Raw genomic sequence first — 57,671 nt, forward strand, 5'->3', positions numbered from 1 at the left:
GGGGTCATCGCCGCGAGCCGCGTCGCCGGGGTGATCTCGCGCCGGGTCCAGGTGAAGAGGTGCTGCGCATCGAAGGACGGCGAGCATGTCGCGCACGATGTCGCCCGCGTCGCCTTGCGATGCCGGTACGCGACGTGCCCTGCCGGGCACACGCCCACCCAGGGTGCGAGTTCGGTCGCGGTCTCGCCGTGATGGGTGACGCCCCCCGTGTAGCCGAGGGCCCGGGCCGTCCGCTTCCACGCCGGACCGTGCGCGGCCCGCGCCCCCGCGAGGGCGTGAGCGATCTCGTGGAGGAGCGTCTGGTGGTTGGTCTCGTCGTCGTACCGCGCCGAGAGGTAGCGCGAGACGGTGATGCGCTTGCGGGTGTAGTCGCACGCGCCGGCGCGGCGCTTCGCGTTGTCGAAACCGAAGCTCCACGACGCATCGAGGTGCTGCGCGATGAGGCCCTCCGCTTCGAGGCGGAGGCGCTGGAGGTCAGACATGCCGACCTCCCTGCAGGGGGTGTCGTTCGTTCATGACGAGAACGTTAGAACAGAGGTACGACACTCAGCTCGCGACCTGCGCCCCCGAACGGCGGCGCTCGGCGGCGTCGATCGCGAGGAGCGTCGATTCCAGCTGGTCTTCGGGCGCACCCGCCTCCTGCCGCAGGAACAGCGTGCGCTTGAAGTCGGCGCGTGCGTTCACGAAGTCGCCCATGTCGTAGAAGACCTTGCCGCGGTGCTGCAGGCCGAACGCGGCGATCGCCGACCAGCCCTGTCCCTCGGCCTCTTCGGCGCAGGTCGTGAGCTCCTGCAGAGCCGCGGCGTACGCGCCCCGGAACTGCAGGACGCTCGCGTGCAGCATCCGCGCGCGCAGCAGGTCTTTGCGCGGTCCGCCCATGCGTGCGACCCGCACGGACTCCTCCGACACCGCGAGTGCTTCGTCCAGGTCGCCGGTGACCTTCAGCAGCCACACCCGCTCCAGGAGAGCCGGCAGCGACCGCTGATCGCCGAGCTCGTCGAGTCGCGCACGGCACGCCTGGACGTCGACGATCTCACGGAGGGTCTGCGGGTCGTATCCCTGGATGTAGCTCACCGGCATCCCCCTTCGCGCGCGTGCGGTTCGCCTCACCAGTGTCCCCCGACCTCCCGAGCATCGGCTGAGCGGGGGCGGCGTGCCGCCCAGACGGAATGGGCTCAGCGTTCGATCAGCGCTCGAAGAGGGATGCCGCGGGCTTCGGCGACGCGGTGGCGTCGGCATCCGTGGCCGGCGTCGCTCCGCGCGCGAACTCGTCGAGCTCCGCCCCTTGCGCGACCTTCGCGGGGTGAGGACCGGCCGCCATCAGACGCGGCAGCCACTGGACGGGAAGCGGGGCGGCGGATGCCGCGATGACGAGGTTCCCGAAGCGCCGCCCCTTCAGCGTCTGGACCTCCGCGAGCACGATCGCCTCCGGGAGCACCGCCCGCACCGTGGCGACCTGGCGCCGTGCGAAGGCGAGCCCCGCGCCGTCGGCGACGTTGACGAGGAGCACGCCATCCGGGGCGAGGAGCCCCGCCAGGATGCGGTAGTACTCGACGGTCGTCAGGTGGGCCGGGGTCTGCGCGCCCGCGAAGACGTCCGAGACGACGAGGTCGGCCGCGCCCTGGAGCCCCGGCGGCAGCTTCGCCGCGACCTCGCGGGCGTCGCCGATGCGCACCCGCACCTGCGCGCCTCGGGGGAGCGGCAGTTCGGCGCGGACCAGGTCGATGAGGGGCTGTTCGAGCTCGATCACCTGCTGGCGAGAGCCGGGGCGCGTGTGGGCCACGTAGCGGGGCAGGGTCAGCGCGCCGCCGCCCAGGTGGATCGCGGTGAGCGGCTGCCCCGGCATCCGCAGTCGGTCGATCACCGCCCCCATGCGGGCGACGTACTCGAAGTGGAGGTGCGTCGGGTCGTCGAGGTCGACGTGCGACTGCGGAGTACCGGCGACCTCCAGCTCCCACCCGCCCGCGAACCGGCTCGGTACGACGCGCGCGAGCGAGCCGTCCGACAGGCGCACCTGCGGCGGCTCCTCGACGTGCGCTCGGGCCATGCCCCCACGCTATCGGCCCCTCGCACACCTCGCCCGGCGCTCACGAAACAGGATCGAGACAAAGGTGTAACCGTCGCTCAGCATCTTCACAGGTAGGTTCGTACCCACTCCCCGACGATCGCGCACGGGAGCGCGTCTGCAGTCGGAACCCTCACGGAAGGTGCACAGCAATGCTCTCCACGACCAACAAGCGGGCCCTCGCCGGCGTCGCGGCCCTCGCGATCGGCGGCCTGCTGCTGACCGCCTGCGGCAGCCAGCGCGGCGAGTCGGGCGACACCGCAGCTCCGAGCGACGTCGACTCGACGTTCGTCTTCGGCGCCTCGGGCGACCCATCGAGCCTCGACCCGGCCTTCGCGAGCGACGGCGAATCGTTCCGCGTCTCGCGGCAGATCTTCGAGGGTCTCGTCGGGGTGAAGCCCGGCACGGCCGACCCCGCCCCGCTCCTCGCCGAGTCGTGGGAGGTCTCCGACGACGGCCTCGACTACACCTTCCAGCTGAAGACGGGCGTCACCTTCCACGACGGCACCGACTTCGACGCGGATGCCGTCTGCTTCAACTTCGACCGCCAGAACAACTTCACGGGCGTTGCGCAGTCGGCGAGCCTCTCCTATTACTGGGGCGCCCTGATGCGCGGGTACGCCGACACCGGCACCTCGATCTACGGTGGCTGCGAGGCCGACGGCGCCGACAAGGTCACGATCAGCCTCACCCAGCCCTTCGCGGGCTTCATTCCGGCCCTCTCGCTCCCCGCGTTCGCGATCCAGAGCCCGACGGCGCTCGAGAAGTACAAGGCCGACGAGGTCGGCGGAACCTCCGAGGCGCCGACCCTCAGCGAGTACGCGCAGGGTCACCCGACCGGGACCGGCCCCTTCGCGTTCGACTCGTGGGAGCCGGGCTCCGAGACGACCCTCTCGGCGTACGGCGACTACTGGGGCGAGCAGGGACAGGTCCAGAAGGTCGTCTTCAAGGTCATCGGCGACACGACCGCTCGCCGTCAGGCGCTCGAGTCGGGCTCGATCGACGGCTACGATCTCGTCGCCCCCGCCGACCTCGGCGCGCTCGAGAAGGACTACACGCTCATCAACCGTGACCCGTTCAACGTCCTCTACCTCGCCTTCAACCAGAAGTTCCCGGGGCTCGACGACATCAAGGTCCGCCAAGCGCTGACCCAGGCGATCGATCGCGACGCGCTCATCTCGCAGGTGCTCCCGGAGGGCACCGTCGCGGCGACGCAGTTCATGCCCGACAGCGTCATCGGTTGGAACGCCGATGTCACCGAGTTCCCGTACGACCCGGATGCCGCCAAGAAACTCCTCGCCGAGGCGGGCTACGACGAGTCGAACCCGCTCGAGCTGATGTTCAACTACCCCGTCAACATCTCGCGCCCCTACATGCCGAACCCTGAGCAGATCTTCACCAACCTGCAGAGCCAGCTCGAGGCCGTCGGGGTCAAGATCACGCCCGAGTCGAACGAGTGGGGCGAGTACATCGACCGCATGCAGGGCGGTTCGGACCACGGCATCCACCTGCTCGGATGGACCGGCGACTACAACGACCCCGACAACTTCGTCGGCGTCTTCTTCGGTGCGGCCTCGAACGAGTGGGGGTTCGACAACCCCGAGCTCTTCAGCGCGCTGACCGAGGCCCGCGGCCTCAAGACGGCCGATGAGCAGGAGCCTGCCTACAAGAAGATCAACGAGCAGATCGCCGAGTTCATCCCCGGCGTCCCGCTGGCCCACCCCGTGCCGACGCTCGCGTTCGACAAGCGCGTCACGTCGTACCCGGCCAGTCCCGTGCAGGACGAGGTCTACAACATGATCGAGCTCAGCGAGTAGTCGCTTCCTGAGCAGATCGGCGGATGCCGCGGCGCGCTCCCTCTCGAGAGAATCGTCTTCCGAGTGCCCGCGTCGCGGCATCCGCGCCCCGTCCCCACCCCTGGAGTTCCCCCTCGTGCTACGCACCATCGGTCGGCGCCTGCTGCTGCTGATCCCGACCCTGCTCGGCCTCACGATCCTGCTGTTCTTCTGGGTGCGCGCCCTGCCGGGCGGCCCCGCCGTCGCGCTCCTCGGTGAGAAGGCGACCCCCGAGGAGGTCGCCCGGATCAACGAGCTGTACGGCTTCGACCGGCCCCTCTACGAGCAGTACGTCACCTGGCTGAGCCGGCTCCTGCAGGGAGACTTCGGCAACTCGATCCAGACCGGCCGGCCCGTGCTCGAGGAGTTCGCGCGCCGCTTTCCGGCGACCGTCGAGCTGTCGATCGCGGCGATGATCATCGCCGTCGGCATCGGCGTGCCGCTCGGCTACTGGGCCGCCCGCCGCCACAACACGTGGGGCGACCACACGGCCGTGACCCTGAGCCTCGTCGGCATCACGATCCCGGTGTTCTTCCTCGCGTTCATCCTGAAGTACGTCTTCGCAGTGCAGCTCGGCTGGCTGCCCTCCGATGGGCGACAGAATCCGCGTATCGACGCGACCCACTACACGAACTTCTACGTCCTCGACGGGCTCATGACCGGGGAGTTCGACGCGGCATGGGATGCCATCGTGCACCTCATCCTGCCCGCGATCGCGCTCGGCACGATCCCCCTCGCCATCATCGTGCGCATCACCCGCGCATCGGTCCTCGAGGTGCAGAACGCCGACTACGTCCGCACCGGCATGGCGAAGGGCATCTCGACCGGAACTCTCCGCAACCGCTTCATCATGCGGAACTCGCTCCTCCCCGTCATCACGACGATCGGCCTGCAGACGGGCCTGCTCATCTCGGGCGCCGTCCTCACCGAGACTGTCTTCGCCTTCCCGGGGATCGGCGCGTTCCTCGCGCGGGCGATCTTCACACGCGACTTCCCCGTACTCCAGGGCTTCATCCTCTTCATCGCGGTGCTTTACGCGCTGATCAACCTGCTCGTCGACGTCTCGTACGGCATCATCGACCCGAGAGTGAGGGTCCAGTGACTTCCGCCATCCTTCCCCCCGCCCCCGGCGGGGCGGCCGACGGACAGCCCGGCGCGGGCGTCGATGCCCCCGACCGCGGCACGCTCGCCGCGCAGACCCGCGGCGGATTCTGGCGCGACGTGTTCGCGCGCCTGCGCCGGAGCCCCACCGCCTGGGTCGGCGCGATCATCGTGCTGCTGTTCCTGCTCGTCGCGCTCTTGGCCCCGGTGCTCGCGCCCTACGGGGCGACCGAGCTGCCGGGGCAGCGCTACATCACGCCGACCCACATCCCGGGCCCCGGCGAGCTGCCCCAGTTCCCGCTCGGCCTCGACCGGTTCGGCGGAGACGTGCTGTCGAAGCTGATCTGGGGAGCCCAGGCATCCCTTCTCATCGGTGTCGTCTCGACCGCGCTCGGCCTTCTCGGCGGCATGCTGCTGGGCCTGCTCTGCGGCATGTTCGGCGGCTGGGTGGACAACGTCATCATGCGTTTCGTCGACATCCTGCTCTCGGTGCCGAACCTGCTGCTCGCGGTCTCGATCGCCGCGATCCTCGGACAGTCGCAGCTGGCCGTCATGATCGCGATCGGCGCGTCGCAGGTGCCCGTGTTCGCGCGGCTGCTGCGCGCCTCGATGCTGCAGCAGCGCTCGTCGGACTACGTGCTCTCGGCGCAGACCCTCGGCCTGGGCCGCGGCCGCATCACGATGAGCCACGTGCTGCCGAACTCCGTCGGCCCCGTCATCGTGCAGGGCACCCTCTCGCTCGCGACCGCCGTCATCGACGCGGCCGCGCTGTCGTTCCTCGGTCTCGGCGGCGGGCTGCCCCAGACGGCGGAGTGGGGGCGCATGCTCACCTACGCGCAGGCGGAGCTCGCGATCGCCCCGTGGCTCGCGTTCCTCCCCGGCATCTGCATCTCGGTGACGGCCCTCGGGTTCACGCTGCTGGGCGAGTCCTTGCGTGAGGCGATGGATCCGCGCACCCGCGCACGCTGACCCGGGCGGGGTTCGCGGCGGGCCGCGCCTCAGACGGCGATGTCGAGCTCGTTGCCGGGGATCGAGGCGAGTAACCGCCGCGTGTACGGGTCGCGGGGGTTGGTGAAGATCTCCTCGCTCGAGGCGGCCTCGACGAGGTGCCCGTCCTTCATGACGCACACGTAGTCGCTGATGAGACGGACGACGGCGAGGTCGTGCGAGATGAAGAGGTAGCTCAGGCCGTACTCGCCCTGCAGGTCGCGAAGAAGGGTCAGGATCTGGTCCTGCACGAGCACGTCGAGCGCCGAGACGGGCTCGTCGCACACGATGAGGTCGGGATTGAGGGCCAGCGCGCGGGCGATCGCGACGCGCTGACGCTGCCCGCCGGAGAGTTCTGACGGGTACCGCCGCAGCATCGACTGCGGCAGGGCGACGTCATCGAGGAGCTTCCGCACCCGGGCATCCCGCTCCTTCGCCGATCCACGCCGGTAGAAGTCGAGCGGTTCGGAGATGATGCGATCGATCGTGAACATCGGGTTGAGCGACGAGTAGGGGTCCTGGAAGATCGGCTGCACCTTCTGGCGGAACTCCTTCAGGTCCTTGCCTGAGAGGCTCGCGACGTCCTGACCGTCGAAGGTCATGGTGCCCGATGTCGGCTCGACGACCTTGAGGAGCATCCGGGCCGTCGTCGTCTTGCCCGACCCCGACTCCCCGACGATCGCGACGGTCTCGCCCCGCGGGATCGCGAACGACACCTCCTGCACGGCGGCGAAGTCCTCCTTCTTGCCGCGGATCTTGTAGATCTTCGTCAGGTTCTCGACCTCGACGATGTTGTCGGCGCGGGTCGCTGCCTCAGTGGTGTCAGGCGTGTCGGCAGGAACGTCGACGGATGCCGGGGGTGCCGCATCGACCGACGCCGAGGGCGCCGCGGCATCCGACGTCGCGGTCGTCTCGTCGCCGTCCGCGGCCGGAACGGCGACGGGTCCGGTGGGCTTCGCGTAGACCTCGGGCCGTAGGCGTGCGACGGCGACCGAGGGTGCCGCCTTCACGAGCGCCTGGGTGTAGGGCTGCTGCGGGTCTTCGAGGATCTGGCGGGCGGGCCCCTGCTCGACGATGCGGCCGCGGTGCATGACGATGACGCGCGCGGCGCGCTCCGCGGCGAGGCCGAGGTCGTGGGTGATGAGGAGCACCGACGTTCCGAGCTCTGTCGTCATGCGGTCGAGCTGGTCGAGGATCGTCTTCTGCACCGTGACGTCGAGGGCGCTCGTCGGCTCGTCGGCGATGAGCAGGCGCGGGTTGCAGGCCAGGCCGATCGCGATGAGCGCGCGCTGGCGCATGCCGCCGGAGAACTCGTGCGGGTACTGCTTCGCGCGCTCCGCGGCATCCGGAAGCCCGGCGGCGGCGAGGGTCTCGATCACCTTCTGGTCGACGTCCTTCGAGGTCGCGAGCCCGTGGGCGAGGAGAGTCTCGGCGACCTGCGTGCCGATCTTCGACACCGGGTTGAGGTTCGACATCGGGTCTTGGGGGACGAGCCCGATCTGTGCGCCGCGGACCTTCCGCATGACGCTCTCGGGCGCGCCGACGAGGTCCGCGCCATCGAGGCGGATGCTGCCGCGCACGACCTTGCCGTTGCCGGGCAGCAGGCCGATGACCGCCATCGCGGTGGTGGACTTTCCCGATCCCGACTCGCCGACGATCGCGAGGGTCTCGCCTGCCGCGAGGTCGAAGTCGACGCCCTCGACCGCGTGCACGTCGCCCGCGACGGTGCGGAAGTCGACGGCCATGTCGCGCACCTCGAGGAGCGGGGTGCCGGCCGCGGCCGATCCGGGGGCGCCGGAGCCGGAGGCGGCGGAGCCGGACGCGGCCGATCCGGAGTTCGCGGTGGGGGAGTGGGGCATGCGACCATCCTGCCGTGACGCCTCCCCGCGCGGGGGCCGGCGGCTGGGGTCTTTACCCACTCGTAACGCGCGACGGGCCGCACGCGCAGGTCGGTGATGGCGTGTGGGTGACCAACCGTCGGATCGTTGGGGCTGGTGTCGTCTCGTGGGGCGCAGGCGTCGCCACCTGCCCCACCGATCCGACGCAGGGAACCCCGCCTCTCTCCTCTATCGGCTCGCCGCCTTCGGCGAACGCACCGGTAGCGTGGCCCCATGGATGCCGGGCGCACCGCGATCGATCTCAATGCCGACCTCGGCGAGACCGTCGACGGTGTGCCGACGGCGGATGACGCCGCCCTGTTCCCGCTCATCTCGAGCGCGAACGTCGCCGCAGGCGGGCACGCGGGCGACGAGGCATCCATGCGCGAGGCCGTCGCCCTCGCGGAGCGGTACGGAGTCGCGGTCGGCGCGCACCCGTCCTATCCCGACCGGACGGGATTCGGGCGCGTGCGGCTGTCGCTGCCGGTCGGCGAGCTGCGCGCGAGCGTCGCCGCGCAGCTGCGGGCGCTCGTCGGCGCCGGCGCGGATCTCCGCTACGTCAAGCCCCACGGCGCGCTCTACCACGCCGTGCGCGACGACCCCGCGCAGGCGAAGGCCGTCGCCGCGGCGATCGCCGACGTCTCGGCCGACGTCGGGCGCGCGCTGCCGATCCTCGGCCTCGAGGGTGAGATCACCCACGCCGCCGCCGGCGCGGGTCTGCCCTTCGTCACGGAGGCGTTCCTCGACCGCGGCTACCTCGCGTCGGGGGCGCTCGTGCCGCGGTCCGAGCCAGGCGCTCTTCTCCACGACCCGGACGAGGTCGCGGCACGAGCCGTCCGACTCGTCGCCGAGGGCGTCGTCGAGGCGGTCGACGGCACCCTCGTATCGGTGGATGCCGCCTCGCTCTGCGTCCACGGAGACTCGCCCGGCGCCGTGGCGATGGCCGCGGCCGTCCGCGAGGCGCTTGAGGCGGCGGGCATCGAGGTGCGGGCGCCGTGGTGAGCGAGCCAGGGGTGCGCGCCCGGTCGGCGCAGGGTCGGTGGGCGCCGGGACTTCCGATGCCGGGCGAGGCGGTGCTCAGTCGTCGGACTGATGCGGCGTGCGGTACCTCACCCGTCACACCGGTTCACTTCCGCACCACCGTCCATACGACTCAACAAGTCCATTCGACGCAGCCGCTTCCCACCGCGCGGATCGCGCGATGACCTCCCCGCGCGTGCTGCCGTTCGGTGACCGCGGCCTCCTCGTTGAGGTCGACAACCTCGCCGACGTCCTCGCCCTTCACGCGCGCCTCGCCGCGACGCGCCCCGCCGGCGTCATCGACCTCGTCCCGGCTGCGCGGACGGTCCTCGTCCACGTCGCCCCCGAGCGGGTGAGCCTCGCCGCAGCGCGTGCCTGGATCGAGCACGCCGCCGCCGCGCCGCCGCCCGAGGCCGCCTCCGCCCCGCTCGTCGAGATCCCGATCGTCTACGACGGGCCGGACCTCGACGACCTCGCGCACTCCCTGGGCCTCACGCCCGAAGCGCTCGCCGCCCGGCACGCCGCTGGCACCTGGACGGTCGCGTTCACGGGGTTCGCCCCGGGGTTCGGCTACCTCGTGAGCGAGGCCTGGCCCTACGACGTGCCCCGCCGCGCGACCCCGCGCACGCGGGTCCCGGCGGGCGCGGTCGGGCTCGCCGGCGCGTTCAGCGGCGTGTACCCGCGCGAGACGCCGGGCGGGTGGCAGCTGATCGGCACGACGACCGCACCCCTCTTCGATGCGGATGCCGGGACCGCTCTCCTCGCGCCGGGCGCGCGCGTCCGCTTCGTCCCGGCAACCGCCAGTCCCGCGACACCCGCGTCCGCGCGCCCCACAATCGCGCCCGCGCCCGCCACCCCGAAAACCACAACCCCCACAACCCCCGCCCCCGCGTTCCGGGTCCTCGAGCCGGGCCTGCTCGCGACGCTCCAAGATCAGGGGCGACCTGGCCACGCGTCCGAGGGCATCGCGCCGGCGGGCGCGGCCGATCGCGCCGCCCTCCGCACCGCGAACCGGCTCGTCGGGACCCGCGAAGACGCCGCCGGCGTCGAGGTCACGATGGGCGGCTTCCGCGCCGTCGCAGAGCGGGATCTCTGGGCGGTCGTCACGGGGGCTTGGGGCGACATCGCGCTCGACGGCCGCCCGCTCGACCCCTACGACGTGTTCGCGTGGCCGCGCGGCGCGGAACTGCGCGTCGACTGGTTCCGTGCCGGCGCCCGCGCCTACCTCGTCGTCCGCGGCGGCCTCGCCGCGAACGGGCACCCCGCCCTCGTCGCTGGCTCCCGCGCGACCGACACGCTCGCCGGGCTCGGCCCGGCGCCCCTGCGCACCGGCGACGTGCTCGCCCTCGCCGACCCGCGCCCCACCGCCGCGATCCCCGCCGACGACCTCCGGCCGTGGGCGCCGCCGCCCGACACGATCGACGTCGAGCTCGCCCCCGGCCCGCGCGCGGACTGGTTCACGGATGCCGCGGCCCTCTTCGACACCTCGTGGACGGTCTCACCTCGAGCCGACCGCGTCGGCATCCGCCTCGAGGGAACCCCCCTCGAGCGCGCGCGCACGGATGAGCTTCCGAGCGAGGGCATGCTCCCCGGGGCCATCCAGGTGCCCCCGGACGGGATGCCGGTGATCCTCGGTCCCGACGGCCCCGTCACCGGCGGCTATCCCGTGATCGCCGTGGTGACGGATGCCTTTCGCGATGCCCTCGCGCAGGCGCGCCCCGGGACTCTCCTCCGGTTCCGGCACGCGCGCTGACGCGGGCGGCGGGGTCGAAACGACGGGATGCCGCGCGGTTATACCGCAGCATCCGAAAGTCGTCAAGGATTCCGCTTTACATGGCGCGTCGTGAAGCGTATAGTGGGTAGTTGCGCTCCCTCCCCCCATGCCCTCATATGGTGGTCGGCTTGCGCCTGCAGATCCCGCTTCCCGCATCATGCGGCGGCGCGTGGCAGGCGGCGGGGACGGAGCACTCCACCTGACGACAAGGAAACCAGCCCCTGCCCGGGCTCATGGAGGTACTCCCTTGGCTGCTGCGCGCAACGCAACCAACCCCACCACCACCCCCAAGAACGGCCGAGGCGCATCGCGCCTCTCGTTCGCCAAGATCACCGACACGCTCGAGGTCCCCGACCTTCTCGCGCTGCAGACGGAGTCTTTCGACTGGCTCGTCGCGAACGACGCCTGGAAGGCCCGTGTCGCGCAGGCGAAGGCGGACGGCCGCACCGACGTGCCGGAGATCAGCGGCCTCGAGGAGATCTTCGAGGAGATCTCGCCCATCGAGGATCTCGGCGAGACGATGCAGCTGAGCTTCACGAACCCGTACCTCGAGCCCGAGAAGTACTCGATCGAAGAGTGCAAGGAGCGCGGCAAGACCTACGCCGCCCCCCTCTACGTCGAGGCCGAGTTCATGAACCACCTCACGGGTGAGATCAAGACGCAGACGGTCTTCATGGGCGACTTCCCGCTCCAGACCGACAAGGGCACGTTCATCATCAACGGCACCGAGCGTGTCGTCGTCTCGCAGCTCGTCCGCTCGCCCGGCGTCTACTTCGACAAGACCCCCGACAAGACGTCCGACAAGGACATCGTGTCGGCGCGCGTCATCCCGAGCCGCGGTGCGTGGCTCGAGTTCGAGATCGACAAGCGCGACCAGGTCGGCGTCCGCATCGACCGCAAGCGCAAGCAGTCGGTCACCGTCTTCCTCAAGGCCCTGGGCCTGTCGAGCGAGGACATCCTCAACGAGTTCGCCGGCTACGACTCGATCGCCGACACGCTCTCGAAGGACACGATCCTCACCAAGGAGGACGCGCTCCGCGACATCTACCGTAAGCTCCGTCCGGGCGAGCAGGTCGCCGCCGAGGCCGCCCGCGCGCTCCTCGACAACTTCTACTTCAACCCGAAGCGCTACGACCTCGCGAAGGTCGGCCGCTACAAGATCAATCAGAAGCTCGGGCTCGACAAGTCGCTGAGCGACTCGGTGCTCACCGTCGACGACATCGTCGCGACGATCAAGTACCTCGTCGCCCTGCACCGCGGCGACGAGTCGATCCCCGGTGTCCGCGGCGGTGAGGCGGCCGAGATCCGTCTCGACGTCGACGACATCGACAACTTCGGCAACCGTCGCATCCGCGCCGTCGGCGAGCTCATCCAGAACCAGGTCCGCACGGGTCTGTCGCGCATGGAGCGCGTCGTCCGCGAGCGCATGACCACGCAGGACATCGAGGCCATCACGCCGCAGACCCTGATCAACGTGCGCCCCGTCGTCGCCGCGATCAAGGAGTTCTTCGGAACCTCGCAGCTGTCGCAGTTCATGGATCAGAACAACCCGCTCGCGGGTCTGACCCACAAGCGCCGCCTCTCGGCGCTCGGCCCCGGTGGTCTGTCGCGTGAGCGCGCGGGCGTCGAGGTCCGTGACGTTCACCCCTCGCACTACGGCCGCATGTGCCCGATCGAGACCCCGGAAGGCCCGAACATCGGCCTCATCGGCTCGCTCGCGTCCTTCGCGCGCATCAACGCGTTCGGGTTCATCGAGACCCCGTACCGCCGCGTCGAAGACGGCAAGGTCACCGACAAGATCGACTACCTGACGGCCTCCGAGGAGGTCGACTACATCGTCGCCCAGGCCGGTGCCGAGCTCGATAAGGACGGCAAGTTCGTCCTCGACCGCGTCCTCGCCCGTCGCGGCCAGGGCGGCGAGGTCGACCTGTTCCCCGTCGACGAGATCGGCTACATGGATGTCTCCCCGCGCCAGATGGTGTCGGTGGGTACCTCTCTCATCCCCTTCCTCGAGCACGACGACGCGAACCGCGCCCTCATGGGTGCAAACATGCAGCGTCAGGCGGTGCCGCTGCTGCGCAGCGACTCGCCGTTCGTCGGCACGGGCATGGAGGGCTACGCGGCCATCGACGCCGGTGACGTGGTCACCGCCGACAAGGCGGGCGTCGTCGTTGAGGTCTCAGCCGACGTCGTCACCGTGCAGCTCGACGAAGGCGGCACGAAGGACTACTTCCTCCGCAAGTTCGACCGCTCCAACCAGGGCAACTCCTACAACCAGCGCGTCACCGTCTCGGGGGGCGATCGGGTCGAGGTCGGCGAGGTCATCGCCGACGGCCCCGCCACCGAGAACGGCGAGCTCGCGATCGGCAAGAACCTGCTCGTCGCGTTCATGACGTGGGAGGGTCACAACTTCGAGGACGCCATCATCCTCAGCCAGGACCTCGTCAAGAACGACACGCTCTCCTCGATCCACATCGAGGAGTACGAGGTGGATGCCCGTGACACCAAGCTCGGCAAGGAGGAGATCACCCGTGACCTCCCCAACGTCAGCCCCGACCTCCTGAAGGACCTCGACGAGCGCGGCATCGTCCGCATCGGCGCCGAGGTCCGCCCCGGCGACATCCTCGTCGGCAAGGTCACCCCGAAGGGCGAGACGGAGCTCTCGGCCGAGGAGCGCCTGCTCCGCGCGATCTTCAACGAGAAGAGCCGCGAGGTCCGCGACACGTCGCTGAAGGTCCCCCACGGCGAGCAGGGCACCGTCATCGCGGTCAAGGAGTTCAACGCTGAGGACGGCGACGACGAGCTCGGCTCGGGCGTCAACCGCCGGGTCGTGGTCTACATCGCCCAGAAGCGCAAGATCACCGAGGGCGACAAGCTCGCCGGCCGCCACGGCAACAAGGGCGTCATCGCGAAGATCCTCCCCGTCGAAGACATGCCCTTCCTCGCCGACGGCACGCCCGTCGACGTGGTGCTGAACCCGCTCGGCATCCCCGGCCGCATGAACTTCGGCCAGGTGCTCGAGACCCACCTCGGGTGGATCTCGAAGCAGGGCTGGAAGGTCGAGGGCAACCCGGAGTGGGCCGCGCACCTGCCCGAGGCGGCCCGCGAGGCCGCGCCCGGCACGAAGGTCGCGACTCCGGTGTTCGACGGCGCCTACGAGGCGGAGATCGCGGGTCTTCTCGACTCGACGCTGCCCAACCGCGACGGCGAGCGCCTCATCGACTCGTCGGGCAAGACGCAGCTGTTCGACGGCCGCTCCGGCGAGCCGTTCCCGGCGCCCATCTCGGTCGGCTACATGTACATCCTGAAGCTGCACCACCTCGTGGACGACAAGATCCACGCGCGCTCCACCGGCCCGTACTCGATGATCACCCAGCAGCCGCTCGGTGGTAAGGCGCAGTTCGGCGGTCAGCGCTTCGGTGAGATGGAGGTGTGGGCCCTCGAGGCCTACGGCGCCGCGTACGCGCTGCAGGAGCTCCTCACGATCAAGTCCGACGACATCGTGGGCCGCGTCAAGGTCTACGAGGCGATCGTCAAGGGCGAGAACATCCAGGAGCCCGGCATCCCCGAGTCCTTCAAGGTGCTCATGAAGGAGATGCAGTCGCTCTGCCTGAACGTCGAGGTCCTCTCGGCCGACGGCACGGCGGTCAACCTCCGTGACACCGACGACGAGGCCTTCCGCGCAGCGGAGGAGCTCGGCATCAACATCTCCACGCGGTTCGAGTCGTCGTCCATCGACGAGATCTGACCACTGGTTTCGATACGCCGCTGATGCGGCTACTCAACCACCGATTTTGAGAAGTTTCTGAGACACAGGAGAACCAGTGCTCGAGTCCACCACTTTCGATCAGCTTCGCATCGGCCTCGCGACCGCCGACGACATCCGTCGTTGGTCCTACGGCGAGGTCAAGAAGCCCGAGACCATCAACTACCGCACCCTCAAGCCCGAGAAGGACGGTCTGTTCGGCGAGCAGATCTTCGGCCCCTCGCGCGACTGGGAGTGCGCCTGCGGCAAGTACAAGCGCGTCCGCTTCAAGGGCATCGTCTGCGAGCGCTGCGGCGTCGAGGTCACCAAGTCCTCGGTCCGCCGCGAGCGCATGGGCCACATCGAGCTCGCCGCGCCCGTCACTCACATCTGGTACTTCAAGGGCGTGCCCTCGCGCCTCGGGTACCTGCTCGACATGGCGCCGAAGGACCTCGAGAAGGTCATCTACTTCGCCGCCTACATGGTGATCTCCGTCGACGAGGAGGCGCGTCACCGCGACCTCCCGACGCACGAGGCCAACCTGCGCCTCGAGATCAAGAACCTCGCCGACCGTCGTGACGCCCGCGTCGCGGCGCGCCTGGCGAAGCTGGAGGAGGAGCTCGCCGCCCTGGAGGCGGAGGGCGCCAAGGCCGACCAGAAGAAGAAGGTCAAGGATGCCGCCGAGAAGGAGATGGCATCCATCCGCAAGAACGCGGACGACCAGGTCGCCAAGCTCGAGCGCATGTGGGAGGAGTTCCGGGGCCTCGCCGTCGGTCAGCTCAAGCAGGAGGACGACGTCTTCCACGAGCTGCAGGACCGCTTCGGTCAGTACTTCGAGGCCTACATGGGTGCCGAGTCGATCCAGCGTCGCCTTCAGGCGTTCGACCTGCAGGCCGAGGCCGACAGCCTCCACCTGCAGATCTCCGAGGGCAAGGGCCAGCGCAAGATCCGTGCGATCAAGCGTCTGAAGGTCGTCAACTCGTTCCTGCAGACCGGCATGTCCCCGGCATCCATGGTCCTCGACGTCGTCCCGGTGATCCCGCCGGAGCTGCGCCCGATGGTCCAGCTCGACGGTGGCCGCTTCGCCACGAGCGACCTGAACGACCTGTACCGTCGCGTGATCAACCGCAACAACCGCCTCCGTCGCCTGATCGACCTCGGCGCCCCCGAGATCATCGTCAACAACGAGAAGCGCATGCTGCAGGAGGCCGTCGACGCGCTGTTCGACAACGGCCGCCGTGGTCGCCCGGTCACCGGTACCGGCAACCGTGCGCTCAAGTCGCTGTCCGACATGCTCAAGGGCAAGCAGGGCCGCTTCCGTCAGAACCTGCTCGGAAAGCGCGTCGACTACTCGGGCCGTTCGGTCATCATCGTCGGCCCCCAGCTGAAGCTGCACCAGTGCGGTCTGCCCAAGCAGATGGCCCTCGAGCTCTTCAAGCCGTTCGTGATCAAGCGCCTCATCGACCTCGGTCACGCGCAGAACATCAAGGCGGCCAAGCGTCAGGTCGAGCGCATGCACGCGCAGGTCTGGGACGTGCTCGAGGAGATCATCCGCGAGCGCCCCGTGCTGCTCAACCGTGCGCCCACGCTCCACCGCCTCGGCATCCAGGCGTTCGAGCCGCAGCTCGTCGAGGGCAAGGCCATCCAGCTCCACCCGCTCGTCTGCGCGGCGTTCAACGCCGACTTCGACGGCGACCAGATGGCCGTGCACCTGCCGCTGTCGGTCGAGGCCCAGGCTGAGGCCCGCGTGCTGATGCTCGCGTCGAACAACATCCTGAAGCCGTCCGACGGCCGCCCGGTCACCCTGCCCTCGCAGGACATGATCATCGGCCTGCACCACCTGACCACGGTCAAGGAGGGCGCTGCCGGTGAGGGCCGCGTGTTCGGCTCGGTCGGCGAGGCGATCCTCGCGAAGGACGAGGGCACCCTCGACCTGCAGGCGAAGGTCCGCATCCGCATTCCGGGTCTGACCTTCCTCGAGGGCGAGGCTCCCGAGGGCTACGAGCGCCACGGCCTGGTGGACGCGTCGCTCGGTCAGGCGATCTTCAACGACACGCTCCCCAAGGGGTACCCGTTCGTGCGCGAGCAGGCCGACAAGGGCAAGCTGTCGCAGATCGTCAACAAGCTCGCCGAGGAGTACCCGAAGGTGGAGGTCGCGGCCTCGCTCGACCGCATCAAGGACGCCGGCTTCTACTGGGCGACCCGCTCGGGTGTCACCGTCGCGCTCTCCGATGTCCTCACGCCCCCGAACAAGGGCGAGATCATCGCCGAGTACGAGAAGCGTGCGCAGAAGGTGCAGTCGCAGTTCGAGAAGGGTCTCGTCACCGACGCGGAGCGCCGCCAGGAGCAGATCAAGATCTGGACCGAGGCGACCGACGAGGTGCAGGCGGCCATGAAGGCCAACTTCCCCGCCGACAACACCATCAACCGCATGGTGTCCTCGGGTGCCCGTGGTAACTGGCTGCAGATCCGGAACATCGCCGGCATCCGAGGCCTGGTCAACAACACCAAGGGTGAGATCATGCCGCGTCCGATCATCTCCTCGTACCGCGAGGGGCTGTCGGTGGCGGAGTACTTCACCGCGACGCACGGTGCCCGTAAGGGTCTGGCCGACACGGCCCTCCGCACGGCCGACTCGGGCTACCTGACCCGACGCCTGGTCGACGTCTCGCAGGATGTCATCATCCGCGAGGACGACTGCGGCACGACGAAGGGCCTCGAGTTCACGATCGCCGCTCCCGGCGCGGACGGCACGCTCGTCCGCGACGCGAACGTCGAGAACTCGGTGTTCGCCCGTACGCTCGCCGCCGACGTCGTCTCGCCCTCGGGCGAGGTCGTCGCCTCGGCCGGTGAGGACGTCGGCGACGTGCTGATCGACAAGCTGGTGGATGCCGGTGTCGAGACCATCAAGGTCCGCTCCGTCCTCACCTGCGACTCGGCGGTCGGCGTCTGCGCGCGCTGCTACGGCCGTTCGCTCGCGACCGGCAAGCTCGTCGACATCGGCGAGGCGGTCGGCATCATCGCCGCCCAGTCGATCGGTGAGCCCGGCACGCAGCTGACGATGCGTACGTTCCACACGGGTGGTTCGGCCTCCGCCGACGACATCACCCAGGGTCTGCCGCGCGTCCAGGAGCTGTTCGAGGCGCGTACCCCGAAGGGTGCGTCCCCGATCGCCGAGGCCGACGGTCGCATCACGATCGACGAGACCGACAAGGCCAAGAAGGTCATCCTGACCCCCGACAACGGCGACGAGCCGCACGTCTACCCCGTGCTCAAGCGCGCGACGCTGCTGGTCGAGGACGGCCAGCACGTCACGGTCGGCCAGCCGCTGCAGGTCGGCACGCTCGACCCCAAGGAGGTCATGCGTGTCATGGGTGCCCGCGAGGTGCAGAAGTACCTCGTCGGCGGCGTGCAGGGCGTCTACCGTTCGCAGGGTGTGCCGATCCACGACAAGCACATCGAGGTCATCGTCCGTCAGATGCTCCGTAAGGTCACGGTCGTCGACCACGGCGAGACGGACCTCCTGCCCGGTGAGCTGGTGGACTTCAAGCGCTACCAGCAGATGAACCGCGAGGCCGTCGCGCAGGGCAAGCGCCCCGCGTCCGGTCGCCCGGAGCTCATGGGTATCACGAAGGCGTCGCTTGCGACCGAGTCGTGGCTGTCCGCGGCATCCTTCCAGGAGACGACCCGCGTCCTCACGCAGGCCGCCATGGAGGGCAAGAGCGACCCGCTGGTCGGCCTCAAGGAGAACGTCATCATCGGAAAGCTCATCCCCGCCGGAACCGGACTTGCGAAGTACCGCAACGTCACGGTCGAGGCGACGGAGGAGGCCAAGAGCGAGCGGTACCCCAACCGCATCTTCGCCTCGGACGGCGCCTACAGCGACGCCGACCTGAGCTACGTCGACTTCGACAGCTTCACGACCGACGGGTTCTCGACCGAGTACAACTGAGCCTGACGCGTCGAAAGGGCGGTCCCGCATCCGCGGGGCCGCCCTTTCGCGTCCCCGGCATCCGTTTCGCTCTGCTCGCGAATCACCGCCCGCTTCCCGAGTCACCGCCCGATTCGCGCGCATCCGGCGGTGATTCGCGACAGCGGCGGTGATTCGCGAGCGGGGAGCGGGCGGCCCGGCGCTTAGGGTGGGGAGCATGGCTCGAGTGGGGGGACGGAACGCGTTCATCGCGTGGGTCGTCGGCCTTGGATGCCTCGCCACCGTGGGGGTGCTCGCGTACCTCGCGTTGCCGATGCTCCCGGCATCCATCGCCTGGCTCGGCACGGCCGGACGCGACGACGCGACGACCGCCCCGGCCGCATCCGGCGAGGGGAAGGATGCCGGAGGGCCCCCGACCGAGTGCTCCCAGCTCTACGACGACGCACTGTGGGCGACGCTCCGCACCGCGGACGGCTCGAACCTCACGCCCTCGACGGACCCGCCCGTCACGACCGCGACGGCGCTGGTCACGGCGCTCCAGCCCCAGGTGACCCTCACCTGCACGTGGCACGCCGATGCGGGGACCGTGTCGACGACGTTCGCGAGCGTGCCCCCGGATGCCGGGGCGATCGCCGCCGCGGCGCTCCCCGGCGCCGGCTTCGGCTGCGAGACGACCGAGACGCGGACGACCTGCACCCGCAGCGACGGCGACCTCATCGAGACGATCGAAGCCGGCGGCGGACTGTGGCTGTCGACGAGCGAGTCGGGCTGGCATCCGAGCGAATACGTCGACCGCACGGGGAAGCGCGTCTGGGGCTGACCCGGCGACCCGGCTGACCCGGCGACCCGGCGCCTCGCCGGTGTCAGGAATCGCGCACCGCTTGGCCCGCGTCAGGGCGTTGGCGCGGGCGTCGCTGCCCCGGGGAGCGCGACCGGCCACAGCGCGTCGATGATCGCGTCGGTGTACCCGCGCGGCGCGAGGTTCGAGTACTGCGTGTCGATGATCACGCCGTCGCGGTAGAAGAGCGTCCGGCCGTTCTCGACGGGGAGGTCGGGGTTGTCCCAGGTCTTCTCGCAGCGGATGCCGCCACGCGGCTCGTAGCAGGTGAATCCGTCGCTGGAGAGGCCGTACAGTGCGTCGCGGGCCTCGCGCTCGGGGGAGTAGCCGATCACCGTCGTGAGGCGCGTCGCCGCGGCGCCCGGCTCGCCCCAGACGCACACGCGCGAGCTGTCGGGACGGATGCCGCCGGCCATCCCCTCGGCGTTCAGCGGGACGTCTTCGAGTTGGGCGAGCACGGCGTCGTTGAGGATGTCTCGGCAGCCCTGCGGAAGGTCGTCGGGGAGCGGCGTGGTCGACACCGAAGACCCCATCGGGAACGGCGTCACGCTCGCCGACGGAGTGGGCCGGGCGGATGCCGACGGGGCGGGGCCGGCGGAGGTCGAGCCCTCGGGTGCCGGCGTGCCCGCGCACGCGGCGAGGAGGAGCACCGCGCCGGCGACGGCGATCGCTGAGGTCGGACGGGCGCGAACGGGTCGAGGCATCCCTCCACGATAGGCATCCGCTCGGGGAGCCCCGCGCACTCGCCCGGCGCGCCCTCCACGCCGCCCCGCCCCGCTCTCCCGCGCTCCTCGCTCGGCGAAGCGAGGGTGGAGTGAGGGGTGGAGGGGGGGGGGGGGGAGCGTGCGCGCGAAACGGCGGCACGCCTCCGCGGCGCGGCGCGCACCCCGCGTTACGCTCACTGTGCGAGGCACCTGTCCCGCGTGAGGAGCACACGCCATGAGCGACCCCAAGTACGGCGAGCCGGTCGAAGAGAACACCGCGAACGACGCCCCGACGTCGGCCGACGCGGCGGTGGCGAGCGCCCACGAAGGCCTCGCCGATGCGGAAGCGGCACGGCAGGCAGCTGCGCAGGAGGATGCCGAGGCCCGCGCCGAAGCGGTGGATGACCTCGACGCCGCACGCGCCGACGGCCGGCTCTCCGCGCAGGCGACGTCCGACGAGGTGCCCGTCGTCGCGGCATCCGACACGCCCGCGAAGGACCGCCACCCGCACCTGCCGCACCACGGCGACCGCGCGAAGCACGAGCTCGACGACGCGACGCGCGCCGACGCGACCAAGGTTCCCGCCGCGGGCAGCTCGTACGACGACGACCCGGTCGACGAGGAGTACGTCCCGGGCGCCTATTCGACGTCTGTGACCGAGACGCGCACCGTCACCGAGACGCCCGAGCGCTCCGACGCGGACGACACGCCGACCCAGGCCGTCGCGCCGACCGTCGTCGCGACGCCGCAGCCCATCTTCGTGCAGGCGCCCGAGGCGCCCCGCCCCCGCGGCAACCGCGCCGCCGCCGGCGCGATCGGCCTCATCGCCGCCGTCGCCTTCGGCATCCTCTACCTCGCCGCAGCGCTGGGCCTGCGCGCCCTGAACGGCGAGATCTCCGGTGCGGACATCGGCACCGAGGCGCTCGCGGCGCTCACCACCTGGTGGTTCTGGGTGCCGGTCGTCGTCTTCTACCTCGCGTTCTGGCTGCTCGGAGCGATCATCAACCGCAGCGGCTGGGTGCACTGGGTGTTCTGGGGTCTCCTCGTCGGCGTCGCCGCCTACGGAGGTCACATCCTGGGGCAGCTCTTCCAGGCGCCGTTCTGGCAGCTCACGGCGAGCCAGGGCGAAGACCTCGTCCGCAGCCAGGTGCTCGCCCCGCTCGCGATCGTCGCGTTCGTCCTCGGACGCGAGCTGACGATCTGGTTCGGCAAGTGGGTGGCCGCGCGCGGCAAGCGCATGACCGAGCTCAACGTCGAGGCGCAGCGCGAGTACGAGCGCACGCTCGAGGCGGGCCCGCGCATCCAGCAGGGCTGATGCCCGAGCCGCAGCGCGGCCTGTCGCCGCAGCTCGCGGTCGCCTTCACGACGATCGGGTTCTTCGCGCTGGTCGTCGCCGCGTTCGGCATGCTGAGCCTCCTGACGGATGCCGATGTCCTCGCCGTCCCCGGCCTCGGTCAGGTGCCGGGCGCCGTGGCGGTGGGTGCGGCGACCCTCACGTTCGCGGTCGTGACCTGGGTCGTCGTGCGCCGCCCGCAGCCCACGTACGGCGGCGCCGCGATCGTGCTGGTCGCGACCTTCCTCGCCTACCTCGGGGGTCTGCTGCTCGGCGGGATGGGCGCAGGAGTGGACCCCGCCCGGGCTGCGGCGGCGGTCGGGGGTTTCGCGACCTCCTGGTTCGCGGTGGTCCTGGCATCCGCCGCCTTCATCTCCGCGTGGATCGCCGTGGCACTCGTCCGCACCCGCGCGACGCGCCCCCGCTGGCCGTGGGAGCGCGACGACGACGAGATCTGAGGCCGTGCCCGAGGCCCGCGCCGCCGCGCCTCGAGGTGAAATCCCCCGTCCGTGCACGAAACCCGCGACAATGGATGCCGTGGAGCGGTCGATCGAGACCCAGGTGAGCCAGGCGGTGGATGCCTGGCTGCGCTGGCTGCCCCGGTGGGAGCCAGCGACCCACCGCGGACGCGTCGCACCGTGTCGGCGGTGCCTCGGCTCGCCCGTGCTCTCGGCCGCCGGCCTCGGGTCGGATGTGCCGCACGGCGTGCAGCACGGGCTCTCGACCCGTATCAAGACGATCATCGACCACGCGGTCGCCGAATACACGTCGCGGAACCTGCCGATGCTCCAGGCCGAGCTCGACATGCAGGCCGCCCGCAACCGCGCCCGCAGCTACCGCCCGACCGAGGGGCTCGAGCCCGAGTTCGAGGGCCTGCCGCTCGACCCCGACCCCACCCCGGGCGCGCCGTTCCTGTTCACGATCGGCGGACTCGCCGACGAGGTCGACGCGGCCGTCCCCGCCCTCCCGCCTCTGAGCGAGGAGGCGAAGGCCGCGCTCCGGCAGGAGGTCGGCCTCGCCGACGACTACGCGAACCTCATCGGGCGCGAGGTGTGCACCGTGCTGCTGCACCACCGGCTGCGCATCCAGGCGGCCGTGGGTCAGTACGTCGAGCCGCAGATCACCGCGATGCTCGAGGAGCTCACCCGCTCGCTCGACGCGCCGTTCGACCCGAACGGTGACGCGGGACTCCCCGAACTCTGACCTCGAACCCTGACCCCGGGCTCTGACCTCGGGCTCCCTGCGACCGACGCCGGGCGACGTGTGGTCGGGGGAGGGTGCGCGCCCTTGTTATCATGGCGTGGTTTCCGCACGGGCGGGACGGGGACGACTAAGGGGTGTCATGACGCGCAGGCTGCCGTCCGCGCCGCCCCTGCTCCCCGGACTCGACTACGTCCGCCCGCTCGGATCCGGCGGGTTCGCCGACGTGTTCCTTTATCAGCAGGACATGCCCCGTCGTCAGGTGGCCGTCAAGGTCCTGCCCGCCGACGAGCACGACCCCGACCTGCTGCGTATGTTCAACGCCGAGGCCGACGTCCTCGCACACCTGTCCGCCCACCCCGCGATCGTCACGGTGTACCAGGCGGGCATTTCGGCAGACGGCCGTCCCTACATCGTGATGGAGTACTGCCCGGGGTCGCTCTCGCAGCGGTACCGCATCGAGCGCATGCCCGTCGACGAGGTCATGGCGATCGCGGTGCGGCTCGCCGGCGCGCTCGAGTCGGCCCACCGCGCCGGCCTCATCCACCGTGACATCAAACCGAGCAACATCCTGATCACCAGCTTCGGCTCGGCCGTCCTCGCCGACTTCGGCATCTCCTCGTCGCTCATCCGGTCGACGGATGCCGAGGTGCTCGCCATGTCGATCCCGTGGAGCGCGCCCGAGGTGGTGGCTGAGCAGACCGGCGGCACGATCGCGAGCGAAGTCTGGGGCTTGGGGGCGACGGTGTACTCGCTGCTCGCCGGCCACAGCCCGTTCGAGCGGCGCGAACGCGGTCAGAACACGCGTGAGCTGATGCGTCGGCGCATCGCGAGGGCGACGTTCGTGCCGGTACCCCGCCCCGACGTGCCCGACGCGCTGCAGCAGGTGCTGGCCACAGCGATGGCGCGCGACCCCGATCAGCGCTACCGGTCGGCGGAGGAGTTCGGCAACGCGGTGCGAGCGGTACAGGTGAGCGAACAGATCGCCCCGACGCCGCTCGAGGTCCCCGCGACCGAGTGGGTGCCGGCGCTCGAGGCGATCGACTTCTCCGACGGCTCGGCGCGCGGGCCGGTGCGCTCGCGCGTCGCCGCGGAGGGGCGCCGGTCGGGCGTGCCGTCGGCGGCGACGATGCGCCGTCGCGATGAGGACACCGACGTCACGACACCTCCCGAGCGCGCGCATCGTGTGTGGCCGTGGGTGCTCGTGGGCATCGGAGCGACCGTCGCCGCGCTCGTCGGTGTCGTCGCTCTCTGGGTGGGGCTCACCTGATGCGCCGCTCGACGATCATCGGCGTCGCGGCGACCGCGGCTGTCGCAGCCCTCGTCGCGGGCGTCAGTATCGCCTGGCCGGGGCTCGACGCCCAGCGCACGCCGCCGCGCGATACGACGGCGTGGGTGCTGCAGGCCGACGGGCTGCGGTACGCGCGCGTCAACACCGCGATCGACGAGCTCGACACCGTGCGTGCCGTGAGCAACCCGAGCCGCATCGTGCAGGCATCCACCGGCTCGTACGTGTTCACCGACAGTGACGCGAAGGTCGTCCGGATCGACGAGGCCGTGCCGGTCGACCTCGACGCGGAGAGCCTCCGCACGGCGACCTCCGCGCCCGCGGGCACGGAGGAGGTCGACACGGCGGGCGACTTCGTCGCGTACCGCACCGATGTCGGCGCCGTCTTCGTCGGCACGCTGTCGTCGGGTGCGGTGACGCGGGTGAATCCGGGCGGCGCCGACCGCACGGCATCCGACTCCGACGACGACACGCCGCCCTACACCTCCGATGCGATCGCGGTGACCTCCGACGGCGTGCTCTTCAGCTACTCCGCCGCAGCGCACTCGGTCATCCGCGTCGACATCGCCTCGACCGAGGTCCGGGCGACCGATGCGGTGCGCGGGGACGCAGAGCTCGCGACGCCCGCGCTCACGGCGGCGGGCGAGGACTGGGTGCTCGTCGACACGGCATCCGGCACCTATTGGACCGCAGCGCGCGACGCCGCCTCGGTCGACACGACCGGCGCTGTCGCGCTCTCCCGCGCCGACCCGGACGGAAGCGCCGTCTACCTCGCCGACGAGACCGGCCTCGTGCGGATCCCGACCGGCGACGCGGGACCCGAGCGGGTCTTCGGCGATCGGACCACGTCGCGCGGCACACCGGCGCGACCGGTCGTGCAGGGCGGCACGGTGCACGCCGCGTGGCTGCCGGAGGGCGCCGGCCCCGGGACGCTCTGGGACTCGGCGAACGGCGACGTGCCGCTCGACTACGCCGGCTTGACGCTGCCGAACCAGCGCCGCCCGGTCTTCGTCTCCGCCGGCACCGATCTCGTGCTCAACGACGCGCGCTCGGGGTGGGTCTGGACCGTGCCGGAGGGGCGCCTCGTGCCCTCCAGCCAGAACTGGGATCTCGACGAGCCGATCGAGACCGCCCAGGAGACGAACGCCGAAGAGCCTCCCGCCATCATCGACCCGCGCCCGCCGGTCGCCGTCGACGACGCCTTCGGTGTGCGGCCCGGGGCGCTCGTGTCGCTGCCGGTGCTCCTCAACGACCACGATCCCAACGAGGACGTGCTGGCGATCGACCCCGCCTCGGTGCAGGGGCTCGACCCCGCCTTCGGCACCCTCACCCTGACCGACGACCGTCAGCGCCTCGCCGTGCGCGTCGCCCCCGACGCGTCGGGCACGGCATCCTTCACCTATGCCGTGTCGGACGGCACGGCGGAGGCCGGGCTCATGTCGGAGCCGGCGACGGTGTCGCTGCGCGTCGCCGCCCCCGAGGAGAATTCGGCCCCGGTGTGGTGCGGGGTGGACGGATGCCAGCAGGAGTGGCCCCAGCCCGAGGTCGTCCCGGGTGGCACCGTGACGCTGCCGGTGCTCGGGGACTGGGTCGACCCCGAGGGCGACCCCATCATCCTGCTGTCGGCCGTCGACGAATCCGGCAGCGGACAGGTCGCGGCGACCCCCGAGGGCACGGTCTTCTACCAGCACGCGAACAGCGGCGGGGGCGGCGACCAGATCGCGCCGCTGAGCCTCACGGTCGGCGACGCCCGCGGCGCGACGACGACGAAGGCGCTGCCGGTGCGCGTGCGGGAGGGCGCGCAGCCGCGCGTGCAGTCCTTCTCCGTGGTCGACACGGCCGGCTCGCGCCTCACGATCGACGTCGCTCCGCACGTGACGGGGACCGCCGGGCAGCAGACCCTCACCTCGGCGCGGGTGCTCGACGACGCGGCCGCGACCGCGACGGTCGTCGGCGGGACGACCCAGTTCGACTTCGCCGCGTCGAACCCCGGCACCTACCGGGTCGCGCTCACGGTCTCGGCCGGAGGGCTCGAAGCGACCGGCACGGCGCGCGTCACGCTCCTGCCGTCCGACGCTCCCGCGCAGCTCGCGACCTCGCCCGTCGTCGCGTTCGTCCGCCCGCAGGCCGACGCGACGGTCGACGTCCTCGCCGCGGTCTCGAATCCGACCGGCCGCGTCCTCCTCCTCAGCGACGTCATCGTCCGGGCGGTCCCGGGGTCGTCGCTCACGGCGGATGCCGTCGGCCAGAGCCAGCTGCGCGTGTCCGGGTCGACGGCGACCGGCGAGCCGGGTCTGCTCGGCACGGTCTCGTACCGCGTGAGCGACGGCACGACCGACGCCGGCGCCGAGGTCGTCGGCGAGGCGACCGTGTACCTGCTGCCGCCGCCGCCCGACGCGGCGCCGATCACGGTCGATGACGGCGTCGTCGTGCGCGCCGGCGAGCAGATCGACATCCCGGTGCTCGACAACGACGTGTCGGCCGCGGGCGGGCGCCCCCGCCTCGACCCCGAGTCGATCACGTCGTCGACGCCCGACGCGCTCGCCTTCGCCTCGGGCGAGGTCATCCGCTATCTCGCGCCCACCGAGGCGGGGCAGTACACGATCGAGTACCGCGCCTTCACGACGGGCTCGCCCGCCCTCGGCGACATCGCGACGGTGCACGTGCGGGTCGTCTCCGACGACGAGAACCGCGACCCGCTTCCCGCGCGCCTGTCCGGGCGGGTCGGCAGCGGTCTGTCGACGACCATCCCGTTCGACGGGTTCGGCATGGATCCCGACGGCGACGTCGTGCGCCTCGACAGCATCGTCACCCAGCCCGCGCACGGATCGGCGGCGATCACGCCTGACGGCACCGGCATCGTCTACACGAGCACGGTCGGCACGAGCGGGCAGGACACCTTCACGTACCGGGTGATCGACGCGTTCGGCGCCGCCGGCGAGGGCAGTGTCCGCATCGGCGTGCTGAGCGGGGAGGTGAACCCGAGCCCCATCACCTACACCGACTACGTGCACGTGCAGGCGGGGGAGAAGAGCGTCATCCGCGTGCACCCGCTCGCGAACGACCTCGACCCCACGCAGGGCAAGCTCTCGCTCGTGGCCGTCCGCCCCGACGTGCCCGAACTCACGCTCGACGGCTCGACGAGCGAGGAGTTCGCCCGCCTGAACGGACGCATCCAGTCGGTCACCGACGACACCGTGACGATCGCGGCCGGCACCGACCCGGGCACCATGGCCTTCCTCTACGACGTGCAGTCGTCGTCGGGCAATACCGCCCGGGGCCTGCTCGTCGTGCGCGTCGTGTCGCAGCGGGTGCCCGATTTCCCCGTCGTCGCCGACACCGTCCTCACCGCCGCCGACCGCGACGACCTGGCGACCGGCATCGACGTGCTGAGCGGCAAGGTGCTGTGGTCGGGAGGCGACGCGTCCGACCTCGAGCTCGGCCTGTGGAATCCTGACGGCGACGACGCCCGCGGCGTGAGCGTGTCGGGCGCGAAGGTCCGCGCGACGCCGACCGACGACGCGCGCATCATCCCGTTCTCCGTCACCGGCGAGACCGCCGACGGCCCGATCACGACGTACGCGTTCCTCCGGGTCCCCTCCGCCACCGACGGGTCGTTGGCGCTCCGCTCCGGCATCCCTCCGATCACGGTCGCAGAGAACGAGCAGGCGGATGCCGACGTCGCGACCCTCGTCGCGCTGCCGCGCGGGCGTGCCGTGGAGATCGACCCGGACGGCGTCCGCGCGTCGGGCGCCCGGGAAGCCGCGACGTGCACAGCGACCACGGGCACCGGCATCCGGTACACGGCGGGCGCCGGCGCCCCGTGGTCCGACTCCTGCCTCGTCCCCGCGCGCCTCGTCGGCGGTACGGCGTGGACGGTGCTCACGATTCCCGTCTCGGTGACGCCCACCGATCCGCAGCCGACACTCGCGCCGGCGGCGCTGGAGGTCGCGCCCGGTTCGACGCAGACCCTCGACCTCACCGGGATCACGACCTGGCAGGGGCGCGAGGAGCCGATCACGTACCGCATCGGCGGAACGCCGGGCGGGTTCGTCCTCACGCTTGAGGGCTCGATCCTCACCGTACGCGCCCGCGACGACGCCCCGTCGGGCAGTGTCGAGACCGTCGCGATCGAGGTGACCAGCCACGCGAACGTCGCGCCCGCGCGTCTGACGCTCCGGGTCGGCGCGGCACCCTCCACCCTCCCGCAGGGCGGCCAGGTGACTCAGCAGTGCAGCCAGGCCGGCGGATCGTCGTGCACGATCGAGGTCGTCGGCACGCCCGGCGAGGTCAATCCCCTTCCCGGCACCCCCCTGCAGCTCGTCGCGGTCGCGCCGACGAGCACGTGCGCGGGGGTCTCGTTCGTGGTCTCCTCGCCGACCCGCGTCACCGTCAGCTGGAGCGACGACAGCCCCGGGGCGACGTGCGGCGCCCGTTTCACCGTGCGCGACGCGCAGGGTCGGCAGACCGCCGCGGGCCGTGACGGCTCGGTCACCGTCGACCTGCAGGGCTTCCCGCGGGCGCCGACCTCGGTCGCCCAGTCGGCGTACGCCGACGGCTCGCTGACGCTCCGCGTCGACCCCGGCGCCGCACAGACGTCGTACCCCGCCGTCACCGGCTTCGAGGTGCGCTCGGGCGGCCAGAGCGTCGGCACCTGCACGCCGCAGGGTGTGTGTGCGCCGATTGCGTCCGCGAACGGTGAGCAGCGGCAGTTCGAGGTCGTGGCGGTCAACCCGGTCGGCCCCTCGCGGCAGTCGGTGCGGACGACCGCGTGGGCCTACGATCCGCCGGCCGCCCCGACCGGAGGCACCGCCACCCCGGTGCCGGCAGGCCCCGACGGCGGGGTCGCCTCGATCGTGCTGACGGGGGTGGATGCCGCCGACGCACGCGCCCTGCAGCTGACGAGCCCCGCCGGAGAGTCGGTGACCGTCGCGGTGCCGCTCGGCGAGACGACGATCACGGTGCCCTCCTTCCGGGTCGGCTCGAACGTGACGACTTCCGTCACCGTGACACCCGTCTCGCGCTTCGAGGCGCCGCCGGGGCTTCCGTCGTCGAGCGTGGGTTCCATGACGGTCCTCGCCAACGGCGTCGGGGCGCCGAGTTCGCTCAACCTGCAGCTCACCCCCGTCAATGTCGGCGGCGGCACCGTCGACATCACCGCGATCGGCACGGCTGCCGCCGGGGGCGACAACTCCGAACTCCGGTACGGGATCGTGCCGCAAGGTCAGCCGTGCGTCACATCGCCCGGCGGCGACCGCGCCGTCTTCCGTGGTCTCCCCGACGGGCGGCTGTACACCTTCACGATGTGCGTCGAGTCGCGCGTCGGCGCCACTGTCTTCGCGACCGCCACCACGCAGGCCGAGGTCCGTGCGATCCAGCGCGGCGACGCGCCGAAGAACTACACGTTCATCGTCGGGCGCACGCCCGTCGTCGCCGGCGACCGTGCCGAGTGGCGGATCACCGAGACGCCGACATCGCCCGAACCGGTTCCGAACGACAACACCGTCACCTTCGACGGCCTCCCGAGCGGCCGGTTCGGCGAGGACCCCGGCATCCGGGTGCGCTACGACCACGACTTCGGATGGTGGAGCAGCGCGTGGGGGGCGGTGACCCCGGCATCCGGTCACGCGCCCTATCAGGTGCAGGCGCGCGCCTCGATCACGACGTGCGACGGCGGCAAGCGCATCGGCACGTCGCAGAGCTCCACGGGCAACCTCGCGAAGATCACTTTCGACCCGGCGTCGATCCAGTACTTCGACGCGTCGGGCGCGCAGCTGACCCCCGGCACCGACCCGCTGGTCGCGCCCGCGACCGCGACGCTCGTGAAGGGCACCGCGACCGTCGACTGGTCGGCGCGCTCGTGGCAGCTCGATGGCGCGAGCATCCCCGTGTCCGCGACCTGCACGCCCGTCCCTCCCGCTCCCGACCCCGCCGATCCCCCCGCATCCGAGGACACCCCATGACGATCTCCCCCGACCAGGCGACGTGGTTCGCGCAGACCTTCGCGGCGCTCGCCGACAACGTGGAGCGCGCCGTGCTCGGCAAGCGCCACGTCGTCGACCTCGTGCTGACCGCGATGCTGAGCGAGGGCCACGTACTGCTCGAAGACGTCCCCGGTACCGGCAAGACCTCGCTCGCCCGCGCCGTCGCGCAGTCGGTGCAGGGAACGACGACGCGCATCCAGTTCACGCCCGACCTGCTTCCGGGCGACATCACGGGCATCACGGTGTACGACCAGAAGTCGGGGGAGTTCTCCTTCCACGAAGGCCCCGTCTTCGCGAACATCGTGCTCGCCGACGAGATCAACCGTGCGAGCCCGAAGACGCAGGCGGCCCTGCTGGAGGTCATGGAGGAGGGACACGTCACGATCGACGGGGTAACCCGCTCGGTCGGCAAGCCGTTCCTCGTGCTCGCGACGCAGAACCCCGTCGAGCAGGCCGGCACGTATCGGCTGCCCGAGGCGCAGCTCGACCGGTTCCTCCTCCGCACCTCGCTCGGCTACCCCGACCACGCCGCCACGGTCCGCATCCTCGATCGCGGCGCCACGCCCATCGGCGAGCTCGCGCCGATCATCACGCCCGGGGCGCTCGTCGGCATGTCCGAGCTCGCGGGGGAGGTGTACGTCGATGCGCTGGTCCTCGACTACATCGCGCGCATCGTCGACGCGACCCGGTCGGCCGACGAGGTGCGCCTCGGCGTCAGCATCCGCGGCGCCCTCGCCTTGACCCGCGCGACGCGCACCGCCGCCGCCGCGCAGGGCCGCACCTACGCGACGCCCGACGACGTGAAGCGCCTCGCCGTGCCCGTGCTCGCGCACCGCCTCATCCTCCACCCCGAGGCCGAGTTCGACGGCGTCACCGCCGAGGCCGTCATCGGTCAGGTCCTCCTCGACGTCACGCCGCCCACGCGCCGGGAGGGTGCGTGAGCCCACGCGACCTCAGCCTCACCGAGTCCCGGCTGACCCGCACGTCGGCGGCCTCTCTCACGGGCGAGCGGACCGAGATGACCGCCGCCGTCACCTCGGCGCGCGGCCGCGCCCTCGTCGGTGCGGCGGTCCGGGCCTCGCGGGCATGGACGGCGACCGGCCAGGCCCTCGCGACGGGGTGGCGCTGGCTCCGCCGCACGGTGCGCCCGGCGGGCGTGCTCGCGCTCGTCGCCGCGACGGCGGGCCTCATCGCCGGGTTCGCGTTCGGATGGGTCGAAGCCCTCGTCGCGGGGGTCGCCGCGCTCGTGCTGCTGGTCCTCAGCATCCCGTTCCTGTTCCAGACCCGCACCTACGAGGTCGACCTGTCGCTCGGGCATGAGCGGATCGTCGCCGGCACGGGCGTCCGCGCGACGGTGGCCGTGCGCAACTCGGGCCGTCGGGTCGCGCTTCCGGGGCGCATCGACGTGCCGGTCGGCGCCGGGCTCGTGGAGTTCGGCGTGCCGCTCCTGCGTGCCGGGGCCACATCGGAGGAGCAGCTCGAGCTGCCGCCCCAGCCCCGCGGCATCGTGCGGATCGGCCCTGCCACGACCGTCCGCTCCGACCCCATCGGGCTCCTCCGCCGCGAGCACGCCTTCGACGACGCCCACGACCTGTACGTGCACCCGCGCACCGTGCCCGTGCCGTCCTCGAGCGCGGGCCTCATCCGCGACCTCGACGGCAGCCCGACGACGCGGCTCGTCGACGCGGACATGTCCTTCCACGCGATCCGCGAATACGTGCCCGGCGATTCGCGCCGTCAGGTGCACTGGAAGTCGACCGCGAAGACCGGCCGCCTCATGGTGCGCCAGTACGAGGAGTCGCGCCGCTCGCGCATGGCGGTCGTGCTCGGTCTCGCCGCCGACGAGTTCGCCACGGATGCCGAATTCGAGCTCGCCGTGAGCGCCGCGGCATCCCTGTCCGTCCGTGCCGTACACGACGCGCGCGACCTCGACATCGTCGTGGGTGCCGAGATCCCGCGCGTCGTCCGCGGCCGGCTCCGCGCCATCCGTCACATCCCGACGGCGGCCCCCCGGGCGGTGCTCGACGGGTTCAGCGGCGTCGACCGCCTCGCGAACACGATGGCGTTGGCCGACGTCTGCCGACTCTCCGCCGAAGCCAATGAGGCCCTCTCCATCGCCGTGATGGTCGCCGGGTCTCAGGTCGGCGTCGCGAAGCTCCGTCAGGCGGCGCTCGCCTTCCCCGCCGACGCGGCCACCCTGGCGATCGTCTGCGACGAGCGCGCGCACCCGCGCACCCAGGTGCTCGGAGCGCTCACCGTCGTCACCGTGGGCACCCTCGAGGACCTCGCGGGGCTCCTGCTGCGGGGGGCCTCGTCATGAGGCGGATCGTCGCGGGGTCCCTGTATGTCGGCATCGTCGTCGTGCTCGCCGCGATCGCGGCGTGGCCGATCTACCGCTCCGGTGAGTTCCTCCTGCTGGTCGCGGTGTCCACCGTGCTCGCCGCGGCGATCGCCGCCTTCGTCCGCTGGCGGAACCTGAGCGGGTGGGTCGCGGTCGGTCTCATCGCGCTCGCCGTGCTGGTCGCCGGCGTTCCGCTCGCCGTCCCCGCCCGCACCGCCGACGCGCCCTCGTTCATCCGCGGCCTCGGCGAACTGGGCGCGGGCCTCGTGGTCGGCTGGAAGGACCTGCTGACCGTCGAACTGCCCGTCGGCGCGTACCGCAACCTGCTCGTTCCCGCTCTCGTCGTCTTCCTCGTCGGCACGACGTTCGCTCTCCTCCTGTCGTGGCGCGACGACGCGCTTGCGGTCGCCGCCGTCCCCGTGGGCATCGCGATGACCGGCTTCGGCCTGCTGTTCGGGCGCACCGACGTGAGCGCCCCCCTCCGCCTCGGCCCGATCACGCTGAACGCGCCGGTCGAGACCGCGGTCGGCCTCGGCACGCTCGCGGCGGGCGTGCTGTGGCTCTCGTGGCGCAGTCGCGACGAGCGGGTGCGCGCTCTCCGCCGCGGCGCGGCGGAGAGCGGGGTGCGCCTGCGTCGCGTCGCCGGTGCCGACGCGCGGCGCCTGGGCCTCGGGGCCGCGATGATCGCCGTCGCGACGGCGGCGGCGCTCGTCGTGCCGGCCGCCGCAGCGTCGGCCGACCGCACGGTGCTGCGCGAGGCGACCGGACCGCGCCTGGAGATCTCCCGGGCGGTGAGCCCGCTCGCCGCGTATCGCGCGCTGTTCGCCGACGATACGATCGAGCAGCGCCAGTTCTCCGTCGCCGGATCGCAGCTGCCCGATCGCGTCCGCCTCGCCGTCCTCGACGACTACGACGGCGCCGTGTACCGCACGGGGACGGGTCCCGACTCGTCGAGCTTCGTGCGCCTTCCGTCTGCGCGGAGCGCGGGGGAGGGCGCACGGGTGGAGATGACCGTCGACATCGGCGACCTCTCCGGCATCTGGATGCCGACGGCCGGCGCTCTGTCGGAGGTCCGCTTCTCGGGCTCGCGCGCCGCGGCGCTCGCCGACGGCTTCTACGTCAACGACGCGCTCTCGGCCGCGGTCCAGACCACCCCGTGGGTATCCGGCGACCGCTACCGCGTCGACGGGTCCGAAGCCTCGCCGTCGGCGCTCGGCTCGGCCGTCTCTCCGGGCGACGCGGGCGAGGGCCCGGAGGCCCCCGCGAGCCTGCGCACGTGGATGGAGGCGCACGTCTCGGGGACCGGCGGCTCCGCGCTCGAGGGGCTCGTCACGCTCCTGCGCGAACGCGGGTACCTGAGCCACGCCCTCACCGATGCCGACAGCGAATGGCTCACGGTCACGGGCGTCGAGACCTTCGTGCCGAGCGCCGCCGGTCACTCGCTCGCGCGCATCGATCAGCTCTTCACGGCGCTGCTCGAGCGCGAGCAGGATCCGCGCGCTGCGGCATCCGACAACTACGTCGCCGCCATCGGCGACGACGAGCAGTTCGCCGTCGCCGTCTCGCTGCTCGCGCGCGAGCTCGGGTTCCCCGCGCGCGTGGTGGTCGGGGCGCGCCTCGCCTCCGACGACCCGGCGCTCAGTGTCTGCACGGACGGCGAATGCCGGTCGGCCGATCTGTCCGCATGGGTCGAGGTGCGCAACGCCGACGGCGCGTGGATCCCGGTCGACGTGACTCCACAGCACACGCAGGCGCCGAGCCTGGAGGTCACCGCACAGCCCGACCCCACCATCGGGACCGAGGTCCGCCCCGACACGGTCGACGAGGTGCAGCCGCCCAAGCCCGCGCAGGAGGATGCCGCAGCCAGCCCCGAACGCCCCGACGAGGTCGACCTGGCGTGGCTGTGGACGACGCTGCGCATCGCCGGCATCAGCCTGGGCGCGCTCCTGATCGTCGCCGCGCCCTTCCTCCTCGTCCTCATCGCGAAGGCGGTCCGTCGACGCGGCCGGCGCCGCGCCGATGCCGCGGCCGACCGCATCGCAGGCGGCTGGGAGGAGTACCTCGACGCCGCCGCCGACGCCGGCAGACGCGGCCCCGCGAAGGCCACGCGCACCGAGATCGCGGCGGCGCTCGACGCGCCCGCGGCGGAGACCCTCGCCCGCGACGCCGATGCGGCGGTCTTCTCCACCGAGGTCGTGACCGACGACGACGCAACCCGATTCTGGGAGATCGTCGACGCCGAGCGCGGCGGTTTCGCGAAAACACGCTGGCAGCGCGTGCGCGCGGCCCTATCGTTGAGATCGTTCGTCCCCGAGGGCCGCCGCCGGTCCTCGTCGCACACCGAGAGGGGGCGCCGCGCGCGGACCGCGCCGCGGCACACCGCATGAACCCACCCGTCGACAATTCGCTCGTCGCCCTCCTGGCGCTGCTGTCGGTCGTCATCTCCATCGCGCTGTACGTCTGGGGTGCGCTCGCCTTCGCCGCGATGTTCCGCAAGATGGGTGAGGATGCCTGGAAGGGCTGGGTTCCCGTCCTCAACCTCGCGGTGATCCTCAAGTGGGGCGGATTCAGTCCCTGGCTCGTCCTCCTCAGCTTCCTGCCGATCGCCAACGTCGTCGTATTCGTCCTGATCGTGATCAGCGCGCACCGCATCAACTCGGGCTTCGGGTACGGCACGGGTATGACGGTCGTCGCCGCACTCGCGCTCGTGATCTGGGCCAGCATCCTCGGCTTCGGCCCCGCCCGCTGGCTGGGCGCGCGCCCCGCCGGCGTCGCCCCGGCCACGCCGCGCCCGTCGTCGGGGCGCGGTGCGGGTGCCGCGGGGAACTCGCCGTCTGCGAAGCACCAGGCCGGGAACCCCCCGGCGCGCAAACCCCAGGCCGGGGCGCCGCAGGCGCGGGTGATCTCGCCCGACGGATCCGCACCTGCGTACGGCGCCGGGCCGGCTCCGACCTCCGCCCCTGCCGGTTGGGGTGGAAGCGCAGTGCCGCCTGTCCCGCCCCTGCCCTCGGACGCCCCGGCGGCGGCGGCGCCCGCGTACGCCCCGTTCGCGCCGCCGCCCGCGTCGAACTCGGGATGGACACCTCCGGAGACGTCCCCGCGCACCCCCGCCCCGGGCTCGGCGTCGACGGGCCCCGCGCCGACGGGCTACCCCGCGGCCGGAGCCGCAGCGCCCAGTGCCGCGCCGACGAGTCCTGCGCCGACGATCCCCGCCCCGCCGAGCCGCGCGGCCGCCGCGGCTCCCGCCCCGACGAGTCCCGCCCCGACCACCCCTGCGCCGCCCACCTCCGCTGCGCCGCCCACGTCCGCGGCGCCGCCCACGTCCGCGGCGCCGCCCACGTCTGCCGCAGCGCCCACGTCTGCCGCAGCGCCCACGTCTGCCGCAGCGCCCACCTCCGCTGCGCCCGGGGTGCCGGCGTCGGATTCCGGCGCCGAGGGGACCTTCGTCGACGGCGACTGGCCCTCCGAGGTCGATGACGTGTCGGCGATCTACCCGTCACCCTTCCCGCCGAGCTCCGCGGGTGGCCGCCCGTTCGTCGCCCCGCCCGTCGGTCGCGACCCCGGGCCGATCGCCTTCGTGCCCGGCATCCGCGCCGGCAACGACGCACCGCCCCCGCCCGCTCCCGTCACCCGCGTGCCCGCCTCGCGGACGGTCGACCGCGGCGGTGCCGACGACGTCTCCGGGCGGGTCGTGGCCCCGTTCCCCGGTGAGCAGGGTGCCGCGGCCGAGGACGACGCGGCGCCCTCCTACCCGCTGCGCAGTCGGCGCGCGCAGGTCGAGGACGACGCCGATGGCTTCCCCGAGCTCTCCGGTGAGGTCTCTGCGGTCGCCGGCTCGCCGACGGCGGGGGCTCCGCGCTCGGCCGCCGGCGCCGTGTCGGCCCAGCACCGGCTCGCCGACGAAGACGACCTCACGACCCGCGTCGGTGCGCGCGACGATGCCGACGACGACATCGACGAGACGGTCCTCGCCCGCCGCGCGGTGCGCGCGACGTGGGAACTCGTCCCCGCCACCGGGTCGCCCGTGCCGCTCACGGCATCCGTCGTCATCCTCGGGCGTCGCCCCGCCGGTGACGCCGCCTTCCCGACGGCGCAGCTGGTCGCCGTGCAGGACGATGCGCGCACGGTCTCCAAGACCCACGCGCGCATCGAGCAGCGCGGCGACGCCTGGATCGTGACCGATCTCGGATCGACGAACGGCGTCCTCGTGCGCACCCTCATGGGCGACGAGGTCGAGGTGGAGCCCGGCGGGCAGCTCGACGCGGGGGAGCGGTTCTTCCTCGGCGACGAGGAGTTCCACCTGCGCCGCATCACCCACTGACCCCGCGTCCCCCGTCTCGTCGGCGCGTATCGCTGCAGCGGGTGATTTCGTCGGCGCAGGTCGCTGCCATGGAAGCGGGAAGCGACGATATGCGACGACGGAAACCGCCGATCCTGTGTGCGCATGACGTCGGCATGGCGACTCCATGCCCGGCACGCGACCCCGCGAACCCCGACATCCCGGCGCCGTTTGCCCGGTTCCGTCATACGGCGTAGTATTGGACGGTGTGCGCTCACGCGTGCCTTGCGCTGTGCCCCGGCACGGATACCGAGTGCGACGAGCGACACGAAGGGATCGGTCTGCGAACAGGCCGCCCCCACGGCATATCCACCACACCAAAGCACGACGCGATCGCGGCGCGCCGGTGGATCTGTGGTGAAACCACGACCGCTGTCACCGTGCAGCACCCGGGCCGATCGAGAGAGAAGCCCGGACCGACAAGGAGAGAACGTGCCAACCATTCAGCAGTTGGTTCGCAAGGGTCGCTCGCCCAAGGTCTCGAAGACCAAGGCCCCCGCCCTGAAGTCGAACCCCCAGCAGGCGGGTGTCTGCACCCGCGTGTACACCACCACGCCCAAGAAGCCGAACTCGGCGATGCGCAAGGTCGCCCGTGTGAAGCTCCGCAACGGCACCGAGGTCACCGCCTACATCCCCGGCGAGGGCCACAACCTGCAGGAGCACTCCCTCGTGCTCGTCCGTGGAGGCCGTGTCAAGGACCTCCCCGGTGTCCGTTACAAGATCGTTCGCGGCGCCCTGGACACCCAGGCCGTCAAGAACCGCAAGCAGGCCCGTAGCCGCTACGGCGCCAAGAAGGGCTGAGTGAGATGCCTCGCAAGGGACCCGCACCCCGCCGCGTCGTCGTCAACGACCCGGTCTACGGTGCTCCGATCGTCACCCAGCTGGTGAACAAGATCCTCGTCGACGGCAAGAAGTCCATCGCCGAGGCCATCGTCTACAACGCGCTCAAGGGCGTGGAGGCGAAGAACGGCCAGGATGCCGTCGCGACGCTCAAGAAGGCGCTCGACAACGTCCGCCCCACCCTCGAGGTCAAGAGCCGCCGCGTCGGTGGCTCGACCTACCAGGTTCCGGTCGAGGTCAAGCCGCACCGCGCCAACACGCTCGCGCTGCGCTGGCTCGTCTCTTACGCGAAGGGTCGTCGTGAGAAGACGATGACCGAGCGTCTGCAGAACGAGATCCTCGACGCCTCGAACGGCCTGGGTGCCGCGGTCAAGCGCCGTGAAGACACCCACAAGATGGCCGAGTCGAACCGCGCCTTCGCGCACTACCGCTGGTAATCGTCAGCGTCTCGGTGGCCGGTCGGGTGCTCCCCGACCGGCCACCCCACGACATCCGTCACACCACAAGTAAGGACACCCCGTGGCACAAGAAGTGCTCACCGACCTCAACAAGGTCCGCAACATCGGCATCATGGCGCACATCGATGCCGGCAAGACGACGACGACCGAGCGCATCCTCTTCTACACGGGTGTCAACCACAAGCTCGGTGAGACGCACGACGGTGCGTCGACGACCGACTGGATGGAGCAGGAGAAGGAGCGCGGCATCACGATCACGTCGGCCGCCGTCACCTGCTTCTGGAACAAGCACCAGATCAACATCATCGACACCCCCGGCCACGTGGACTTCACGGTCGAGGTCGAGCGGTCGCTGCGCGTCCTCGACGGCGCCGTGGCCGTCTTCGACGGCAAGGAGGGCGTCGAGCCCCAGTCCGAGACCGTCTGGCGTCAGGCCGACAAGTACGACGTCCCCCGCATCTGCTTCGTCAACAAGATGGACAAGCTGGGCGCCGACTTCTACTTCACCGTCGACACCATCGTGAACCGCCTCGGCGCCAAGCCCCTCGTGCTGCAGCTGCCGATCGGTGCCGAGAACGACTTCATCGGCGTCATCGACCTCGTCGAGATGCGGGCCCTCGTGTGGCCCGGCGACGCCAAGGGTGATGTCACCATGGGCGCCAAGTACGAGGTCCAGGAGATCCCCGAGTACCTGCAGACGCGTGCCGAGGAGTACCGCGAGAAGCTGCTCGAGACGGTCGCCGAGTCTGACGAGGCCCTGCTCGAGAAGTACTTCGGCGGCGAGGAGCTCTCTGTCGCCGAGATCAAGGGCGCCATCCGCAAGCTGACCGTGGCCGGCGAGCTCTACCCCGTGCTCTGCGGTTCGGCATTCAAGAACCGCGGCGTGCAGCCGATGCTCGACGCGGTCGTCGACTACCTCCCGTCGCCCCTCGACGTGCCCGCCATCGAGGCGCACGACCCGAAGGACGAGGAGATCATCATCGAGCGTCACCCCGACGCCAACGACCCGTTCGCGGCGCTCGCATTCAAGGTCGCAGTGCACCCGTTCTTCGGTCGCCTCACCTACATCCGCGTCTACTCGGGTCACCTCGAGTCGGGTGCGCAGGTCATCAACTCGACCAAGGGCAAGAAGGAGCGCATCGGGAAGATCTTCCAGATGCACGCCAACAAGGAGAACCCGGTCGACTCGGTCACCGCGGGCAACATCTACGCCGTCATCGGCCTGAAGGACACCACCACCGGTGACACCCTGGCCGCGGTCGACGCGCCCGTCGTCCTCGAGTCGATGACGTTCCCCGAGCCCGTCATCGAGGTCGCCATCGAGCCGAAGACCAAGGCCGACCAGGAGAAGCTGGGCACGGCGATCCAGAAGCTCGCCGAAGAGGACCCGACCTTCCGCACCGAGCTCAATCCCGAGACCGGCCAGACGGTCATCAAGGGCATGGGCGAGCTGCACCTCGACATCCTCGTCGACCGCATGAAGCGCGAGTTCCGCGTCGAGGCCAACGTCGGCAAGCCGCAGGTGGCGTACCGCGAGACGATCAAGAAGGCCGTCGAGCGTCACGACTACACGCACAAGAAGCAGACCGGTGGTTCGGGTCAGTTCGCCAAGATCCAGTTCGCGCTGGAGCCCCTCGAGGTCACGGCGGACAAGACGTACGAGTTCGAGAACAAGGTCACCGGTGGCCGCATCCCGCGCGAGTACATCGAGCCCACCAACCAGGGCTTCCAGGACGCGATGAACGTGGGCGCGCTCGCCGGCTACCCCATGGTCGGCGTCAAGGCGATCCTGCTCGACGGCGCCAGCCACGATGTCGACTCGTCCGAGATGGCGTTCAAGATCGCGGGTTCGATGGGCTTCAAGGAGGCCGTCCGCAAGGCGAACCCGGTCATCCTCGAGCCGCTCATGGCCGTCGAGGTGCGTACCCCTGAGGAGTACATGGGCGACGTCATCGGCGACCTGAACTCGCGTCGTGGCCAGATCCAGTCGATGGAGGACGGCTCGGGCATCAAGATCGTCCGCGCCCTCGTGCCGCTATCGGAGATGTTCGGCTACATCGGCGACCTGCGCTCGAAGACCTCGGGCCGCGCCGTGTACTCGATGGAGTTCGACTCGTACGCCGAGGTCCCCAAGGCCGTCGCCGACGAGATCGTCCAGAAGAACAAGGGCGAGTGACCCTTCGGATGCCGGGACACCGCGTTCCCGGCATCCGCCCAAACTGAATACAGACCCAGTCGATTAGACTGACACCATCCCCGTAGAAGACCGGTCGCAATCCAGCGCCCGGACCCTCTACACGAATGTCCTGAGGAGGACCCAGTGGCCAAGGCCAAGTTCGAGCGGACCAAGCCGCACGTCAACATCGGAACCATCGGGCACGTCGACCACGGTAAGACGACGCTCACCGCCGCGATCTCGAAGGTGCTCGCCGACAAGTACCCGTCGGCCACCAACGTGCAGCGTGACTTCGCGTCGATCGACTCGGCTCCCGAAGAGCGCCAGCGTGGTATCACGATCAACATCTCGCACGTCGAGTACGAGACGCCGAAGCGCCACTACGCGCACGTCGACGCTCCCGGCCACGCCGACTACATCAAGAACATGATCACCGGTGCCGCCCAGATGGACGGCGCGATCCTCGTGGTCGCCGCGACCGACGGTCCCATGGCGCAGACGCGTGAGCACGTGCTGCTCGCCAAGCAGGTCGGTGTTCCCTACCTGCTCGTCGCGCTGAACAAGAGCGACATGGTCGACGACGAGGAGATCCTGGAGCTCGTCGAGCTCGAGGTGCGCGAGCTCCTCTCCTCGCAGGACTTCGACGGCGACAACGCCCCCGTCGTCCGCGTCTCGGGTCTGAAGGCTCTCGAGGGCGACGAGAAGTGGGTCGAGTCGATCGTCGAGCTCATGGAGGCCGTCGACGAGTCCATCCCCGACCCGGTGCGTGACAAGGACAAGCCGTTCCTCATGCCCATCGAGGACGTCTTCACCATCACCGGTCGTGGCACGGTCGTCACGGGCCGCGCCGAGCGCGGTACCCTCGCGATCAACTCCGAGGTCGAGATCGTCGGCATCCGCCCGACGCAGAAGACCACGGTCACGGGTATCGAGATGTTCCACAAGCAGCTCGACGAGGCCTGGGCCGGCGAGAACTGTGGTCTGCTCCTGCGCGGCACCAAGCGTGACGACGTCGAGCGCGGCCAGGTCGTCGTCAAGCCCGGTTCGGTCACCCCGCACACCGAGTTCGAGGGCACGGCCTACATCCTCTCCAAGGAGGAGGGTGGCCGTCACAACCCGTTCTTCACGAACTACCGCCCGCAGTTCTACTTCCGTACCACCGACGTCACCGGCGTCATCACGCTGCCCGAGGGCACCGAGATGGTCATGCCCGGCGACACCACGGAGATGAAGGTCGACCTCATCCAGCCCATCGCGATGGAAGAGGGCCTCGGCTTCGCCATCCGTGAGGGTGGACGCACGGTCGGTGCCGGTACCGTCACCAAGATCATCAAGTAATCTCGCTTGATCCGAAGGCCCCCGGGGAAACCCGGGGGCCTTCGTCGCTGGCGGGAGAGGGCTGTCGAAGGCCGGGCGCACGAGTGGCACAAGATTCGCTCAAGCTGTCGCGACGCAGCGATATATACGTGAGAATAATCTCATCTGCGCGCCCCCGAAGCGCGCTGATCTATCTCTGCCACGGTCCCCCCGGCCGGTGGCCTCCTGGGGGAGACCATGCCTTCTGTTTCTTCGCGCGCGCGCGTCGCGCTGTCTGCCGCGTGTGTTGCTCTCGCGATGGGTGCTGCGGCTCTGGTGCCGCTTCCTGCTTCGGCCACTGAGTCGCCGGTCGCGCCTTCGCCCGCGGCATCGACAACCGAGTCCACAGCTACGTCTGCCTCCGTGGCACCTGGTGCGGCGGACGTGGCGGCGGCGCCCCTGGTCATGCCGCTCGCCGCCGCGGCCGATGAATCTGCGGCGGGGTGCGGCTACGCGGCCCCGGGAACCGGCGCCTACGCCGAGACGCTCTGCTGGTTGGACTTCTCCGTCGGAGGCGCTCCCCTGACGACTGAGTACCGTTCGACCGGCAACAACACCTACGCGAGCGTGCTGGGCGCCGCCTACGGCAGCGTCACCTCCGCTTCGCAGCTCACGTCCGCGAACGGGAAGCTCTACGGCAACGTCAGCAACTATCCGCTTACCGTCACGCTGTCCGGAGGCTATGAGCTGACAGCGAACCTCTCGATCACCGGGAGTAACGCCGCGGGGCGCGTCGTCAGCGGTCACAGCTTCCCGACCTGGGGCGGCGCCTTCCTCGGCAACGCGGGATTCTATTCGGGCGTCGCCGGCAACCCTGCCTTGTACCAGAGCGGCAATGGCGGCCAGACGACCGTCACCCTCTCGCAGATCACCCTCACGAGCGCCGGCGTCGCAACAAAGGGATACTCGATGGTCGTCGCGGACTCGGAGACGACTGACAGCGGGGAAGAGATCTCGTGGTCGCGTCAGGGCGGTACGAACTTCGCCTGGCTGCCCAACACACCGGGCGCGACGACGCAGGCGGGGACGATGGGCAACGCGTGCCCGGCGGCTTTCACCCCCGCGATCAATGGCACGGCCACGACGGCCTCGTGCGCGGCGAATACGAGCTCGACCAAGACCGGTACGCCCATGCTTCAGGTATCTCCCTCGGCGACGGGGAGCACGCCGTTCAGCATCACGACGACGATGAAGGGGAGCGGCCTGCAGGGAACAGCTTTCGGAATCATCATCGCGCGCGCGCAAGCCACGGTCGCGGTCGCAGATCGCATCGTGGGGACCGACGGGACCACGCCGGACAGCACAGACTTCGGCGTCACGATGACGTCGGCGCCCGCGGTCTGGACCGGTGCAGTATCGACGTCGGCGACGAACGGAGGCGTCCCTCTGCTCGTGCAGGCGGGGGGAACACCGGTGACGTTCGGCACATCCACGTCGTCCGGGGGCCTCTCGGGCTCATACACCGCGGCCTGGCAGTGCTACAAGACGGACCCGAACAGCAGCAGCCGCATCTGGTGGCCGAGCGCGACGACGACGAGCGCCACACCGCCCCCCAGCACGTCGAATGGCTTCTCTCGTGTCTCCGCGGGGCAGTTCCTCCAGTGCACTGTCACGTACACACCGCCCTACATCACACTCGTCAAGACCGTGGTCAACGGATCTACCGGCGCAACCTCAGTGCCGGCCGACTGGACGCTCACCGGCGCGGGGTCATCGTCGGTGGCTGTCGGCACCGGGCAGGGGAAGAAGACACCGGTGGCAGTCGGCGCGTATGCACTGTCCGAGGCCGGTCCGGCGAACCCGTGGGTGCACGGATACGCCTGGACCGGACTCACCTGCACTGCCGACGCCGGCTCGACGAGCGGCTGGTCGCTGACGACCACGGCGGGCACTTCCGCCGGAACGATCAGCGCCGGCAGGCTCACGCTCGCCAAGGGCAACTCCGTGACCTGCACGTACACGAACACCGCATACCCCAAAACGACGCTGACGCTCATCGCGGAGTCGCAAGGTTCAGCGCCCGCCACCTCCTGGACGCTGAGCGCGACAGGTGCCGCCGGCAGCCTGCCTGGCCCCGTCGGCGTCAGCGGCGCGCCGGGAGCGACCGCAATCGCCGTGACCCCCGCGTCCGCATATCAGCTGGCGGCGGGCGCCGGCCCTGCGCAGTACACCCCGTCGACCTGGACGTGCGTGGATCAGAACAACGCATCCATCACGGTGGGGACGGCCGGTGCGGTGACGCTCACGCGCGGAACGCAGGCAACCTGTCGAATCGTCTACTCGACGGCACGGATCACCTTGCTCAAGCACGTCGTCTCGTCGGGACTCACCCCGGGTGACTGGACGATCACCGCGACCCCGCAGAGCTTCCCCGGGCTGACATCCGTCTCCGCCGTCGGCGCCGAAAGCGCTGCGCCTGCCAACACATTCGAAGTGCGGCCGGGACACGTGTACACGCTCGCAGAAGCGTTGACCGACCCGCAGTCCGCGCTCGCCTATCGCCAGCGGTCGCTGCAGCGATACGAGAACGGAACGTGGGTGACGCTGTCGAGCTCTCAGATCACCGCGCCGGCGGCGGGCGCTTCGGCGACCTACCGCTTCGTCAATGACCGCCCTCCGGCGATCACGCTCCCCCTCACGGGAGGAGCGAGCGCAGACGCCTTCACGATCGTCGGGGCAGGGGCGCTCGCGCTCGCGCTCCTCGCCTCGACGTGGGTGTGGCTCCGGCGTCGTCGCGCAGCCTGACCCCCCGTCACATCATCACCCCGCTCACCCGAGCACCCGACCCCCGGAGAGAAGAAGGAAAACCATGCAGAAGACATCACGGCGCGGTACAACGCGTCGAACGATCGTGGCCGTCGCCGCGGCGGCGCTCGCGATGGTGGGCGTCCTCGCCGCCGCGGCGCCCGCCTCGGCCGCTCCCGGCAACATGCCGACTGGCAACGGAACACTCACCATCCACAAGTTCGAGCAGCCCGCGACCTCGGGCGCGGCCAACGACTCGGGGGCGCCCCTGAGCAGCGCGACGACGAGCTCCTGGGTCGCCCTGTCGGGTGTGACATTCACGGTCCAGCGGATCACCTCCGTCGATCTGCAGACGAACGCGGGATGGGATGCCGCGTCAGGATACGCAGCGTCGCCGTCCACGATCCCGGCCGGCAGCCTGGGCGCCGCGTCGAGCGTCACCACGGGCACATCGGGTGCGGTGTCCAGCACGCTCCCGATCGGCGCCTACCTGGTGACGGAGGTCGCGAGCCCCGCCGCGAAGCTCCCCGACGGGAGTCCGGCCCACATCACGATGACCGCGGCCCCGTTCGTGGTCACGGTCCCGATCCCCACCACCGCGGGCACCTGGAACACCGACGTGCACGTGTACCCGAAGAACTCGCTGTCGGCCGTCGCCAAGTCGGTCGCGGCGCCGTCCGGCCTCGGGCTCGGCGCGACGCTGACATGGACCATCGACGTGAAAATCCCGTTCCTCACCGCCGGCGACTCGTTCTCCGACTTCGATGTCACCGACGTGCTCGATGCCAAGCTGCAGTACGTCGCAGGATCGGCGACGGCATCGGTCGCGGGAACCGCCGTGGCCGTCACGGACACGACGTCGGGGCAGAACGTCGCCCTGTCGCCGGCTCTCAGCGCCCTTGCCGCGCACCAGGGCAAGACGATCTCGTTCAGCTTCTCGACGAAGGTCGTCGCCGCGGGCGCTGTCGTGAACCAGGCATCCGCCTTCATCAACGACCCCAACCACACGAACGGGATCACCTCGAACCAGGCGACGACCTATTGGGGGAGCATCCTCATCACCAAGCACACCGAGGGCGATGCGGCCAAGACGCTCGAAGGCGCCGTCTTCGGCGTCTACACCTCGGAGGCCGACGCACTCGCCGACACCAACCGCGTCTCGGTGAACGGCGCGGACGAGTTCCGCACGGGCGCCGATGGAACGGTCCGCATCCCCGGCCTGTTCGTGTCGAACACCCCGGGGCAGACGAAGGTGTACTACGTGCACGAGCTCACCGCGCCCGCCGGCTACGACCTGAACGAGACCGCGTTCGCGGTGACGCTCACGGCGGACGGGCAGGTCGCGACCCCCGTCGCTCAGAGCGTCGCTGACCCGCAGAAGCCGGCGTTCGAGCTCCCGATCACCGGCGGTGATGGAGCGCGCACGCTGCTCTTCCTCGGCGGCGGTCTGCTCCTCGTCGCTCTCGGCGTAGCGATCGTGGCGATGCGTCGCCGGTCGGCTCAGCGCTGACCTCCCGTCCTCGGGTGACGAAGCGGCCCTCGTTTCGTCACCCGAGGCATTCTCCCGAGCCCGTGAGACCGCCCCGATGATGACATCTCCCCCCGCGAGGTCCGACGCTGCCGACCCGACCGCCTCGCGCGACGAGCCGTCCCGCACGGGGTGGCGGGTTTCGTGGCTTGCGGTGCTCGTCGCCGTCATCGCACTGTGCGGCACCGCGACTCTCCTATACCCGACGGTGGCGGCGTGGTTCCACCAGAAGACGCAGTCGGAAGTCATCGAGAGGCTGAGCGCCGAGATCGACCAGGAACCGCCGACCGGGCTCGGTGCGGCACTCGTGCAGGCACGCCGCTACAACGCCTTCCTCGAGGGGGGAGCCGCGTCTCTGGCCGCTTTCTCGAACGTCCCGGAGGGTGAGGGCTCGGCGACGTCCGGACCCGCCTACGAGGACACGCTCCGGGCCGACACGACGGGCCTCATGGCCCGGCTGAAGATCCCCTCCATCGGCGTCGACTTGCCCATTTACCACGGCACGAGCGACGCGACGCTGCTGCGCGGTGTCGGCCACCTCGAGGGGACCGCTCTCCCGGTCGGCGGCGAGGGTACCCACTCCGTCCTCACCGGACATCGCGGATTGGCGGATGCCGAGCTGTTCACACATCTGGACCGGGTTGCGAAGGGCGACACCTTCACCATCGAGGTGTTCGGGGAGGTGCTCACGTACCGGGTCACGGAGATCGAGGTCGTCGAACCCTCCGACACCGAGACGTTGTATCCCGTGCGCGGTGCGGATCTCGTGACGTTGGTGACGTGTACTCCGCTCGGCATCAACAGCCAGCGCATTCTCGTGACGGGGGAGCGGGTGACCCCGACCCCGATCGAGGATGTGCAGGCGGCGGGCGCGCATCCTGACGTCCCGGGATTTCCCTGGTGGGCCGTGATCGGGGCTGCGGTGCTCGCGGCGCTCGCGCTCTACGTCTGGCTGATGGGGCGCGCGCCGCGCCGGTCGCCGCGGGTGCTGCGCAACGCGGGAGAGTAGCCGCGCCCGTATCCGTAGGATGGGGCGCGTGCCCGGCATCCTGATCCATGAGTGGCTTTCACGCCACGGTGGTTCGGAGAATGTGTTCGAGGTCTTGTCGCAGACGTTTCCGGATGCCGAGCGATTCTGCCTGTGGAACGACAGTGACGGTCGGTTTCACGGGGTGCGGGAGACGGTGCTCGCTCGCACGCCGCTACGCCGGAACAAGGCCGCCGCTGTGCCGTTCATGCCGGCGGCGTGGCACCTGTTGCCGCGCAGGGATGCCGATTGGGTGCTCGCCAGCAGTCATCTCTTCGCGCACCAGTCCCTGCACGGCGCGCGAAGATCGACCGTCGAACGCGAGGCCTTCACTGGGATCGGACGGCGAGCAGGAGTACGAGTGCGCACACGAGAGCCACGCGCTCGCCGCTCCCCGCTGAAGGTCCCCTTGCGTCGGGGAGCGCGAGACTGGCCCGAGCGATACGCGAGTTGGCTCGTTTACAGCGACCTCGCCGTCCTCGTCCTGATCTTCGTCGTCTTCCGGCTCGTGGCAATCCCGCTCGAATACACCACCGTCTCGTGGGCGGACGGACCCGACGTGCCGTATTGGGCCGTCATCGTCGCCGTCGATGTTCTGTGGCTGATCGCCCTCAGCATCTTCGATACGCGCGACCGGCACATCGTGGGTAACGGCACGCAGGAGTATGCGCGGATAGCCAACGCCGGCGTCGCGCTATTCGCCGTGCTCGTCTCGGTGGCATTCTTCCTCCGAATCGACGTCTCCCGCGCGCTGCTCATCGGGGTGATCCCGCTCGGCACGCTCGCACTGATCGTGTCGCGATGGGTCTGGCGACAATGGCTCAGAGCGCAGCAGAGCGCGAAAAAGTACGTCTATCGCGCCATCGTGCTGGGCGAGCCCAAGAAGTCCGCGCACATCGTCTCGGCGATCCGACGCGCCTCGGGAACGGGTTTCGACATCGTGGGTGTCGTGACGAACTCGTCACGGTCGGGCGTCGTCGAAGGCGTACCCGTCGTCGGTACCTTCGCGACAGCGATCGCGGCGCTCGACGCCGTCGACGCCGACACCGTCATCCTCGTGGGCGCGGACGAGATCGATCCTGTGGTGATCCGCCGACTGGGAGGGGCGCTCGCGGACCGCGACGCGAACCTCGTCGTCGCCCCGCAGCTGACCGATGTCGCAGGTCCCCGCATCCACACACGACCCGCGGCGGGTCTGCCGCTCGTGCACGTCGAGTATCCGGCGCTGGTGGGCTACCGGCGTTTCATCAAGCGCGTGTTCGACATCGTCGCCGCCTCGCTTCTCATCGTGCTCACGTCGCCGGTCATGGCCGTCGCCGCGATCGCGGTTCGGAGCGACAGCAAGGGGCCGGTGCTGTACCGACAGACGCGGGTCGGCCGCCAGGGAAAGCCCTTCGGCATGCTCAAGTTCCGTTCGATGATCGCCGATGCCGACGATCAGCTGGCCAGCCTGCTCGACCTGCAGGGGATGACGACACGACCTCTGCAGAAGGTCGTGGACGATCCGAGGGTCACCCGCGTGGGTCGCGTGATTCGTAAGCACTCGATCGACGAACTGCCCCAGCTGTTCAACGTCCTGGCGGGCACGATGAGCCTTGTCGGCCCCCGCCCGCAACGAGAAGGCGAGGTCGCGCTGTACGACGACGCGGCGAAGCGCAGGCTTCTGGTCAAGCCGGGTATGAGCGGCCTGTGGCAGGTCAGCGGGCGATCGATGCTCTCCTGGGACGACGCGCTCCGACTCGATCTCTACTACGTGGAGAACTGGTCCTTCATGCAGGATGTCGTGATCCTCTTCCGCACGGTGCGCGCGGTCATGATGCCGGGCCAGGGAGCGCACTGACCATCGCGGGCTCCCGCGATGCACGGGCTCGACGCACCCGACGCAGATCGGCGTGGATCATCGCCGTGCTCTACGGCATCCTTCTGCTCACCGTCGCATTCTGGCCGACACCCGTGGATCGGCCCTTCGAGCGCATCATCGCCAGGATCATCGTCGAGCTCCACGAACGCGGCGTCCCGGCGTTCGTGGGTTACGGCTTGATCGAATTCTCCGCGAACATCGCCTTGTTCGTCCCCGCGGGTCTGATGTTCGGGCTCCTGCTGCCGTTGCGCTGGTGGCCGGTGATGTTCCTTACCGGGCCAGTGCTCTCGCTTGTCGTCGAAATCGCCCAGGCGCTGTTCCTGTCGGCCCGGTACGCGACCGCGTCGGACGTCCTGGCGAACTCCATGGGTGCCGCGCTCGGCGTCGCGATCGCGCTCGCCGCCCGATGGCGCGCTGCGCGACGCCGGGCTCGGTCGAGCGCGGAAAGCGACCCTGGAGTCCGACCTTCCGCTTGACCACAATGAAGACGCGGCCCGCGCTGGTCCGCTCAGACGAAGGGGGAGACCATGGCAGCAGAGAACACCGTCAACACGGGCAAGGATGCCGTCGACGGCGCCGTCGAGAAGACGAAAGAGGCCTACGAGCGGATCACCGAATCCGTCGGGGGAGCGCTGAACTCGGAGCAGGCCGAGCAGATCAGCGACACCATTCTGGACACCGTGACAGGGTTCGCGAAGAAGATCCTCCCTGACTCGGCCGACTCACAGATCGACGAGGTCCGCCGAAAGGTGGACGAGCAGATCGGCACCGAGAAGTAGGCCGAGCGAGGAGTTCGGTATCGTCCGTCAGGACGACGCGAGAGGGGGTGGATGCCGCGGCATCCACCCCCTCCCTGTACGTGCCGCGCTTCGTGCGGGGCGTCGTATCTCGGTGACTTGACGAAACCTGAAAGATCCCTTAGCGTCGGGAATGGTCGTGCTGATGCCGGGGGGTGTCGCCGACTGGACGGGCTGTGGGGGCTCGTTCACTTCGGGGGGACGAGGGCTGTTCCTCCGATCAGTGACAGGTCGTGGGGAACATGGGCACTGCTCGTGACGGTTTTGGGGTTTCTTCGTCGCGAAAGACACAGCGTGCTGTGCGGGCGCGCGCGCGGCGTGATGACCGGCTGGTGCTCCGACACCGCTGGTACGCGGGGGGCATTTCGGCCTTGCTCGCGGGCGCCCTCGTGTTCGCGGGAATGACGCCGGCGATCGCCGACGAGGCGCCGACTCCGGCGCCGAGCGACACGGCGACGTCGCAGGACGAGACGACCCCGGCGCCGGAACCGACGACGCCGGCTGAGCCGACGACGCCGCCCGCGCCGGAGAAGCCGACCGCGCCGGAGACGACACCGCCGTCGCCTGACGTTCCGAGCCCCGCCCCCAGCACGAACGCCGCGACGCCGACGCCGTCGACCTCGCCGACATCGCCCGAAGCGCGGTCGCTCGTCGCCCCGCCGGCGGCACCGCTCGCTGCAGCGACGGCGACGATCAAGATCAACGTGGGTGGTACGCGCACCGCGAACTCCTCCACCGCAATCTCGCCGCTTGCGGGATCGGGCTTCCAGGCGAAGCCGGTCGGCGGAGGGGCGACCCTCACCTGTACGAGCGACGCGGCAGGCGTCTGCACGATTTCGGACGCCGTCGTGGGCACCCGGTACGACATCACGCAGACCGGTGCTCCGGCCGGCTGGTACATGAACGCGAACCTCGACTACGGCGGCTCGGCGTCGGGAACCTCTACTCCGTACTCGTTCCGCACCGCATCCCTTCCCGCAGGTGTGACGACGGTGCCGGGCACGACCATCGGTGGCAGCTACGACGGCGACTCCGACGGAGACCCGTTCCTCAACCCGTGGGCGACGTCGCTGAACAACAACAGCATGCCGAACGTCTGCGGTCTCAACATCGCGATGATCATGGACCGTTCCGGGTCGATGTCGGGCGCGAAGCTCGCCAACCTGAAGTCCGCCGCGAACAACGTGGTCACCTCGCTCATCGGATCGGGGTCGACCCCGGCGACATCGACCAAGATCGCCCTCTACTCCTTCGCCAGTGACGCGACGAAGATCACCGGACTCACGTCCAGCTACTCGGCGCTGACGTCGGGTATCAACTCCCTGTCCGCCAGCGGCGGTACCAACTGGGATCAGGGTCTCTACCAGGCGGTCACCAACCGAGGTTCGGATGCCTACGACCTCGTCGTCGTGCTCACCGACGGAAACCCGACCTACGACCGCAGCGGGAACGGCAACCAGAGCCGCACACGTTTCGACAACATCTCGAACGGCATCTTCTCGGCGAACGCCATCAAGTCGATGGACAACGGACGCGGTGGTAAGACCCGTATCGTCACGATCGGCATCGGGGTCGACGGGGGCGCCGAGAACATCCGTGCGATCTCGGGCACGGCACTGAACTCCGACTATTACCTCGCCAGCTCGAGCAACTTCGGCGACGCGCTGTACGCCACGCTGCTGGCGAACTGTTCGCTGACGGTGACCAAGCAGGTGCAGGGCGCAAACGGCTCCACCACGCCGGCCAGCGGATGGAACATCAAGGCCACCGTCGGAAGCGCCGCGGCGAGCACGAAGGCGACCGACTCCAACGGCAAGGCGATCTTCGGCCCCCTGAGCCCCGGCGCACAGACGTTCACCGTCGTCGAGCAGCAGAAGCCGGGCTTCGCGGTCGTGCCGAGCAACGGGAAGAACCTCGTCTGCACGCAGGGCGGCAACACCCTCACCGTGACGAACACCGGCACGAGCGAGCCGGGAGGCACATTCACCGGAGACATCAGTGCCGGCGGCATCTCGTGCACGATCACGAACACCTCGGTCTCGACACTCACGCTGACCAAGGCCTGGACGGGCGGCTCGCCGGGTGACGCGGTCTCACTCACCGCCACCAACAAGACGAACGGGGCGGCCCTCACCACCGTGGGGACGAGCGTCAACGGCGGCGCGACCACAGCGGCATCCGTGCGCGTGAACCCGGGCGACCAGGTCGAGCTGAAGGAGACGTTCACCACCGGGTCCGCGGCAGACTACAACACCACTCTCGTTTGCAACGGAGCGAGCGTCACCCTCACCGGCGGCGTCGGAACCTTCACGGTGCCGGCGGGGACCGCGGCAGGAACCACACTCACCTGCACGTTCACCAACGTGTCGAACATGGCCAAGCTCACCCTCAAGAAGCAGGTCGTCAGCGCCGGCGGCGCCGTGGACCCGGCCACCGCCTGGACACTCACGGTCGGCGGTGCCGCGGGCTGGGTGTCGACGACCACGGCAATCGGAACCGATGGCACGCTCGCGGCGACCGCGAAGCAGTCTGTGAAGTCGGGCACGCCCTTCACGCTCAACGAGGTCGGTCCGACCGCCGGCTACACGGCAGGCGCGTGGACATGCGACTCGGGAGTGAAGGTCGGGACCGGATCGACGGTGACCCTCGCCGCCGGCGCCGACGTCACCTGCACGATCGTGAACACGCAGAAGCCGGCTAAGCTCACCGTCCTCAAGAAGGGCCTGACCGGAGACACGCTCCTCGACGGCGCCAAGTTCCAGCTCTCCCGCGACACCGGTTCGGGCAATTGGCAGAACATCGGCACCCCGGTGACCGCCGCCGGCGGTTCCTACACCTGGAACGCGCTCGGCTGGGGCACCTACAAGATCGAAGAGGTCCAAGCACCCGACGGATACGACATCTCCACCCCGAACGCGCAGGTCGTGACGATCGGCGCGGCGGAGACGGCGACGACGAAGGTCATCGAGTTCCGGAACCCGCGCTCGGTGGGGTCGCTGCAGATCACGAAGACGATCGGCGGAGCGGGTGGTGTCGCGCCCGGCACGACCTTCTCAGGTACCTACGACTGCGGCGTGGGCTTCGCCGGGCCCTTCGCTGCGCTCTCGCCGACGACCCCTGTGGTGATCTCGGGCATCCCCGTCGGAAGCAGCTGCACCGTCACCGAGAAGGCGCCCGTCGGCGGCCTCGTCGATGACTCCTACGCCTGGGACGTCACGGGTACCGTGAACCCGGCCTCGGTGACGATCGTCAAGAACCAGACCGCGACGCTGAACATCAAGAACACCACCAAGCGTGTGTACGGCTCGCTGGATGTCACGAAGGCCCTGAAGGGGATGCCGACCGGCTTCACCGGCACCGCGACCTTCTCCGGGACCTGGACCTGTGATTACCCGACCGGCACCGCCGACGACACCTCCGGCACCTGGAGCGTCACCTTCGTCGGCCTCGTCCCCGGCACGGTCTCGTACACCGGCCCGCGGACGCAGATCCCGCTCACGTCGACGTGTTCGATCACCGAGAACTCGCCGTCGAACGGTGTCTTCGGTGACCCGTCGTACACGTGGAAGGCGCCCGTCGTCTCGCCGGCGACCGTCAAGGTGACGAGCGACGCGAAGACCGCCTCGTTCACCGTGACCAATGAGGCGCAGCGCGCCTCGCTGACCCTCATCAAGGTCGTGAAGTCGCCCAACGGGGGCACGGCCGTCGCAGCGGACTGGAACCAGCTCCTGCAGGCGAAGCCCGCAGCAGGCGGCGCGGTGCTGTTCGACTCGGGTCAGACGAAGTACGTCGCCCCCAAGGCCTACGCCCTGACGGAGCTCGCCGGCGGCCCGGCGGGTTATGCGCTCACTGGCATCGAGTGCTCGGTGAACGGCGGCACCTATGCGCCGGTGACCTCCGACGTCACGGTGCCCGAGGGCGGCGCCGTCGTCTGCCAGTTCACCAACACCGACACGGCACCGAAGCTCACCCTGGTCAAGAACGTCGACAACAAGGGCGGCGTCGGATCCGCCAACGCGAGCGCGTGGACGCTGTCGGCGACCAGCACGGGAAACCCCTCGGTGACCGGCGTCAGCCTCCCGGCGACCGGCACGACCGCCTCCATCAGCGGCGCGGTCAAGGGGAACGCGGTCTACACCCTCGATGAGACGGGCGGACCCTCGGGCTACACCCCGGGAACATGGGCCTGCTACAAGACCGGCACGAAGCTCCCGTTCGAGATGCAGACCGCCAACACGGTGAAGGCGCTCGTCGGCACCGACATCACGTGTGAGATCACCAACACGGCCATCCCCGCGACCGCGACGGTCGTCAAGAACGTCAAGGCCGGCTGGCCGAAGCAGCAGGCCGACGGCTCCTGGGAGATCGCCTACGACATCGTCGTGACGAACACGTCGGCGACATCGACCTACTTCTACTCGCTGAGCGACAAGCTCTCCTTCGGCGCCGGCATCACGCCGACCGCCGCCGCGTGGACGGGTCCGACCAATGGGACGTTCTCGACGCTGACCGGTAGCCAGGTGCTGAACCCGGCGGGTTCGCTCGCGCCGAACACGAGCACGACCTACACGGTGACAGTCAAGGCCACGGTCTCCGCGACCGCCGCCGACGCGGGCACGAGCGTGTGCACGTCGACGTCGCCGACGCGGGCGTTCCGCAACACGACGACGCTGACCTCCGGTGGCGACTCCACGACGGTGGACGACTGCGCCCAGCCCTGGTTCCCGATGGTCACGAAGACGGCGAGCGCGCCCACGCAGAACGCGGACGGCTCGTGGAACGTCGCCTACACGGTAACGGCCACCAACCCCGGCGCGGGTCCGCTCCAGGTGACGCTGAAGGATGCCTTCCCGGCGGCACCGTCGGGTTGGAGCTACGCTCCGGCCTCGTGGGCGGTCGCGGCGGTCGGGACGGCGCCGGCGCCGGCGGCATCCAGCTTCGCGCCGGGGACAACCGGCACGATCTACACCGGTGCGGTGCCGGCGACCACCTCCTACGCCTACACGGTGAGCGCGACGCTCGTGCCGAGCTCCGCCGCGACGCCCCTCGGCGACTGCGCCGCGGAGGGAGGTCTGCGCAACAAGGCCTCGGTCGTCTCTGGTGAGGTGACCCGTGACGCCACGGCTTGTGTGACGGTCACGACGCCGCCGGTGACGGTGGCGAAGACAGCCGCGGCGACGCAGCAGCTCGCGGACGGCACCTGGCAGATCGACTACACGATCGCAGTGACGAACACGAGCCCGACGGTGGCGACGGTCTACACGCTCACCGATGTGCCGCAGCTGGGTACGGGCTTCACCGTGGTCAGCGGCGCATGGGGTACCGCACCGATCGCGAACACGCCGATCGCCGGCGGTGCGACGCAGAACTACACCTACCGGATCATCGCGTCGTTCGATGCGACCGTGAAGGATCCGCAGCTCACGTGCACCCCGGCCGAGACGGGAGCCTTCTCGAACAAGGCGGTCGTCACCTTCCCGGGCGGTACGGCGAGCGACCTCGGTTGTAGCCAGCCCGGCACGCCGACCGTCACCAAGACGGCGCAGGCGACCACCCAGGTCTCGGCCACGCAGTGGAAGATCTCGTACACGGTGACGGTCGCGAACACCTCCGGAAAGACGCTGGCGTACACGCTTTCGGACACCCCGGCGGCGCTCCCGGCCAACGTCACCGGCGCCGGCTGGACGGCCACGGGCCCGACGATCGCCGGCGGCGGTTCGGGTTCGCTCACCGCAGGCTGGACCGGCGGAACCGGCAGCACGCAACTGGCGACCGGGCTGATCCCGACGGGCGCGACGCACGTGTACACGGTGTCGAACCTCGTCACGGTGGGCGCGAACGCGAACCCCGCCGACCTCGCCTGCTCGCCGACCGCCCCGACGAAGGGCTTCTGGAACAACGCGACCGTCACCAACGGCGTCGGAGGCGACTCCTCCGACGCGTGCACCTCGGTCGTTCCTCCGAAGGTCGGCATCGTCAAGTCCGACGCGACCGTCGCGCAGCTCGCCGACGGCACGTGGGACCTCAGCTACGAGGTCACGGTGACGAACCAGAGCTCGACCGCCGAAGCGGCCTACACGCTCGCCGACACTCCGCAGTTCGACGCCGTCTTCACCCCGGTCGTGGGCCCGACGCCCTGGACGGCGGAGGGGTCGACGACATCCGTCGCGACTGCCGAGGGCACCCTCGCGGCGGGCGCCAGCACGACGTGGACCTACCGCGTGAGTGCCACGGCGGATGCCTCCGACGCGACGCCGAGTGAGCTCGAAGGGGCCCTCCGCTGCACCACCGAGGGGGAGACGCCCGGCGGCGGGTTCTACAACGTCGCCACGGTCACCTTCCCCGGTGGCACCGCCTCCGACGCCGGCTGCGGTGTGCCCGCGACCCCGACGGTGACCAAGACCGCCGCCGCCGCGACCTACAGCGCGGCCGGATGGCAGATCAGCTACACGGTCACGGTCACCAACGGCTCCGGCATCCCGCTCGCCTACACGGCGACGGACGATCCGCCGACGACGCTCCCGACGGGCGTGACGGCCACCGCTTGGGCGGTGAGCGGACCCGCCGATCTGGAGGGCGGTACCGCGACGCTCGACCCCGCGTGGAGCGGCGCAACCGGCGGCGTCTTCGCCACCGGCACCCTTCCCGCCGGCGCGAGCCACGCGTACACGGTGACGGCGACGCTGGCGATCGCGCCGACGACCGATCTCGATCAGCTGACCTGCTCGAGCGAGGGCACGCGGACCGGGATCTGGAACGAGGCATCCGTCACGAACGGACTCGGCAGCACGGATGACGAGGCGTGCACGACGTTCACCTTCTCTCCCGTCTCGGTCGCCAAGAGCACCAGCACGGTGCAGCAGCTCACCGACGGCAACTGGCAGATCGATTACCTCATCACCGTCACCAACGAGGGCACGTCTGCCGCTCCCTACACCCTGACCGAGACCCCGAAGCCCGACGCGAGCTTCGAGATCGTCTCGCAGGAGTGGGTCGGCGGCACGCCTGGCGCCGAGATCGCCCCGGTCGGCACTCCGGTGAACTGGACGTACCGCGTCGTGGTGAAGGCCAAGACGGGCGACGCCTTCAACGAGAAGACGGCGACTGTCTGCACCGAGGCCGAGGATGGCAAGAGCGGTTCGGGCGGCTTCTACAACACGGTCGCCGTGACCTACCTCGGCGGCAGCGACCACGCAGACGCGTGCGGCGTGCCGATCAAGCCGAGCGTCGTCAAGACGGGCGCCGCCGTGCAGGACCCGGCCACCGGCAATTGGACGGTGACCTACACCGTGAAGGTGCAGAACAACGACCCGAAGAAGATCGCTCTCGCCTACACGCTGAGCGACGTCGCCGCGGACCTCCCGGCCGGGGCCACGAAGGTCACCGGCTGGACGATCGCGGACCCGCAGATCACCGGCGGCGGAAGCTCCGACACGGCGGTCGCGAACACGGCATGGGCGGGTTCGCGATCGCTCGGGAGCGGGTTCATCGGCGCCGGCGCGCAGCACACCTACACGGTGAGCGCCACATATGCGCTCGCCGCGACGGCCGACCCGGCAGACCTCGCCTGCCAGGAGGACGGCACCGGCGGGTTCCAGAACGCCGCAACCGTCACGAACGGCATCGGCTCCTCGACGGACGACGCCTGCGTGAGCGTGACGGTTCCGACCGTCACCCTCAGCAAGACGGTGACCTCCACCGCCCTGCAGGCCGACGGGCGCTGGAAGATCACCTACGACGTCGTCGTGACCGGCGACGACGAGCTGACCGCGACCTACTCGCTCAGCGACACCCTGACCTTCGGCGGCGACATCGTCGTCGACACGGCGGCGTCGGGCTGGACCGGTCCGACGACCGGGTCCTTCGGCTCCTCGACCACGGCGCAGTTGGCCACCGACCGGGCGATCGCGAAGAACGCCGTCGACACCTACACGGTGACGGCGTACGCCACGATCGACCAGGCGGCCTTCACCGGCGAGACGCTCACCTGCGACGACGGACGCGTGCCGGAGGCCGGCGGCTTCCTCAACGTCGCCACCGTCACCGCGGCCGGAGAGACGACCTCGGCGCACGACTGCTCCGAGCCGTCCTTCCCGAAGATCGTGAAGCAGGCGCAGAGCGTGGTGCAGGCGGCCGACCCCGACCAGTACGACGTGACCTACCTGCTGACCGTCACGGGAGGATCGACGCCGGGGTACTACGACCTGAGCGACACGCCCGCGTTCGCTCCGGGCCTCACCCTGATCAGCGGCACGGCCACGGCGGTCACTCCGACGCCGGGCGCACCGGTGAGCGTCACGAGCGGCGTGCCGTTCGCGACGGACGTGGCGATCGGTGCGAACGAGGTGCAGACCTGGACGATGACGTGGCGCGTCGAGCGGACGAGCGATTTCGATCCTGCGAACACCGCATGCACCGAAGAGCCCGGTCACGGCCTCTTCAACACGGCCTCGGTCACCTTCGGCAGCGTCGTGCAGGACGACGCGGACTGCGTGCCGCTCCTGCCGCGGTACTACCCGAC

33 protein-coding genes (1 of these 33 running past the window's edge) are annotated in these 57,671 nt (G+C 70.2%); 28 read left to right on the plus strand and 5 right to left on the minus strand.

The features are described 5' to 3' along the window. The 3 genes from AC3ENQ_RS03460 to AC3ENQ_RS03470 form a co-directional block, all read right to left on the minus strand. A partial coding sequence (locus AC3ENQ_RS03460; protein ID WP_431801768.1) for a SprT-like domain-containing protein occupies positions 1–482 on the minus strand: 482 nt, incomplete at its 3' end. A 64-nt stretch (positions 483–546) separates the two neighbouring features. Then, entirely contained in the window at positions 547–1,074 is a 528-nt protein-coding gene (locus AC3ENQ_RS03465; RefSeq protein ID WP_431801770.1) for a hypothetical protein, read from the minus strand. Positions 1,075–1,186: 112 nt separating this feature from the next. Further along, on the minus strand, positions 1,187–2,047 hold the full coding sequence (locus AC3ENQ_RS03470) for a spermidine synthase (RefSeq protein WP_431801772.1): 861 nt from the start codon (positions 2,045–2,047) through the stop codon (positions 1,187–1,189). Between the two features lie 170 nt (positions 2,048–2,217). Between AC3ENQ_RS03470 and AC3ENQ_RS03475 the strand changes: the two genes are divergently transcribed. From AC3ENQ_RS03475 to AC3ENQ_RS03485, 3 genes are all read left to right on the plus strand, one after another. Then, positions 2,218–3,882 carry an ABC transporter substrate-binding protein gene (locus AC3ENQ_RS03475; RefSeq protein WP_431801774.1) on the plus strand — a complete coding sequence of 555 codons (1,665 nt, stop codon included), beginning with the start codon at positions 2,218–2,220 and terminating at the stop codon, positions 3,880–3,882. A gap of 115 nt (positions 3,883–3,997) precedes the next feature. Beyond that, the gene (locus AC3ENQ_RS03480; RefSeq protein ID WP_431801776.1) at positions 3,998–5,002 is read left to right on the plus strand and encodes an ABC transporter permease; all 1,005 of its coding nucleotides are present in this window, start codon (positions 3,998–4,000) and stop codon (positions 5,000–5,002) included. Further along, complete coding sequence (locus AC3ENQ_RS03485) at positions 4,999–5,970, plus strand: ABC transporter permease (RefSeq protein ID WP_431801777.1); 972 nt, start codon at positions 4,999–5,001, stop codon at positions 5,968–5,970. Before AC3ENQ_RS03480 ends, AC3ENQ_RS03485 begins: the two co-directional genes overlap by 4 nt. A 29-nt stretch (positions 5,971–5,999) precedes the next feature. Here the strand turns inward: AC3ENQ_RS03485 and AC3ENQ_RS03490 are convergent, their stop codons facing one another. Next, positions 6,000–7,733, minus strand: coding sequence for a dipeptide ABC transporter ATP-binding protein (locus AC3ENQ_RS03490; RefSeq protein WP_431802574.1), 1,734 nt, complete (start codon positions 7,731–7,733; stop codon positions 6,000–6,002). A 366-nt stretch (positions 7,734–8,099) separates the two neighbouring features. Here AC3ENQ_RS03490 and AC3ENQ_RS03495 point away from each other — a divergent pair, with 366 nt between their 5' ends. The 5 genes from AC3ENQ_RS03495 to AC3ENQ_RS03515 all read left to right on the plus strand — a co-directional run bounded on the left by AC3ENQ_RS03495 (position 8,100) and on the right by AC3ENQ_RS03515 (position 19,155). After that, positions 8,100–8,867 carry a LamB/YcsF family protein gene (locus AC3ENQ_RS03495; protein WP_431801779.1) on the plus strand — a complete coding sequence of 256 codons (768 nt, stop codon included), beginning with the start codon at positions 8,100–8,102 and terminating at the stop codon, positions 8,865–8,867. A 199-nt stretch (positions 8,868–9,066) separates the two neighbouring features. Beyond that, the gene (locus AC3ENQ_RS03500) at positions 9,067–10,638 is read left to right on the plus strand and encodes a 5-oxoprolinase subunit B/C family protein (protein ID WP_431801781.1); all 1,572 of its coding nucleotides are present in this window, start codon (positions 9,067–9,069) and stop codon (positions 10,636–10,638) included. Positions 10,639–10,906: 268 nt separating this feature from the next. Continuing rightward, positions 10,907–14,407, plus strand: a complete 3,501-nt coding sequence (gene rpoB, locus AC3ENQ_RS03505) for a DNA-directed RNA polymerase subunit beta (protein WP_431801783.1) — start codon at positions 10,907–10,909, stop codon at positions 14,405–14,407. 76 nt (positions 14,408–14,483) lie between these two features. Then, positions 14,484–18,356: a DNA-directed RNA polymerase subunit beta' gene (rpoC, locus tag AC3ENQ_RS03510; protein ID WP_431801785.1), complete on the plus strand. Its 3,873-nt coding sequence runs from the start codon at positions 14,484–14,486 to the stop codon at positions 18,354–18,356. Between the two features lie 196 nt (positions 18,357–18,552). After that, a complete protein-coding gene (locus AC3ENQ_RS03515; RefSeq protein ID WP_431801787.1) occupies positions 18,553–19,155 on the plus strand; it encodes a hypothetical protein in 603 nt (200 codons plus the stop codon). Between the two features lie 71 nt (positions 19,156–19,226). Here AC3ENQ_RS03515 and AC3ENQ_RS03520 read toward each other — a convergent pair whose 3' ends face one another. Next, positions 19,227–19,877 carry a hypothetical protein gene (locus tag AC3ENQ_RS03520; protein ID WP_431801789.1) on the minus strand — a complete coding sequence of 217 codons (651 nt, stop codon included), beginning with the start codon at positions 19,875–19,877 and terminating at the stop codon, positions 19,227–19,229. 235 nt (positions 19,878–20,112) lie between these two features. On the opposite strand from AC3ENQ_RS03520, the gene AC3ENQ_RS03525 reads away from it, so the two are divergent. The 20 genes from AC3ENQ_RS03525 to AC3ENQ_RS03620 form a co-directional block, all read left to right on the plus strand. Next, the gene (locus AC3ENQ_RS03525; protein ID WP_431801791.1) at positions 20,113–21,192 is read left to right on the plus strand and encodes an ABC transporter; all 1,080 of its coding nucleotides are present in this window, start codon (positions 20,113–20,115) and stop codon (positions 21,190–21,192) included. Then, positions 21,192–21,668 (plus strand): DUF6121 family protein, encoded by a 477-nt coding sequence (locus tag AC3ENQ_RS03530; protein WP_431801793.1) that lies wholly within the window; start codon positions 21,192–21,194, stop codon positions 21,666–21,668. The genes AC3ENQ_RS03525 and AC3ENQ_RS03530 overlap by 1 nt, the downstream gene beginning before the upstream one ends. 79 nt (positions 21,669–21,747) lie before the next feature. Then, a complete protein-coding gene (locus AC3ENQ_RS03535) occupies positions 21,748–22,413 on the plus strand; it encodes a spermidine/putrescine ABC transporter substrate-binding protein (RefSeq protein ID WP_431801794.1) in 666 nt (221 codons plus the stop codon). 139 nt (positions 22,414–22,552) lie between these two features. Beyond that, complete coding sequence (locus AC3ENQ_RS03540) at positions 22,553–23,680, plus strand: serine/threonine-protein kinase (protein ID WP_431801796.1); 1,128 nt, start codon at positions 22,553–22,555, stop codon at positions 23,678–23,680. Further along, positions 23,680–29,661: an Ig-like domain-containing protein gene (locus tag AC3ENQ_RS03545; RefSeq protein ID WP_431801798.1), complete on the plus strand. Its 5,982-nt coding sequence runs from the start codon at positions 23,680–23,682 to the stop codon at positions 29,659–29,661. Before AC3ENQ_RS03540 ends, AC3ENQ_RS03545 begins: the two co-directional genes overlap by 1 nt. Beyond that, complete coding sequence (locus AC3ENQ_RS03550) at positions 29,658–30,623, plus strand: AAA family ATPase (protein ID WP_431801800.1); 966 nt, start codon at positions 29,658–29,660, stop codon at positions 30,621–30,623. Before AC3ENQ_RS03545 ends, AC3ENQ_RS03550 begins: the two co-directional genes overlap by 4 nt. Continuing rightward, positions 30,620–32,002, plus strand: coding sequence for a DUF58 domain-containing protein (locus AC3ENQ_RS03555; protein ID WP_431801802.1), 1,383 nt, complete (start codon positions 30,620–30,622; stop codon positions 32,000–32,002). The genes AC3ENQ_RS03550 and AC3ENQ_RS03555 overlap by 4 nt, the downstream gene beginning before the upstream one ends. Then, positions 31,999–34,410: a transglutaminase-like domain-containing protein gene (locus tag AC3ENQ_RS03560; RefSeq protein ID WP_431801804.1), complete on the plus strand. Its 2,412-nt coding sequence runs from the start codon at positions 31,999–32,001 to the stop codon at positions 34,408–34,410. Before AC3ENQ_RS03555 ends, AC3ENQ_RS03560 begins: the two co-directional genes overlap by 4 nt. After that, a complete protein-coding gene (locus AC3ENQ_RS03565) occupies positions 34,407–36,344 on the plus strand; it encodes a DUF5684 domain-containing protein (protein ID WP_431801806.1) in 1,938 nt (645 codons plus the stop codon). The genes AC3ENQ_RS03560 and AC3ENQ_RS03565 overlap by 4 nt, the downstream gene beginning before the upstream one ends. A gap of 450 nt (positions 36,345–36,794) precedes the next feature. Continuing rightward, positions 36,795–37,163, plus strand: coding sequence for a 30S ribosomal protein S12 (gene rpsL, locus AC3ENQ_RS03570; RefSeq protein ID WP_013584051.1), 369 nt, complete (start codon positions 36,795–36,797; stop codon positions 37,161–37,163). Between the two features lie 5 nt (positions 37,164–37,168). Beyond that, positions 37,169–37,639 carry a 30S ribosomal protein S7 gene (rpsG, locus tag AC3ENQ_RS03575; RefSeq protein WP_018187368.1) on the plus strand — a complete coding sequence of 157 codons (471 nt, stop codon included), beginning with the start codon at positions 37,169–37,171 and terminating at the stop codon, positions 37,637–37,639. An 82-nt stretch (positions 37,640–37,721) separates the two neighbouring features. Next, a complete protein-coding gene (fusA, locus tag AC3ENQ_RS03580; RefSeq protein WP_431801808.1) occupies positions 37,722–39,836 on the plus strand; it encodes an elongation factor G in 2,115 nt (704 codons plus the stop codon). Between the two features lie 144 nt (positions 39,837–39,980). After that, positions 39,981–41,174, plus strand: a complete 1,194-nt coding sequence (gene tuf, locus AC3ENQ_RS03585) for an elongation factor Tu (protein ID WP_431801810.1) — start codon at positions 39,981–39,983, stop codon at positions 41,172–41,174. A 381-nt stretch (positions 41,175–41,555) separates the two neighbouring features. Further along, a complete protein-coding gene (locus tag AC3ENQ_RS03590; RefSeq protein WP_431801812.1) occupies positions 41,556–43,937 on the plus strand; it encodes an LPXTG cell wall anchor domain-containing protein in 2,382 nt (793 codons plus the stop codon). A 64-nt stretch (positions 43,938–44,001) separates the two neighbouring features. Continuing rightward, positions 44,002–45,447, plus strand: a complete 1,446-nt coding sequence (locus AC3ENQ_RS03595) for a SpaH/EbpB family LPXTG-anchored major pilin (RefSeq protein WP_431801814.1) — start codon at positions 44,002–44,004, stop codon at positions 45,445–45,447. A 76-nt stretch (positions 45,448–45,523) separates the two neighbouring features. Then, entirely contained in the window at positions 45,524–46,474 is a 951-nt protein-coding gene (locus AC3ENQ_RS03600; protein WP_431801815.1) for a class C sortase, read from the plus strand. A gap of 427 nt (positions 46,475–46,901) precedes the next feature. Further along, complete coding sequence (locus AC3ENQ_RS03605; RefSeq protein WP_431801817.1) at positions 46,902–48,332, plus strand: sugar transferase; 1,431 nt, start codon at positions 46,902–46,904, stop codon at positions 48,330–48,332. A gap of 65 nt (positions 48,333–48,397) precedes the next feature. Continuing rightward, on the plus strand, positions 48,398–48,829 hold the full coding sequence (locus AC3ENQ_RS03610; RefSeq protein ID WP_431801819.1) for a VanZ family protein: 432 nt from the start codon (positions 48,398–48,400) through the stop codon (positions 48,827–48,829). Positions 48,830–48,880: 51 nt separating this feature from the next. Further along, positions 48,881–49,132, plus strand: coding sequence for a hypothetical protein (locus AC3ENQ_RS03615; RefSeq protein ID WP_431801820.1), 252 nt, complete (start codon positions 48,881–48,883; stop codon positions 49,130–49,132). A 350-nt stretch (positions 49,133–49,482) separates the two neighbouring features. Further along, positions 49,483–57,671, plus strand: the 5' portion of a protein-coding gene (locus tag AC3ENQ_RS03620) for a DUF5979 domain-containing protein (protein WP_431801822.1). It continues 2,392 nt past the right edge of the window; 8,189 of the gene's 10,581 nt are visible here — the first part of the coding sequence; it begins with the start codon at positions 49,483–49,485; its stop codon lies off the right edge, out of view.

It is taken from the genome of Microbacterium sp. bgisy203 (genome assembly GCF_057706945.1).

Bases quoted from the DNA above. Each gene is read 5' to 3' on its own strand.
- AC3ENQ_RS03600 (WP_431801815.1), top strand. From the start codon at position 45,524: ATGATGACATCTCCCCCCGCGAGGTCCGACGCTGCCGACCCGACCGCC.
- AC3ENQ_RS03500 (WP_431801781.1), top strand. From the start codon at position 9,067: ATGACCTCCCCGCGCGTGCTGCCGTTCGGTGACCGCGGCCTCCTCGTT.
- AC3ENQ_RS03495 (WP_431801779.1), top strand. From the start codon at position 8,100: ATGGATGCCGGGCGCACCGCGATCGATCTCAATGCCGACCTCGGCGAG.
- AC3ENQ_RS03550 (WP_431801800.1), top strand. From the start codon at position 29,658: ATGACGATCTCCCCCGACCAGGCGACGTGGTTCGCGCAGACCTTCGCG.
- AC3ENQ_RS03595 (WP_431801814.1), top strand. From the start codon at position 44,002: ATGCAGAAGACATCACGGCGCGGTACAACGCGTCGAACGATCGTGGCC.
- AC3ENQ_RS03470 (WP_431801772.1), bottom strand. From the start codon at position 2,047: ATGGCCCGAGCGCACGTCGAGGAGCCGCCGCAGGTGCGCCTGTCGGAC.
- rpsG (WP_018187368.1), top strand. From the start codon at position 37,169: ATGCCTCGCAAGGGACCCGCACCCCGCCGCGTCGTCGTCAACGACCCG.
- AC3ENQ_RS03525 (WP_431801791.1), top strand. From the start codon at position 20,113: ATGAGCGACCCCAAGTACGGCGAGCCGGTCGAAGAGAACACCGCGAAC.
- AC3ENQ_RS03530 (WP_431801793.1), top strand. From the start codon at position 21,192: ATGCCCGAGCCGCAGCGCGGCCTGTCGCCGCAGCTCGCGGTCGCCTTC.
- AC3ENQ_RS03490 (WP_431802574.1), bottom strand. From the start codon at position 7,733: ATGGCCGTCGACTTCCGCACCGTCGCGGGCGACGTGCACGCGGTCGAG.
- AC3ENQ_RS03615 (WP_431801820.1), top strand. From the start codon at position 48,881: ATGGCAGCAGAGAACACCGTCAACACGGGCAAGGATGCCGTCGACGGC.
- AC3ENQ_RS03520 (WP_431801789.1), bottom strand. From the start codon at position 19,877: ATGCCTCGACCCGTTCGCGCCCGTCCGACCTCAGCGATCGCCGTCGCC.
- AC3ENQ_RS03565 (WP_431801806.1), top strand. From the start codon at position 34,407: ATGAACCCACCCGTCGACAATTCGCTCGTCGCCCTCCTGGCGCTGCTG.
- AC3ENQ_RS03515 (WP_431801787.1), top strand. From the start codon at position 18,553: ATGGCTCGAGTGGGGGGACGGAACGCGTTCATCGCGTGGGTCGTCGGC.
- AC3ENQ_RS03545 (WP_431801798.1), top strand. From the start codon at position 23,680: ATGCGCCGCTCGACGATCATCGGCGTCGCGGCGACCGCGGCTGTCGCA.
- AC3ENQ_RS03540 (WP_431801796.1), top strand. From the start codon at position 22,553: ATGACGCGCAGGCTGCCGTCCGCGCCGCCCCTGCTCCCCGGACTCGAC.
- AC3ENQ_RS03475 (WP_431801774.1), top strand. From the start codon at position 2,218: ATGCTCTCCACGACCAACAAGCGGGCCCTCGCCGGCGTCGCGGCCCTC.
- AC3ENQ_RS03560 (WP_431801804.1), top strand. From the start codon at position 31,999: ATGAGGCGGATCGTCGCGGGGTCCCTGTATGTCGGCATCGTCGTCGTG.